The sequence below is a fragment of the Kosakonia sp. MUSA4 genome, assembly GCF_013085925.1.
In the GTDB taxonomy this organism is placed as follows: Bacteria; Pseudomonadota; Gammaproteobacteria; order Enterobacterales; family Enterobacteriaceae; genus Kosakonia; species Kosakonia sacchari_B.
Map to the genome: position 1 here is coordinate 4946637 of NZ_CP025697.1, position 52449 is coordinate 4999085.

Consider the following 52449-nt stretch of genomic DNA (forward strand, 5'->3'; position numbering starts at 1 on the left):
TCTGATGGCAAGAGGCCCGAAGGTCCCCCTCTTTGGTCTTGCGACGTTATGCGGTATTAGCTACCGTTTCCAGTAGTTATCCCCCTCCATCAGGCAGTTTCCCAGACATTACTCACCCGTCCGCCACTCGTCACCCGAGAGCAAGCTCTCTGTGCTACCGTCCGACTTGCATGTGTTAGGCCTGCCGCCAGCGTTCAATCTGAGCCATGATCAAACTCTTCAATTTAAAGTTTGATGCTCATCGAATTAAACTTCGTAATGAATTACGTGTTCACCCGTGAGACTTGGTATTCATTTTTTGTCCGAGGACATCAAGAATCCATGTCACCTGAGTGCCCACACAGATTGTCTGATAAATTGTTAAAGAGCAGTTGCGACGCGGCTTTCAGCGCTTCGTCGCGAGGTGGCGTATATTACGCTTTCCTCTTTCAGAGTCAACCCTGAATTTCAGGATTTTTCTCTTTCGTTGCCCGACCATCTCGTGAAGTGATTCACGTTGTCGTGTCAACGGAGGCGCATTATAGGGATCCCAATTTTAAGCACAAGTCTTTTTGCGATCTTTTTTTCTGACTGCTGTTTTTTCATTCTTTTTGCTGCGATCCCGTACGATCTGCACATTTAATGACGCGTAAAAGGCTTGCAGAAGGCCTTTCTAACGATCAAAGTCTTTCTCTCAGCCCGTTTTTAATGAGGTAGCTATGTCAGTTGTTTTACGTCCTTATAAGGATCTCTTCCCTAAAATCGGCTTGCGGGTCATGGTTGATAGCAGCAGCGTGGTAATTGGTGATGTCAGAATTGCTGATGATGTAGGCATCTGGCCGCTGGTCGTTATTCGCGGTGATGTGAACTATGTAGAGATCGGTGCCCGTAGCAATATTCAGGATGGTAGCGTTCTGCATGTTACGCATAAATCCTCTTCTAACCCAGAAGGAAACCCACTCATCATCGGCGAGGATGTCACCGTTGGGCATAAAGTGATGCTGCACGGCTGCATCATTGGCGATCGCGTGCTGGTTGGGATGGGCTCTATTTTGCTGGATGGCGCGGTTATTGAAGACGACGTCATGATCGGCGCGGGCAGCCTGGTGCCGCAAAATAAGCGGCTGGAGAGCGGATATTTGTATCTGGGAAGCCCGGTAAAACAGATCCGCCCCCTGAAGGAAGCGGAAATAGAAGGATTAAAGTACTCGGCGAACAACTATGTGAAATGGAAAGATGAGTATCTGGATCAGGATAACCAGACAATACCCTGATCATCTTCCTTCTGTTGGCGGATCAACTGTTCCGCCTCTTCCTCCAGATCCCAGCGATAGTCACGAAACGTCGCCAGAAACTGCTCCGGCGTTTCAGCATCGAAGCGTTGCTTGAGATCATCACCTTTAATGGCGCATATCATCTGCATTCCATTAACCAGTGCAGGAAAGCAGACGGCCTGCATTGAAGGATCCCACTCTTCGCGATCCGGAAACTGGATAGCCTGATTCATTTCGCCAGCTCCTGCTTCAGCATCTGAATGACTGGTTCAACATCCGGCAACACGCCGTGCCACAGCAATACCGCATGTGCAGCCTGCCCCACCAGCATACCCAAACCATCTGCGCACTGTTTTGCACCCAAGTTTATACACCAGTCCAGAAACGGTGTGTTCCCTTTTTGGTAGAACATGTCGTAGCAGTAAAGTTTGGCATGAACGAGCGATGACGGTAATGCCGGGATATTCCCACCAATCCCGCTGGAAGTTGCATTAATGATCAGATCGAATTCATGCCCCTGAAGATCATCCATTTGCACGGCAACGACACTACCGGTATGAGCAAAGAGCTTCGCCAGCTCTTCCGCTCGTGAAAATGTTCGGTTAGTCATCGTTATCGCACAATCCAGTGATAACAGAGGAAGTAATACGCCGCGCGCCGCGCCTCCCGCGCCAACCAACAGGATACGAAATCCCGGGCGGATAAAGCCCAGCCGTTGCAAATCGCTGAGCAAACCGATGCCATCGGTGTTATCTCCCACCAAACGCCCATCATCAAGGCGCTTTAATGTATTTACCGCACCAGCCAGCGCTGCGCGTTCTGTCAGCTCATCGGCTCGAGCAAATGCCTCTTCTTTAAAGGGAACCGTAACGTTCGCGCCTTTACCACCAGCAGCAAAGAAGGCATCCAGCGCATTCCCAAAGTCATTCATGGGCGCAAGCACGCGCCCATAGGGATGTTCGATGCCAAGCTGAAGGGCAAACTGTTGATGGATAAAAGGCGACTTACTATGAGCAATAGGGTTACCGAAGACTGCGTAGGATTCCATACTATTATCCCTGGCGAAAAAGTTCGCCGGTGAGGGCATCACGGATTTCAGAAGGGTTCTGCCGGCCGCCCGTTGGCGCATCAATCACCGGAAAGCTGGCACCAAATTGTTCGATAACCTCTTGCGCCGTTCTGCAAGGTGGCAGCCCGGATAAATTGGCACTTGTCGAAACCAGCGGTTTGCCGTAAGCCGTGCAAAGTGCAATCACCATTGGGTGATCGGTGACACGTACAGCCAGCGAGTCAAAACGCCCGGTTAACCAGCGCGGTGTGGTTGGTTTTGCCGGAAACACAAAGGTTACCGGGCCAGGCCAGCATCTGAAGACAGCCTTGCGTTGTTCGTCTGTCAGCATGCTGTCATCAATATAGGGTTTCAGCTGATCAAAGTTGGCTGCAATCAGGATTAGGCCTTTATCAACCGGACGCTGCTTCAGTTCAAGCAGACGATAGACGGCAGTTTCACTGTCTGGGTCGCAGCCGACACCAAAAACAGCTTCAGTTGGATAAGCGATGACTTCTTCTTTATTCAGAACCCCGATCGCCGAAGCAACAGGATCTGTTGGCAGGTTATTCTTCACGAGTTTGTTCCGCCGTTACCGGCTTTCCACATTGTTTACTGGCGCAGAAGCGTTTTACACCTTGCGCGGTTTTCTTTTCGATAAGCAGCGGGTAGTGGCACGCAGGGCATTCACCCGCCACCGGCTTGAAATTGATAACGAACTGGCAATCAGGGTAGCGATCGCAGGAATAGAAGGTTTTGCCGTATCGGGAACGGCGCTGCACCAGATGTCCACTCTGACACTGCGGGCAGGTAATGGCAGTATCGTCGGGCTTATCAATCAGCTCGGTATGTTCACACTCCGGATACTGACTACAACCGATAAACATACCAAAACGCCCTTGCCGTAATACCATCGGCGCGCCGCACTCTGGACACAGGTGCCCATCCAGAACTTTAACAATATGTCCATCCGCCTGGCTCTTCAGGGGACGAACATAGTCACATTCCGGATAATGGGAACATCCGAGAAACGGGCCGTGTTTCCCGGAACGAATAACAAGTTCAGCCCCGCATTGTGGGCAGGGCTCGTTGTTGCGCACCGAAAACAGTGCTGATTTGGCCATAATGACTCTTGAAGCTGCAAAAATGATTAGTGCAGCATACCTTCATTCACTTCAAAGAGTAATTCTTCCATCTGCTGGTATGCATTTTCACATCCAGGAATATTGAAGAGTACCATCAGGATGACCCATTTAAGATCTTCCAGATCGAACTCTGCCGTATCCAGCGCCAGCACACGTTCTATCACCATTTCTCGGGTTTCGAGGTTTAGCACCTGAATCTGCTCAAGGAACAACAAAAATCCCCGGCAACTGGCATCCAGCCTTTCACACTCTTCAGCAGTATAGATACGTACTGAGAGTGGATCAGAAGCAAGCTGCATCGGTTCGGCGAGGCCTTCCTGATAATCAGCCAGCTTTTCCAGCCACAAAAGAGCGTTGTAGATATCTTCACGATCAAATCCGGCGTCGGTAAGATCCCGTTCCAGTTTGTCTTGATCCACACGCATTTCAGCTTCGTTATGGATGTAAGTCTCAAACAAGTACATTAGTACGTCGAACATGGCTTGCCCTCCTCAATCGGACATAGCCGCCGGGTACAGCTGCGATCCATCCTGCTAACTCCAGTTCAAGCAATTGAGCGGCTGTGACTGGCACAGGTTGGCCGGCACGTTCAGCGACGACGTCAACAGGTGTTACCTCATCTCCTACGTTAGCCAGGAGCTCAGGAAATGGCAATGCCACCTCTTCTTGATCTGCAGAATAAAATGAATTTCCACCTGGTTCAGGTAGCCAGCTTAGCCCGTATTGCAAACTTTCGAGGATCTCACCGGCAGATGTCACCAAAGTTGCCCCTTGTTTGATTAACCAGTGCGGCCCCTCACTACCGGGACTACCAATCGGGCCGGGCAGCGCAAAAACCTCGCGGCCTTGATCAAGCGCACTTCGGGCGGTGACGAGCGACCCGCTGCGTAATGCTGCCTCAACAACCAACACACCACGACTAAGGCCGCTGATAATGCGATTTCGTCGAGGAAAATGTTCCCGTTTGGGATGCGCCGCAAGGGGAAATTCGGAAACCAGTGCACCACCGCAATCAATAAGCTGGCTGGCAAGCACCGAGTGCCGCCGGGGATAGAGACTAAAAAGGCCATTTCCCAACACAGCTACGCTTTTGCCTCCAACATTCAACGCGGCCCGGTGGGCAATACTGTCGATCCCCAGAGCCATACCGCTGGTAATGGTAAAACCACTTCGGGCAAGCGCCTCGCAAAACAGACGTCCCCAGCGCTCTCCATACCAGGAATGGGCTCGGCTGCCAACAACTGCCAGTTGTTGAGTTTTTAGCGCTGAGACTTCGCCCTTCACCAAAATGGCACCCGGATAATCAGCAATAGCGCGCAGAGATTCGGGATACGCCGCATCACTGGCACTAATGAGATGATGGTTTGCCTGACTCAGCCAATCCAGGTTCTTCTCCAGCTCCTGCGCCGACAAAGAGAAAAAACGCCTGGCCTGAGCTGTTGTCAGCCCGAAATGCTCAAGCTCTTCAGGCGTTGCTCCTTTGTTTTTCTCCAGCCATTGTGCTGTATGTAGCCATTTATCGCCGCACAGGTCTCCGACCTGTAGTAAGCGTAATCCTATCTCTGTGGATGTCATCCATTTCCCCTGCCACAAGCCGTCCTGGCAATCCTTGCGATTGGTCACCGATGCTGTCAATCAGTGGGGGTTTTGTCTAGAATAGAGGTAATATTCTCACCAACTCCTGAACACGACTCTGGATATTTATGGCAGTTTTGCATGTGTTACATATTCCGGACGAGCGCCTTCGCAAAGTCGCCGAGCCGGTTAAAGAAGTGAATGCGGACATTCAACGTATTGTGGATGATATGTTTGAAACCATGTACGCAGAAGAAGGTATTGGTCTTGCAGCAACGCAGGTTGATATCCATCAGCGCATTATCGTCATCGACGTTTCTGAAAATCGCGATGAACAACTGGTACTGATTAACCCGGAACTGCTGGAAAAAAGCGGGGAAACAGGCATCGAAGAAGGCTGTCTGTCAATTCCGGAACAACGTGCATTGGTACCGCGCGCTGAAAAAGTGAAAATCCGTGCGCTGGATCGTGATGGAAAAACATTCGAACTGGAAGCTGATGGGCTGCTGGCTATCTGTATTCAGCACGAGATGGATCATCTGGTAGGTAAACTGTTCATTGATTACCTGTCGCCGATGAAACGTCAGCGCATTCGCCAGAAAGTTGAAAAACTGGATCGCATGAACGCTCGCGCTTAAACGCAGGCAAAAAGGGATAAACGTGTCAGATTCTCTACGTATTATTTTCGCCGGCACACCTGACTTCGCAGCGCGTCACCTTGACGCGCTGTTGTCTTCTGAGCATCAGGTCGTTGGGGTTTTCACCCAGCCCGATCGCCCCGCTGGCCGCGGTAAAAAATTGATGCCCAGTCCGGTGAAAGTGCTGGCAGAAGAAAAAGGCTTGCCGGTGTTTCAACCAGCATCTCTGCGCCAGCAGGAAAATCAGCAACTAATTGCCGACCTTAAGGCCGATGTCATGGTCGTAGTGGCATATGGTTTGATTCTTCCCAAAGCCGTTCTGGACATGCCGAGCAAGGGCTGTATCAACGTCCATGGTTCTCTGCTGCCGCGCTGGCGCGGCGCGGCGCCGATCCAGCGCTCATTATGGGCTGGCGATGAGGAAACCGGCGTTACCATTATGCAGATGGATGTGGGGCTCGATACTGGCGATATGCTATATAAGCTTTCATGCCCTATTACCGCACAAGACACCAGCGCCACGCTATATGCGAAATTAGCGGAGCTTGGCCCGCAGGGGCTGCTTGTCACACTGCAACAGCTCGCTCAGGGCAACGCGCAACCGCAGGTGCAGGACGAAGCTCTGGTCACTTACGCAGAGAAACTGAGCAAAGAAGAGGCACGTATTGACTGGTCGCTCAGCGCCGCGCAACTGGAACGCTGCATCCGCGCTTTCAACCCGTGGCCAATGAGCTGGTTCATGGTTGATGAGCAGCCAGTGAAAATATGGCAAGCTTCGGTGATTCCTTCTGCCACCCGTGCTGAGCCGGGTACGGTTCTGGATGCTTCAAAAGCGGGTATTCAGGTTGCCACCGTTGATGGAATACTGAATCTTGAGTCGCTACAGCCGGCAGGTAAAAAAGCCATGAGTGCGCAGGATCTCCTGAACTCGCGGCGTGAGTGGTTTATCCCCGGCAATCGCCTGGCGTGATACACATTTCTTAGCCCGGTTTTGCCGGGCATTTTTATGTTTGTGGTTATGAAAAAACAGAACAATTTACGCAGTATGGCTGCGCAGGCCATCGAGCAGGTGATGGAACAAGGGCAATCGCTCAGCAATATCCTGCCGCCGCTTCAACAGAAAGTCTCTGACAAAGATAAGGCACTGCTCCAGGAGTTGTGCTTCGGTGTTTTACGCGTGCTGCCACAGCTCGACTGGCTGATCAATAAGCTGATGTCGCGTCCGATGACCGGAAAACAACGCACGGTACACTACCTGATCATGGTCGGATTTTATCAGCTTCTACATACCCGAATTCCTGCGCATGCAGCGCTGGCAGAAACGGTAGAAGGTGCGGTTGCCATCAAACGACCGCAACTTAAGGGGTTGATTAATGGCGTGTTGCGCCAGTTTCAACGTCAGCAAGAGGAATTACTGGCGGAATTCGCCAGCAGCGATAACCGCTATCTGTTTCCGGCATGGCTGCTAAAACGAGTACAAAAAGCTTATCCGCAGCAATGGCAGCAGGTTATCGAGGCCAGTAACCAACGTCCACCAATGTGGCTGCGCGTGAACCGCCAACACCATACCCGAAACGGCTGGCTGGCATTACTGGAAGAACACGGTTTGCAAGGGTTTACCCATGCGGATTACCCGGATGCCGTTCGTCTGGCAACGGCAGCTCCCGTTGCTGCGCTTCCTGGATTTGCGGAAGGCTGGGTCACGGTGCAGGATGCGTCAGCCCAGGGTTGTATCAACTTCCTCGCCCCGCAAAATGGCGAACGCATTCTCGACCTTTGTGCTGCGCCAGGTGGCAAAACGACGCACATTCTTGAAGCGGCGCCGGAAGCCAGCGTCCTGGCTGTGGATGTTGACGAACAACGCTTATCCCGCGTTTACGACAACCTGAAACGTCTTGGTATGAAAGCGCAGGTCAAACAGGGCGACGGTCGTTTCCCGTCACAGTGGTGTGGCGAAGAAGTCTTTGACCGTATTCTGGTAGATGCGCCTTGTTCTGCGACAGGGGTCATTCGTCGACACCCGGACATCAAGTGGTTGCGTCGCGATCGTGATATTCCTGAACTGGTGCAGTTGCAGTCAGAAATTCTGGATGCTATCTGGCCGCATCTAAAATCTGGCGGCACGCTGGTATACGCAACCTGTTCGATCCTGCCGGAAGAGAACAGCCAGCAGGTTGCAGCTTTCCTGAAGCGTACGCCAGATGCGCAGCTTAGCCTGACCGGTACGCCGGAACAGCCAGGGTTGCAGAAATTGCCGGGAGCGGAAGAAGGCGACGGTTTCTTTTACGCTAAGATAATCAAACAGTGATGAGAACAACGGGTCACAGCAGATGAAAATAATTATTCTGGGCGCAGGGCAGGTTGGCGGCACGCTGGCGGAAAACCTGGTCGGGGAGAATAACGACATTACCGTTGTCGATACCAATGGCGATCGTCTGCGCAGCTTGCAGGACAAGTTTGATCTGCGAGTTGTGCAGGGGCATGGCTCGCATCCACGCGTATTACGTGAAGCTGGCGCAGATGACGCCGATATGCTGGTCGCTGTGACCAGTTCAGATGAAACCAATATGGTTGCCTGTCAGGTTGCTTACTCACTGTTTAATACGCCGAACCGCATTGCACGTATTCGTTCGCCAGATTATGTGCGCGATGCCGATAAACTGTTCCATTCAGAAGCTGTGCCGATCGACCACTTAATCGCACCAGAACAGTTGGTGATTGATAGTATCTATCGGCTGATCGAATATCCCGGAGCGCTGCAAGTAGTAAATTTCGCCGAGGGGAAAGTCAGCCTTGCCGTAGTTAAAGCCTATTACGGTGGGCCGCTCGTTGGTAATGCGTTATCGACCATGCGCGAACATATGCCGCATATTGATACCCGCGTTGCGGCCATATTTCGTCACGACCGCCCTATTCGCCCGCAAGGTTCCACCATAGTAGAGGCCGGGGACGAGGTGTTCTTTATTGCCGCATCGCAGCATATTCGCGCAGTAATGAGCGAGCTCCAGCGCCTGGAAAAACCGTACAAACGCATCATGCTGGTTGGCGGCGGGAATATAGGCGCAGGTCTGGCACGCCAACTGGAGAAAGATTACAGCGTCAAATTGATCGAACGCGATCAGCAGCGTGCTGCAGAACTGGCAGAAAAACTACAAAATACCATCGTTTTCTATGGTGATGCGTCGGATCAAGAATTGCTGGCCGAAGAACACATCGATCAGGTTGACCTGTTTATTGCCGTCACCAACGATGACGAAGCGAATATTATGTCGGCAATGCTGGCCAAACGTATGGGAGCGAAAAAGGTCATGGTGCTGATCCAGCGCCGCGCTTACGTCGATCTGGTACAGGGCAGCGTAATTGATATTGCGATTTCACCGCAGCAGGCAACTATCTCCGCACTGCTTAGCCACGTGCGCAAAGCCGATATTGTCGGGGTTTCTTCGTTGCGTCGTGGCGTCGCCGAGGCGATCGAAGCTGTCGCTCACGGTGACGAAACGACCTCTCGCGTAGTGGGTCGTGTTATTGATGAGATTAAACTCCCGCCCGGCACGATTATTGGCGCAGTGGTACGTGGCAACGATGTGATGATTGCTAATGATAATTTGCGTATTGAGCAGGGCGACCACGTAATTATGTTTTTAACCGACAAAAAATATATTACAGACGTTGAAAGACTCTTCCAGCCAAGCCCCTTCTTCCTTTAATCTCAAAGGACGCGGATATCCGCATCCTTTCTTAATCCCTGAATTAATAAGGGATTAAAAAATCTGGTTAGTTATGCCTGCAAATGGAAATTGAACGGTAATTTGTTAAACTTATCCAGACAGCCTGCACATGGAGAAGGATATGAGTATTTTGAAAGAGTTCCGCGAGTTCGCAATGCGCGGCAATGTAGTGGATTTGGCCGTTGGTGTGATCATCGGTGCAGCGTTCGGTAAAATCGTATCTTCCCTGGTTGCCGATATCATTATGCCGCCACTTGGATTATTAATCGGTGGAATTGATTTCAAACAGTTTGCATTAACGTTACGCGATGCACAGGGCGACGTGCCCGCTGTCGTAATGCATTACGGCGTGTTTATCCAGAATGTATTTGATTTTATCATCGTTGCTTTTGCCATCTTCCTTGCGATCAAGGTAATTAATAAGCTGAAACGCAATCAGGAAGAAGAGCCTAAAGCCCCGCCGGCGCCAAGCAAAGAAGAAGTATTGCTGAGTGAAATCCGCGACCTGCTGAAAGAGCAGAATAACCGTAATTAATTAAGCAGAAACCAGAAGGCCAGTGGTAAATAAGCGATGTGCTTGCTTGCCACTGGCCTCCTTATCTCCCCAGTTTGCATGTTTTTCTTTTCGAAGATAACTCCCTTTCCCTTTCTTATTTTTCTCAATACGCTGCCTGAACAGTGGGTCATGCAACAATGCCTCAATGGCATTATCATTAATCTGCCCTTTAGTATGCTGATAGCGGCTCATAGCTTCTCCAGTTTGTATGTTAAAACGGCCGAAGTGTAGATCTCTGCGCAGAGAAGATCAACAGGTCGACGAATTAGTCTTACCACTCGCGCCCTGTTCCAGCGCTTCCAGAATGGAACAATAGACACTGCTGTGCGCAGTACCACAACAGGCATCGTTCAGTTTCTGTAGGGAACGCCGCATTGCCTGGAGTTCATCAATACGCGCTTCCACTTCAGCCAAACGGGTCTGCACAATACTCTTCGACTCCTGACATGTATGATGTTCAGGATCAATTCGGATCGACAGTAATTCACGTATCGCTTCTAACGTAAATCCTAACTGGCGCGCATGGCGGATAAATTTTAGACGTTGCAAATCTCTGTCCGTATAAAGACGAAAACCGCCTTCCGTCCGTATTTCATGATCCATCATCTGTTGTTTTTCATAGTAGCGGATGGTATCCGGCGTCACTTCAGCTAATTTCGCAATTTCACCAATGCGGTACATAGGCTATTCCTCGTTTAACTTCTGCTGCAGTTTTATGGCGTAATCACCGCGCAAAAAATCAGTGCTTAAACCTGCCTGGCGCAATTTGAGCTCAAGTAAAGATAAGCGGCGTTGTAACTCCCGATGCTGTGGATGATTTTCCTCCACGCCATTTAACAAATCAGCCAGCGCGATCGCTTCTCTACGATATTCAAGCTCTGGCGGTAGACAGCCCGCATTCTTCAATAAACGGTATCCAGTTCGAAGCTCTGGAGGAACATGAGAATCATCATCCAGAGTGAGCGGCTCGCCGAGACCGGGAAGGTTGTCGAATTCACCTTTATTTTGGGCGTCAAGGATATGCCGTTCTGCCCACTGATCAAGCAACCACATAATGGGTCTCCAGGGATGAGCAAGAAAGATACGAACATTGTAGGAAAGTGGTAATGCTCAGGATATAAAAAAACCCGCCGAAGCGGGTCTTTTTACGTTACTACAGATTACTCTGCAGCAGCTTCTGCTTTCGGCTCGGCGCGATCAACCAGCTCGATGTAAGCCATCGGAGCATTGTCACCAGCACGGAAGCCACACTTCAGAATGCGAGTGTAACCACCGGCACGGCTCGCGAAACGCGGGCCCAGCTCGTTAAACAGTTTTGCCACGATCTCGTTATCACGAGTACGGGCGAATGCCAGACGACGATTAGCAACGCTATCAGTCTTGGCAAGAGTAATCAGCGGCTCAACTACGCGACGCAGCTCTTTCGCTTTCGGCAGAGTCGTCTTGATGATCTCATGACGAACCAGAGAACCTGCCATGTTACGGAACATGGCCTGGCGATGGCTGCTGTTGCGGTTCAGTTGACGACCACTCTTACGATGGCGCATGACCTTATCCTTCTCAGTAAAACCTTAACCTGTGATCCGGTTACTCGTCAGCAATGCTTGCCGGCGGCCAGTTTTCCAGGCGCATGCCCAGAGACAGACCACGTGAGGCCAGCACGTCTTTAATCTCAGTAAGAGATTTTTTACCCAGGTTCGGCGTTTTCAGCAACTCAACCTCGGTACGCTGTACCAGATCACCGATATAGTGGATAGCTTCTGCCTTGAGGCAGTTAGCAGAGCGGACAGTCAATTCCAGATCGTCAACAGGGCGCAGCAGGATCGGATCGAATTCTGGTTTCTCTTCTTTAACTTCCGGCTGACGTACATCACGTAAATCAACGAAAGCTTCCAGTTGTTCTGCCAGGATGGTTGCCGCACGACGAATCGCCTCTTCAGGATCGATTGTGCCGTTGGTTTCCATTTCGATGACCAGCTTGTCCAGGTCGGTGCGCTGTTCAACACGTGCTGCTTCAACATTGTAGGCAATTCGCTCTACAGGGCTGTAGCACGCATCAACCAGTAAACGGCCGATCGGGCGCTCATCTTCTTCCGAATGAATTCGGGCAGACGCCGGCACATAACCACGACCGCGCTGAACTTTGATACGCATATTGATAGATGCGTTTTCATCGGTCAGGTGGCAGATCACATGCTGCGGCTTGACGATTTCGACATCACCGTCGTGGGTAATGTCGGCTGCAGTCACAGGGCCAATGCCAGATTTATTCAGAGTAAGAATAACATCATCTTTACCCTGAACTCTCACCGCCAGCCCTTTCAGGTTGAGCAGGATTTCAAGGATATCTTCCTGAACGCCTTCTTTGGTGCTGTACTCATGAAGTACACCATCAATCTCAACCTCAGTCACCGCGCAACCCGGCATCGATGAGAGCAGAATACGGCGCAGTGCGTTACCCAGAGTATGGCCAAAGCCACGCTCTAAAGGCTCAAGGGTCACCTTGGCGTGCGTCGAACTCACTTGCTCGATATCTACCAGGCGCGGTTTTAGAAACTCTGTCACAGAACCCTGCATTGTGTCCTCTCTTTGGTACTAAGCTTTACTTGGAGTAAAGCTCGACGATCAGGTGTTCGTTAATGTCCGCAGACAGATCAGAACGCTCCGGCTTACGCTTGAACGTACCTTCCATCTTGCCAGCATCAACTTCCAGCCAGGTTGGCTTTTCACGCTGCTCAGCCAGCTCCAGAGCGGCTTTCACGCGAGACTGCTTTTTCGCTTTCTCACGAATGCTAACCACGTCATTCGGACTAACCTGATAAGAAGCGATGTTAACAACACGACCGTTTACCATGATTGCTTTGTGGCTAACCAGCTGACGTGCTTCTGCACGAGTGGCGCCAAAGCCCATACGGTATACAACGTTGTCCAGACGACCTTCCAGCAGACCCAGCAGGTTTTCACCTGTGTTGCCTTTCAGACGTGCTGCTTCTTTGTAGTAGTTACGGAACTGACGCTCCAGCACACCGTAGATACGGCGAACTTTTTGCTTTTCACGCAACTGCACACCATAGTCAGACAGACGCGGTTTACGCGCACCGTGCTGGCCAGGAGCTTGTTCAATTTTACACTTGGTATCGATCGCGCGAACGCCAGACTTAAGGAACAGGTCTGTGCCCTCACGACGGCTCAGCTTGAGCTTAGGACCCAAATATCTTGCCATTTTCTTTCTCCAACAATCCTAGAAAACGAGCGCGTTATACGCGACGTTTTTTCGGCGGACGACAACCGTTGTGAGGGATCGGAGTCACATCAGTAATATTAGTGATGCGGAAACCAGCGGCGTTCAGAGCACGAATAGTAGATTCGCGACCCGGACCCGGTCCCTTAACCATAACTTCCAGATTCTTGATGCCGTATTCTTTTACGGCTTCAGCGCAACGCTCTGCTGCAACCTGAGCTGCAAACGGAGTGGATTTGCGAGAACCACGGAAACCGGAACCACCGGCTGTTGCCCAACCCAGCGCGTTACCCTGACGATCAGTAATAGTAACGATGGTGTTGTTGAAAGAAGCATGGATATGAGCCACGCCGTCAGAGACTTGTTTTCTTACACGTTTACGTGCACGAATTGGTGCCTTTGCCATTATTCAATCACCCCGATTATTTCTTGATCGGTTTGCGCGGACCCTTACGGGTACGTGCGTTGGTCTTGGTACGCTGACCGCGAACCGGGAGACCACGACGATGACGCAAACCGCGATAGCAACCAAGATCCATCAGGCGCTTGATGCTCATGCTAATTTCACGGCGCAGATCACCTTCAACGACAAATTTGGCAACTTCGTCACGCAGCGTGTCGATTTGTTCTTCAGACAGCTCACTGATCTTAACATTTTCAGCGATGCCCGCAGCCGCCAGAATGGCTTGGGAGCGGGTTTTACCGACGCCATAGATCGAAGTTAATGCGATCACAGCATGTTTCTGATCAGGAATGTTAATGCCTGCTATACGGGCCACTATGCACTCCTATAATTTTACTAGTACGTACCATGCTGAAAAGCCCGTTTTCAGGATACTCAAATGGAAACGTACAGACATACAAAAGATTGGCTGGCTAATCTAGCCAGCTCAACCCAACTTTGCAAGAAAAATATGCGAAATAATCAGCCTTGGCGCTGTTTATGCTTCGGCTCGGCACTGCAAATCACACGGATGACGCCATCACGTTTAACGATTTTGCAGTTACGGCATAATTTCTTGACGGAAGCACGAACTTTCATTTTTACTCTCCGTAACTTCTCGGGCGACCATTAACGACCGTAGCCTTTCAGGTTCGCCTTCTTCAATGCAGACTCATACTGACTGGACATCATCAGAGTTTGCACTTGAGCCATAAAGTCCATAATCACGACAACAACGATAAGCAGAGAAGTCCCACCGAAGTAGAACGGCACTTTCATTGCATCACGCATGAACTCCGGGATCAGGCAGATAAAAGTAATATACAGCGCACCAACCAGAGTCAGACGAGTCATTACTTTATCGATATACTTCGCCGTTTGCTCTCCCGGACGAATTCCTGGTACGAATGCACCGGACTTCTTCAGGTTATCTGCTGTTTCACGCGGGTTGAAAACCAACGCCGTGTAGAAGAAACAGAAGAAGATGATTGCAGATGCATAGAGTAACACATAAAGCGGTTGCCCAGGCTGCAAATACAGCGAAATTGTTGTCAGCCAGTTCCAACCAGTACCACCCCCGAACCATGACGCGATGGTCGCCGGGAACAGAATAATACTGGAAGCAAAAATAGCCGGGATTACCCCCGCCATATTTACTTTCAGCGGCAAATGTGTGCTCTGAGCAGCATAAACACGACGACCTTGCTGACGTTTCGCGTAGTTTACCACAATGCGGCGTTGACCACGCTCAACGAAAACAACAAAGAACGTCACTGCAAATACTAATACTGCAACCAACAGCAACAGGAGGAAGTGCAGGTCGCCTTGACGCGCTTGCTCGATAGTATGGGCAATGGCTGGCGGAAGGCCCGCCACAATACCAGCGAAAATAATGATCGAGATACCGTTACCGATACCACGTTCAGTAATTTGTTCGCCGAGCCACATCAGGAACATGGTTCCTGTAACCAGACTTACAACAGCGGTGAAGTAAAATGCAAAGCCCGGATTCATTACCAGGCCCTGCATTCCGGGCATATTCGGTAAACCGGTAGCAATACCGATCGACTGGAATATAGCCAACACCAGGGTACCGTAACGAGTGTACTGGCTAATCTTACGACGACCAGACTCCCCTTCTTTCTTTAACTCCGCCAGGGCCGGGTGAACGACCGTTAGCAATTGGATAATAATTGATGCCGAAATATACGGCATAATACCCAGAGCAAAGATAGAAGCACGGCTGAGAGCACCACCAGAGAACATGTTAAACATTTCAATGATGGTGCCACGCTGTTGTTCAAGCAGTTTGGCAAGTACAGCGGCATCAATACCAGGGATCGGAATAAAAGAGCCAATACGGAACACAATCAGCGCACCGATAACAAACAGCAGTCTGCGTTTCAGTTCGCCAATTCCACCTTTGGCACTTTGGAAATCTAACCCCGGTTGTTTAGCCATCTGCTACTTATTCCTCAATTTTACCGCCAGCAGCTTCGATAGCAGCACGAGCGCCTTTAGTAACACGCAGGCCACGAACAGTTACCGGGCGAGCTACTTCACCAGCCAGGATCACTTTCGCGAACTCGATCTGGATGCCGATAATGTTAGCTGCTTTCAGCGTGTTCAGGTCTACTACGTCGCCTTCTACTTTAGCCAGATCGGACAGACGAATCTCTGCCGTGATCATTGCTTTACGAGAAGTGAAACCGAACTTCGGCAGACGACGATACAGTGGCATCTGGCCACCCTCGAAACCGCGACGTACGCCACCGCCAGAACGAGACTTCTGACCTTTGTGACCACGACCACCGGTTTTACCGAGGCCAGAACCGATACCACGACCCAGGCGTTTACCCGCCTTTTTGGAGCCTTCGGCCGGAGACAGAGTATTTAAACGCATCTCTTACTCCTCAACTTTAACCATGAAGGAAACCGCGTTGACCATACCACGAACCGCAGGAGTATCCTCACGTTCTACAGTATGACCAATACGACGCAGACCCAGGCCAAGCAGCGTTGCCTTGTGTTTCGGCAGACGACCGATTGCACTGCGGGTTTGAGTGATTTTAATAGTCTTTGCCATGGTCAATTACCCCAGAATTTCTTCAACGGATTTACCACGCTTGGCAGCGACCATTTCCGGAGATTTCATATTTTCCAGGCCAGCAATAGTTGCACGAACCACGTTGATCGGGTTGGTGGAACCGTATGCTTTAGCCAGAACGTTATGAACCCCAGCGACTTCCAGAACGGCGCGCATTGCACCACCGGCGATAATACCGGTACCTTCGGAAGCCGGCTGCATGAATACACGAGAACCCGTGTGAGTACCCTTAACCGGGTGCTGCAGGGTGCCGTGGTTCAGCGCGACGTTAATCATATTGCGACGGGCTTTTTCCATCGCTTTCTGGATCGCTGCCGGAACTTCGCGGGCTTTACCGTAACCAAAACCAACGCGACCGTTACCATCACCAACAACAGTCAGAGCTGTGAAGGAGAAAATACGACCACCTTTAACGGTTTTAGATACGCGGTTTACCGCGATCAGCTTTTCCTGCAGTTCGCCAGCTTGTTTTTCGATGTGAGCCATCTTACACCTCTACCTTAGAACTGAAGGCCAGCTTCACGGGCAGCATCTGCCAGTGCCTGGACGCGACCATGATATTGGAACCCGGAACGGTCAAAAGACACATCTTTAATGCCTTTTTCCAGAGCGCGTTCAGCTACAGCTTTACCCACTGCTGCGGCCGCGTCTTTGTTGCCGGTGTACTTCAGTTGTTCAGCGATAGCTTTTTCTACAGTAGAAGCAGCTACCAGAACTTCAGAACCGTTCGATGCGATTACCTGGGCGTAAATATGACGCGGGGTACGATGTACCACCAGGCGGGTCGCACCAAGCTCTTTGAGCTTGCGGCGTGCGCGGGTCGCACGACGGATACGAGCAGATTTCTTATCCATAGTGTTACCTTACTTCTTCTTAGCCTCTTTGGTACGCACGACTTCGTCGGCGTAACGAACACCCTTGCCTTTATACGGCTCAGGACGACGGTAGGCGCGCAGATCTGCTGCTACCTGACCGATCACCTGCTTATCAGCGCCTTTCAGCACGATTTCAGTCTGAGTCGGACATTCAGCAGTGATACCGGCCGGCAGCTGATGCTCTACAGGATGAGAGAAACCCAGTGCCAGGTTTACTACGTTCCCTTTGACCGCTGCACGATAACCTACACCAACCAGCTGCAGCTTCTTAGTGAAGCCTTCGGTAACACCGATAACCATTGCGTTCAGCAGGGCACGCGCGGTACCAGCCTGAGCCCAACCATCCACGTAACCAGTACGCGGACCGAAGGTCAGAGCATTGTCTGCATGATTAACTTCAACAGCATCGTTAAGGGTACGAGTCAGCTCGCCGTTTTTACCTTTGATCGTGATAACCTGACCGTTGATTTTTACGTCAACGCCGGCAGGAATAACGACCGGTGCTTTAGCAACACGAGACATTTTTTCCTCCGATTAGGCTACGTAGCAGATAATTTCGCCACCAAGACCAGCCTGGCGCGCTGCACGATCAGTCATAACACCTTTAGAGGTAGAAACAACTGCGATACCCATACCACCCATAACTTTCGGCAGCTCATCTTTTTTCTTATAGATGCGCAGACCTGGGCGGCTGATACGCTGAATGCTTTCTACCACAGCTTTACCCTGGAAGTACTTGAGAGTCAGTTCCAGTTCCGGCTTGGTGTCGCCTTCAATTTTAAAATCTTCAATAAAACCTTCGTCCTTCAGCACGTTGGCGATTGCCACTTTCAGCCTGGAGGAAGGCATGGTGACCGCAGCTTTATTCGCGGCCTGACCGTTACGGATACGGGTCAGCATATCCGCGATCGGATCTTGCATGCTCATCTGTCTTTACTCCCGTGATTCAATTGGTGACAATTACCAGCTAGCCTTTTTCAAGCCTGGCACTTCACCGCGCATGGCGGCTTCACGCAGCTTAATACGGCTCAACCCGAACTTGCCCACATAACCATGTGGACGACCTGTTTGACGGCAGCGGTTACGCTGACGAGACGGGCTGGAATCACGCGGCAGACTCTGCAGCTTGAGAACAGCGTTCCAACGATCTTCGTCGGAAGCGTTCACATCAGAAATGATCGCTTTCAGTTCAGCGCGTTTCGCGAAGTATTTTTCAGCTAAAGCTACGCGTTTAACTTCGCGTGCTTTCATTGATTGCTTAGCCATGAAGTAACCCTACCTTACTTGCGGAACGGGAAGTCAAAGGCAGCCAGCAGAGCACGGCCTTCTTCGTCAGATTTCGCAGTAGTGGTAATGGTAATATCCAAACCACGCACGCGGTCGACTTTATCGTAGTCGATCTCTGGGAAGATGATCTGCTCACGGACACCCATGCTGTAGTTACCACGACCGTCGAAAGACTTAGCGGACAAGCCACGGAAGTCACGGATACGCGGTACAGCAATAGTGATCAGGCGCTCAAAGAACTCCCACATGCGTTCGCCACGCAGAGTCACTTTACAGCCGATCGGATAGCCCTGACGGATTTTGAAGCCCGCAACAGATTTGCGCGCTTTGGTGATCAACGGTTTTTGACCGGAGATAGCTGCCAGATCAGCTGCTGCGTTATCCAGCAGTTTCTTGTCAGCGATCGCTTCACCAACACCCATATTCAGGGTGATCTTCTCGACCCGAGGGACTTGCATGACAGAATTGTAGCTAAACTCAGTCATGAGTTTCTTAACTACTTCGTCTTTGTAGTAATCATGCAGTTTCGCCATCGTACTACTCCAAATTACTTGATAGTTTCGCTGTTAGACTTGAAGAAACGGACTTTCTTACCGTCTTCGAATCTAAAGCCTACACGGTCAGCCTTGCCGGTTGCCGCATTGAAGATTGCAACGTTAGAAACCTGAATTGCAGCTTCTTTTTCAACGATGCCACCTGGTTGGTTCAGGGCCGGAACCGGCTTCTGATGTTTCTTAACCAGATTGATACCTTCAACAATGATCTTGCCGGAAGACAGAACATTTTTTACTTTACCGCGTTTACCTTTATCTTTACCGGTTAACACGATAACTTCGTCATCACGACGGATTTTAGCTGCCATGATTCGCTCCTTAGAGTACTTCTGGTGCCAGAGAGATGATTTTCATAAACTTCTCAGAACGAAGTTCACGAGTAACCGGCCCAAAAATACGCGTACCGATAGGCTGCTCGCTGTTGTTGTTCAGAAGAACACAAGCATTGCCATCGAAGCGAACGACAGAACCGTCAGGGCGACGAACACCCTTCTTGGTGCGCACCACTACCGCCTTCAGCACATCACCTTTTTTGACCTTACCACGCGGAATTGCTTCTTTGATGGTGATCTTGATGATGTCGCCTACGCCTGCGTAGCGACGGTGCGAGCCACCCAGAACCTTGATACACATTACGCGACGTGCACCGGAGTTGTCGGCGACGTTCAGCATAGTCTGTTCTTGGATCATTTCAGTGCTCCGCTAATGTCAACTACTACTGAAGACCCTAAAATCAGGGTCGTTAAAAAGCCCCATATCGAGGGCGCAGCATTATAACACCGGATCTCGGATATGGGTAGAAAAAATAAACGGCTCATCGCTGAGCCGTTTATTCGTTTGAGAACGCGTACTGTATTACAGAACCGCTTTCTCTACAACGCGAACCAGCGTCCAGGACTTGGTCTTGGACAGCGGACGGCATTCGCGGATTTCAACCACGTCGCCAGTGCCGCATTCGTTGTTCTCGTCATGTACGTGCAGTTTAGTCGTACGTTTGATGAATTTACCGTAGATCGGGTGTTTCACGAAACGCTCGATAGCTACAACAATGGATTTCTCCATTTTGTCGCTAACAACACGACCTTGCAGAGTACGGATTTTATCGGTCATTACGCACCCGCCTTCTCAGTCAGTAAAGTCTTAACGCGTGCGACATCACGACGCACTTGCTTCAACAGGTGAGTCTGTTGCAGCTGGCCACTTGCAGCCTGCATACGCAGGTTGAACTGCTCGCGCAGCAGGTTAAGCAGCTCGGTGTTCAGCTCTTCAACGCTCTTTTCACGCAGCTCTTTTGCTTTCATTACATCACCGTCTTAGTTACAAAGGTGGTTTTAATCGGCAGTTTTGCTGCTGCCAGCTCGAAGGCTTCACGGGCCAGCTCTTCCGGAACGCCGTCCATTTCATACAGGACTTTACCCGGCTGAATCAAGGCAACCCAATACTCCACGTTACCTTTACCTTTACCCATACGAACTTCCAGCGGCTTCTCGGTGATCGGTTTGTCCGGGAATACACGGATCCAGATCTTACCCTGACGCTTAACAGCACGAGTCATAGCACGACGTGCTGCTTCGATCTGACGAGCGGTCAGACGACCACGGCCAACAGCTTTCAGACCGTAAACGCCGAAGCTCACATCCGTGCCCTGCGCGAGACCACGGTTACGGCCTTTGTGCACTTTACGGAATTTTGTACGCTTTGGTTGTAACATCAGCGACGCTCCTTATTTACGGCCTTTACGCTGCTGCTTTTTAGGTTGAGCAGCCGGTTTTTCCGGTTGTTCAACTGCAGCCATACCACCAAGGATCTCACCTTTGAAGATCCACACTTTTACGCCGATTACACCATAAGTGGTGTGCGCTTCGGAGGTGTTGTAGTCGATGTCAGCACGCAGAGTGTGCAGCGGAACGCGACCTTCACGGTACCATTCGGTACGTGCGATTTCCGCGCCGCCCAGACGGCCGCTAACTTCAACTTTGATACCTTTAGCGCCCAGACGCATTGCGTTCTGTACAGCACGCTTCATAGCACGACGGAACATAACGCGACGTTCCAGCTGAGAAGTGATGCTATCAGCAACCAATTTTGCGTCCAGTTCAGGTTTACGAACTTCGGCGATATTGATCTGAGCAGGAACGCCAGCGATATCCGCTACGACCTTGCGCAGTTTTTCAACGTCTTCACCTTTTTTACCGATAACGATACCCGGACGAGCAGTGTGAATGGTCACACGGATGCTCTTAGCCGGACGCTCGATAACGATACGAGATACAGACGCTTTAGCCAGTTCCTTAGTCAGGTACTGACGTACTTTAAAATCGCTGTCCAGGTTGTCAGCGAATTCTTTGGTGTTCGCAAACCAGGTAGAGTTCCATGGTTTTACAATACCCAGGCGAATACCATTAGGATGTACTTTCTGACCCATTGCTAGTCTCCAGAGTCTCAGCGATCGGACACAACCACAGTAATGTGGCTGGTGCGCTTCAGGATGCGATCTGCACGACCTTTTGCACGAGGCATAACGCGCTTCATGCTCGGGCCTTCGTCTACGAAAATTTTCGCAACTTTCAGATCGTCAATGTCAGCGCCATCGTTGTGTTCAGCGTTAGCAATGGCAGATTCCAGAACTTTCTTGACCAGTACAGCCGCTTTCTTGTTGGTGTAGGTCAGAATATCCAGGGCCTGCGACACTTTCTTACCGCGAATCAGGTCAGCAACAAGGCGAACCTTCTGAGCAGAAGAACGAGCATGGCGATGTTGAGCTAAAGTTTCCATCTCTTCCTCCTACCTTATTTCTTCTTCGCTTTTTTATCAGCAGCGTGGCCGCGATAAGTACGAGTCGGTGCGAATTCACCCAGTTTGTGACCGACCATTTCGTCGGAAACAAATACCGGAACGTGCTGACGACCATTATGGACAGCGATGGTCAAACCGATCATGTTAGGAAAGATCGTTGAACGACGGGACCAAGTGCGCAGGGGCTTCTTGTCTCCGCTTTCCACCGCTTTCTCTACCTTCTTCAGCAAGTGCAGGTCAATAAAAGGACCTTTCTTGAGAGAACGTGGCATGGCTTATCCTCTAAAATTATTTGCTACGGCGACGTACGATGAATTTATCAGTACGCTTGTTGCTGCGGGTCTTCTTACCTTTGGTCTGAACGCCCCACGGAGTTACCGGGTGCTTACCAAAGTTACGACCTTCACCACCACCATGTGGGTGGTCTACTGGGTTCATCGCAGTACCGCGAACGGTCGGACGAACACCACGCCAGCGTGCAGCACCTGCTTTACCCAGAACGCGCAGCATATGCTCAGCATTGCCAACTTCGCCCAGAGTAGCGCGGCACTCAGCTTCAACTTTACGCATTTCACCAGAACGCAGACGCAGGGTGACATAAGCACCGTCACGTGCAACGATCTGAACGTAAGTACCAGCAGAACGTGCCAGCTGACCGCCTTTACCTGGTTTCATTTCTACGTTATGAACAGTAGAACCAACCGGGATATTGCGCATCGGCAGGGTGTTACCCGCTTTGATTGCAGCATCAACGCCAGACTGAATCTGGTCGCCAGCTTTCAGGCCTTTAGGGGCCAGGATGTAACGGCGTTCGCCATCTTTGTACAGAACCAGCGCGATGTTCGCGGAACGGTTCGGATCGTACTCAAGACGTTCAACAACTGCCGGGATACCATCTTTGTTGCGTTTGAAGTCAACAATACGGTAAGCCTGCTTGTGGCCACCACCGATATGACGAGTGGTGATACGGCCATTGTTGTTACGACCACCGGATTTGCTGTTTTTTTCCAGCAACGGAGCAAAAGGTTTGCCCTTGTGCAGCTCAGGGTTAACCACTTTAACTACGTGGCGACGACCCGGAGATGTCGGTTTACATTTAACAACTGCCATTGTATTACTCCTCCGACTTACTCAGCGCCGCCAACGAAGTCCAGATTCTGGCCTTCTTTCAGGGTGACGTAAGCTTTTTTCCAGTCGCTACGACGACCGATACGCTGTCCGTGACGTTTAACTTTCCCTTTAACTACCAGGGTGTTAACGACTTCGACTTCGACTTCGACTTCAAACAGTTTCTGCACAGCAGCTTTAATTTCTGCTTTGGTCGCGTCTTTAGCAACTTTGAGAACGATGGTGTTAGTTTTTTCCATCGCAGTAGACGCTTTTTCAGAAACGTGCGGTGCACGCAGCACCTTCAGCAGACGTTCTTCACGAATCATGCCAGCATCTCCTCAACTTGCTTAACAGCATCAGCAGTCATTACGACTTTGTCGAAGGCGATCAGGCTAACCGGGTCGATACCAGTCGCGTCGCGAACGTCAACCTTGTGCAGGTTGCGCGCGGCCAGGAACAGGTTCTCGTCCAGCTCACCGGTGATGATCAGCACATCTTCCAGAGCCATGTCTTTCAGTTTCTGAGCCAGCAGCTTGGTTTTCGGTGCTTCAACAGAGAACTGCTCGACAACGATCAGACGATCCTGACGTACCAGTTCGGACAGGATGCTTTTCAGCGCGCCGCGGTACATCTTTTTGTTAACTTTTTGACTGTGGTCCTGCGGACGCGCAGCGAAGGTCACGCCACCAGAACGCCAGATCGGGCTCTTGATAGAACCAGAACGAGCGCGGCCGGTGCCTTTCTGGCGCCACGGTTTTTTACCGGAACCAGTTACTTCAGCACGGGTCTTCTGAGCACGAGTACCCTGACGAGCACCAGCTGCATAAGCTACAACAACCTGGTGTACCAGCGCTTCGTTGAAGTCACGACCGAAGGTAGTTTCGGAAACAGTCAGCGCGCTCTGCGCGTCTTTCAATACTAATTCCATTGCTATCTCCTCACGCCTTCACAGCTGGTTTAACGATCAGGTCGCTACCGGTTGCACCCGGGACAGCACCTTTAACCAGCAGCAGGTTGCGCTCAGCGTCAACACGTACTACGTCCAGGCTCTGAACGGTTACACGCTCATTACCCAGCTGACCTGCCATTTTCTTGCCCTTGAACACTTTGCCCGGAGTCTGGTTCTGACCGATAGAACCCGGAACGCGGTGAGACAGGGAGTTACCGTGGGTAGCGTCCTGGGTACGGAAGTTCCAGCGCTTAACGGTACCTGCGAAACCTTTACCTTTAGAGGTGCCAGTTACGTCAACTTTTTTAACTTCAGCAAACAGCTCAACGCTAATCGCCTGACCTACGGTGAACTCTTCGCCATCAGCAAGACGGAATTCCCACAGGCCGCGGCCAGCTTCTACGCCAGCTTTAGCAAAATGGCCAGCTTCCGGCTTGGTTACACGGTTAGCTTTTTTAGCACCGGTGGTAACCTGGATAGCGCGGTAGCCATCGTTAGCCAGATCTTTAACCTGAGTAACGCGGTTTGCTTCAACTTCGATTACGGTTACTGGGATAGATACGCCATCTTCAGTGAAGATGCGGGTCATGCCCACTTTTTTACCGACTAAACCAATCATTGTTTCAACCTCTCAATCGCTCGATGACCTGATTAACCCAGGCTGATCTGCACGTCTACACCGGCAGCCAGGTCCAGACGCATCAGAGCATCAACGGTTTTCTCGGTTGGCTCAACGATGTCAACCAGACGCTTGTGAGTGCGAATTTCGTACTGATCGCGCGCGTCTTTGTTAACGTGCGGGGAGATCAGAACGGTAAAGCGCTCTTTGCGGGTCGGCAGCGGGATCGGACCACGGACTTGCGCACCAGTGCGCTTGGCAGTCTCGACGATTTCCGCGGTTGATTGATCGATCAGACGATGATCAAACGCTTTCAGGCGGATACGGATTCTTTGGTTCTGCATGAGACCAGAGCTCCAATTATTTATAGACGAAAATAATTACTCCTCACACCCATTACGATTGATGGGGGAGTGTAATCGTTCATAACATAGCCCCCCGATTGGGAGCATTGTTAGCAGCTAAAAGCACTGCCAGGGTTCAGATTGAACCCGCCGTCAATTACGACAAGCCCGCGCATTATACGTAAATCTGGGCTGGAAGCAAGTGCCGTTTAGAAAATAAGCAACATTGCGCGCAAGTTCGCAGAAGGAATGTCATTGCAATCAATCAGGCGATATTTCTGGCGAAACCTCTCGTGATTTTGCAGAAATACATTATGCAATCATCCCCTCCTCCGCCACTCTCCAGGTACGACATCACTCTTTACTTGAGACAAAATGCTCTTTCTCTTTATCTACTTATTCCTGAACTTGCTACTCGTCTGGCATGACATTCGTAACGGTCTGCTCCCTGACCGTTTTACTTGCCCTTTATTGTGGACAGGGCTTTGCTGGCACAGTCTTTCCCACGTGGCTTTTTTGCCATATGCCGTGTGGGGAGCAATCGCCGGCTATTCTGCTTTTGCTGCTGTCTACTGGGGTTTCCGCTTGTGGCGTGGTCGGGAAGGAATGGGATATGGCGATGTAAAATACCTTTCTGCGCTGGGGGCCTGGCATGGTTGGGAAAGTTTGCCCACGCTGATTGTTATTGCATCTTTGTTGGCCTGTTGCGTCGCAGGAATCAGATGCATCTGCACTCATAACTGGCAATCATTAAAAAACCCGCTGCCGTTAGGCCCATTTCTGGCGGCTGCGGGTCTGTTGGCTGGATACCCAACACTGGTATCGTTTTAATCTTCAACTTTGATTTGCGATTGCAGGTAGTTCTGAATACCAATTTTCGCAATCAGATCGAGTTCTGTTTCGAGCCAGTCAATATGGTGCTCTTCTTCGGCAAGAATATTGATCATCATATCGCGGCTGACATAATCATGAACGCTATCAGCATAGGCAATGGCTTCGCGCAGATCTTTTGCGCCTTCCAGTTCCAGCCTGAGGTCAGATTGCAGCATCTCTTCGACATCTTCACCTATTCCGAGCTTGCCCAAATCCTGCAGGTTCGGTAATCCTTCAAGAAACAAAATACGCTCGATGTACCGATCAGCGTGTTTCATTTCATCAATGGATTCGTGGTATTCAACATCGTTGAGGCGCGTCAGTCCCCAGTTTTTGAACATTCTCGCATGGAGAAAGTATTGATTTATTGCGACAAGCTCATTTCCCAATAATTTATTGAGATAATTTATGATTTTAACATCACCTTTCATTATGTAGTCCCTCCGCTTCCACTTATTGAAGCGTAGATGCGCCTACAGGGATGTCAAAAAAAGATAGCGCCTTAAGCGATCTCTTTATATTCCGGCATCTGTGTAAGTTCGTTCTGCATAATCTCTCTTGCCGCACGAACACACTTACCGCATTGATTTCCCACCGGAACAAATTTGCGAAGCTGCTGAAATGATTGGGGGTGAAACTGGCGAACTGCCTGACGAATTTTTTTATCACTCACACCATTACACAAACAAACGTACATGATCACTCCCGTTCAATTTATGCACAAAAGTGTAAATGAGAATGGTTCCGATTACAATAGCACAACTGTAAAGCCTTCGTCAGAAGCGCAGGGAAAATTTCAGGATATATGTCCGTCACTAATTTAACAGGCAGCAAAAAGGGCGCCGAAGCGCCCTTTTTCATTCAAAGCCAGATAATTAGCTGAGAACTTTTGCTACAACGCCCGCGCCAACGGTACGGCCGCCTTCACGGATTGCGAAACGCAGACCATCGTCCATCGCAATCGGGTGAATCAGGGTAACAACCATTTTGATGTTGTCGCCCGGCATTACCATCTCCACGCCTTCCGGCAGTTCGATGGTGCCTGTCACGTCAGTTGTACGGAAGTAGAACTGCGGACGGTAACCTTTGAAGAACGGAGTGTGACGGCCGCCTTCATCTTTGGACAGGATATAAACTTCAGATTCGAATTTGGTGTGCGGCTTGATGGAACCCGGCTTAGCCAGTACCTGACCACGTTCGATTTCTTCACGTTTGATACCACGCAGCAGAACACCTACGTTCTCGCCGGCACGGCCTTCGTCCAGCAGTTTGCGGAACATTTCAACGCCAGTACAGGTGGATTTCGCGGTGTCTTTGATGCCCACGATTTCAACTTCTTCACCCACTTTGATGATACCGCGCTCTACACGACCAGTAACAACAGTACCACGACCGGAGATGGAGAATACGTCTTCGATCGGCAGCAGGAACGGCTTGTCAATCGCACGCTCTGGTTCCGGGATGTAAGAATCCAGGAAGCCTGCCAGTTCGATGATTTTCGCTTCCCACTCTGCTTCGCCTTCCAGCGCTTTCAGGGCAGAACCACGAATGATCGGAGTGTCGTCGCCCGGGAAATCGTACTGAGACAGAAGCTCACGCACTTCCATCTCAACCAGTTCCAGCAGCTCTTCGTCATCAACCATGTCGCATTTGTTCAGGAACACGATGATGTACGGAACGCCTACCTGACGACCCAGCAGGATGTGCTCACGGGTCTGCGGCATCGGGCCGTCAGTCGCAGCAACAACCAGGATCGCGCCGTCCATCTGCGCAGCACCGGTGATCATGTTTTTAACATAGTCGGCGTGGCCCGGGCAGTCTACGTGTGCGTAGTGGCGAGTCGGGGTGTCATATTCAACGTGAGAAGTGTTGATGGTGATACCACGCGCTTTTTCTTCCGGCGCGTTATCGATCTGATCGAATGCGCGAGCAGAACCACCGTAGGTTTTTGCCAGAACGGTAGTGATTGCAGCAGTCAGGGTAGTTTTACCATGGTCAACGTGGCCGATTGTGCCGACGTTGACGTGCGGTTTTGTACGTTCAAATTTTTCTTTAGACACGGCTTTATTCCTTACTATAGTGCTCTCCCCTTCTGGAGAGAGCACGGACTTTGGTTTTAACCCTGAGGCTTATTTACCACGGGCTTCGATTACGGCCTGAGCAACGTTGTTCGGTGCATCATCATACTTCAGGAATTCCATAGTATATGATGCACGACCCTTGGTCAGAGAACGCAGCTGGGTTGCGTATCCGAACATTTCAGACAGCGGCACTTCAGCGTGAATCTTAACGCCAGTGACTTCAGATTCCTGACCGCGCAGCATACCGCGACGACGGCTCAAGTCACCGATAACGTCACCGGTGTTCTCTTCCGGAGTTTCTACTTCAACCTTCATGATCGGCTCAAGCAGAACTGGTTTTGCCTTCTTAAAGCCTTCTTTAAAGGCAATAGACGCAGCCAGTTTAAACGCCAGTTCAGAGGAGTCAACGTCATGGTAAGAACCGAAGTGCAGACGAACACCCATATCTACTACCGGGTAACCAGCCAGCGGGCCAGACTTCAGTTGCTCCTGGATGCCTTTATCAACGGCCGGGATGTATTCACCAGGAATTACACCACCTTTGATGTCGTTGATGAACTCGTAACCTTTCGGGTTAGAGCCCGGCTCCAGCGGGTACATGTCGATAACAACATGACCGTACTGACCGCGACCACCAGACTGTTTGGCGTGTTTACCTTCGATATCGGTAACTTTCGCGCGAATCGCTTCACGGTAAGCAACCTGAGGTTTACCAACGTTCGCTTCAACGTTGAATTCACGTTTCATACGGTCAACGATGATATCGAGGTGCAACTCACCCATACCAGCGATAATGGTCTGGTTAGATTCTTCGTCAGTCCATACGCGGAATGACGGGTCTTCTTTCGCCAGACGGCCCAGAGCCAGACCCATTTTTTCCTGGTCAGCTTTGGTTTTCGGTTCTACTGCGATGGAGATTACCGGTTCCGGGAATTCCATACGTTCCAGAATGATCGGGTGATCCGGGTCACACAGAGTGTCACCAGTGGTCACGTCTTTCAGACCGATAGCAGCAGCGATATCGCCTGCACGAACTTCTTTGATCTCTTCACGTTTGTTAGCGTGCATCTGAACGATACGACCGAAACGCTCACGTGCAGACTTCACGGAGTTCAGGATGGTATCACCAGAGTTAACCACACCAGAGTACACGCGGAAGAAGGTCAGGTTACCAACGAACGGGTCGGTAGCAATTTTGAACGCCAGAGCAGAGAACGGCTCTTCGTCGCTTGCGTGACGCTCAGCCGGAGTATCTTTACCGTCATCCAGGATACCGTTGATCGCAGGTACGTCAGTCGGGGACGGCAGGTAGTCAACTACCGCATCCAGCATCGCCTGAACACCTTTGTTCTTGAACGCAGAACCACAGGTTACCAGGATGATTTCGTTGTTCAGAACGCGCTGACGCAGAGCAGATTTGATTTCCGCTTCAGTCAGTTCTTCACCACCCAGGTATTTCTCCATCAGCTCTTCAGAAGCTTCAGCAGCGGATTCGATCAGATTCTGGTGCCATTCGTCAGCCAGATCCTGCATATCTGCCGGGATATCTTCGTATTCGAAGGTTACGCCCTGGTCTGCATCGTTCCAGTTGATGGCTTTCATTTTCACCAGGTCAACAACACCGGTGAAACCTTCTTCAGCACCAATTGCCAGCTGCAGCGGAACCGGGTTCGCGCCCAGACGGGTTTTGATCTGACCAACAACTTTCAGGAAGTTAGCGCCCATACGGTCCATTTTGTTAACGAACGCGATGCGCGGAACTTTATATTTGTTAGCCTGACGCCATACGGTTTCAGACTGCGGCTGAACACCACCAACTGCGCAGTAAACCATTACCGCACCGTCAAGAACACGCATGGAACGTTCTACTTCGATAGTGAAGTCAACGTGCCCCGGGGTGTCGATGATGTTTACGCGATGCGGTTCATACTGCTTCGCCATACCAGACCAGAATGCAGTAGTTGCTGCGGAGGTAATAGTAATACCACGCTCCTGCTCCTGCTCCATCCAGTCCATGGTTGCGGCGCCGTCATGAACTTCACCGATTTTGTGGTTTACACCGGTGTAGAACAGAATACGTTCGGTAGTCGTGGTTTTACCGGCGTCGATGTGCGCACTGATACCGATGTTACGGTAACGTGCGATGGGTGTTGTACGAGCCATTTGATTCCTCGTTTGTCTCTTAGGCGCTCAGATTTAAGTTGCCAAACGGCGGGCGACTTACTGGAAGCGCCCGCCTGGTGACTAAAACTCCGAAGGGATTACCAACGGTAGTGTGCGAACGCCTTGTTGGCTTCGGCCATACGGTGAACGTCTTCACGTTTCTTAACTGCGGTACCTTTGTTGTCCGCAGCATCAGAAAGTTCGTTCGCCAGGCGCAGAGCCATGGATTTATCACCGCGTTTACGAGCAGCTTCAACGATCCAACGCATTGCCAGGGCATTACGACGAACCGGACGAACTTCAACCGGAACCTGATAAGTAGAACCACCAACGCGGCGAGACTTAACTTCAACAGTCGGGCGCACGTTTTCGAGGGCTACTTCGAAAGCTTCCAGTTCATTTTTACCAGAACGCTGAGCCAGGGTCTCCAGCGCGCTGTATACGATTGATTCTGCAGTAGATTTTTTACCATCTACCATCAGGATATTTACAAATTTAGCCAGCAGTTCTGATCCGAACTTCGGATCCGGCAGAATTTTACGCTGACCAATAACACGACGACGTGGCATGGAAATACTCCGTTGTTAATTCAGGATTGTCCAAAACTCTAAGAGTTTAGTTTGACATTAAAGTTAAAACAGTTTGGCCTTACTTAACGGAGAACCATTAAGCCTTAGGACGCTTCACGCCGTACTTGGAGCGAGCCTGCTTACGGTCTTTAACACCAGAGCAGTCGAGCGCGCCACGAACAGTGTGGTAACGAACACCCGGGAGGTCTTTAACACGACCGCCACGGATCAGGATCACGGAGTGCTCCTGCAGGTTGTGACCTTCACCACCGATGTAGGAAGTCACTTCGAAACCGTTGGTTAAACGAACACGGCATACTTTACGCAGTGCGGAGTTCGGTTTTTTCGGGGTGGTAGTATATACACGAGTACATACGCCACGTTTTTGCGGGCATGCTTCCAGCGCAGGCACGTTGCTTTTTGCAACTTTGCGAGCGCGTGGTTTGCGTACCAGCTGGTTAACTGTTGCCATTAAATAGCTCCTGGTTTTAGCTTTTGCTTCGTAAACACGTAATAAAACGACCTCATATAATATGAGGACGCAGAATTTTATGGCTGTGCTTAAAAGGTGTCAAGAAATATACAGCGTTCCCACATTACCAATGCATCTGAACGGCGTGTTTTACCGTCAGGCTAACGAAATCAGTATAGCTAACCCTGACAACACTGCTCGAAATTTGACCGCCCAATCCGCGTGCTTGCACATCATCATTTAACGCATGAATGGTTATGGGGGCATTTAGCAATAAAGCAATATAGTGACTATCTTCCAGCGCCGCCGTGACGCCATCCGATAACAGTAGTACATCATCGCCAGAGCGCAGCATGCGCAGCAGCGACGCCATATCGCATTGCCAGGGAGAGTGGGACAAAGTATGCAGCATAGGCGCCTCAAAACGTCAGTACGACAGTGTACTCATCAAGCTGTTCACGCAGCGCTTCCGGCTCCAGCTGTTGCGCAGGCAAGACGAAAGCCGTCTCCTCGCCGAGACCGCGTTCGCGTAGCGAGGCCGCACACAGCCAGCACTGTTCGATGTCGTACAAAGGAAGGACTTTAAAGGTAGAGATGTAATCGCGCGTCAGAATCGCATCCGGCTGCTGCCCGGCTAACAGCTGAAACACGCCGTCTCCGATAAAAAACACGCCAATCTCGTCGGTGAATGCCGAGGTAGCGAGTAAGGCATCCAGCCCTTCACGCCCGGAGGATGAGCCGTGCGGCGCGGAAGTAAAGACAAATGCAATACGCTTCATCAAAACTGTACCACCCGATCGCAGGAGAGCGCAGCTTCCGCCAGCGCGCCCAACCCGGTGAGTGAAAAACCTGCCTGTAAATTCGCGGCAGGCAGCGCTAATCGCTCAGCTTCATTGTCATCAACCACACCACGGCGCAGTGCGGCAGCGACACAGATATGCAGTTCAACCTGCTGTTCATCATGCAAACGCTGCCAGGCGCGCACAAGGTCAAACTCATCGCTGGCGGGTGCCGTAAGTGCATTCGCGTTATTCACCCCTTCACGATAGAAGAAGACGCTGCTCAGCGTATGTCCGGTTTCCAGCAACGCCAGCGCAAATTGATAAGCGCTACTGGCCTGCTGAGTACCATACGCCGGGCCGGTGACCATCAGGGCAAAACGCATTACCGCTCCTGTCCGGAAAAATCACCGCTTTTGAACTGGCGGATGTAAAGATAAACGGTATGTTTCGAGATATTCAGGCGATCGGCTACCTGGTTAATCGCGTCTTTAATGTCGAAGATGCCTTTCTCATAAAGGTTCAGCACAATCTGGCGATTCTTGGCATTATTGGAAACGTTGCGATCGGCATTAACCTCTTCGATGGTGAACTCCAGCGTTTGCATCACCAGATCTTCTACCGAGGAGGCAAAGTTGACGGACGAGCCAACATCCGGAGTTTCCGGCGGAATAAAGGTGTTCATGATTTGCGAGAACGGCACATCAAGATTCATGTTGATGCACAGCAGGCCAATCACCCGGTGATCGCGGTTACGGATAGCGATAGTCACTGACTTCATCAGCACGCCGCTTTTCGCGCGCGTGAAGTAGCATTTGGAGACGCTACTGTCGGCACCGGTCATATCGTGCAGCATGCGCAGGGCAAGGTCGGTAATCGGCGAGCCAATTTTACGTCCTGTGTGTTCGCCGTTCGCAATGCGGATAGCGGAACATTTCAGGTCTTGCAGGGAGTGCAGAACGATTTCGCAGTGTGAGCCAATGAGCATCGCTAACCCGTCCACCACCGCCTCGTAGGATTTAAGGATATCGAAGTCGGTCTGATCGAAAGGACGTTGATCCAGTAAATCAAGTTCACTGGTTTCGTTGGTTAATAGCGACCTGGACATGAAAAAAAACACTCCTTTTCAGGAGCCTGTCGTTAACTTTTCAGGGCAGGCTCATTATTTATATGGGGATATAAATTAATACATCGTACGTTAAGATTATATCCTTACTGCAAAAAAAAACGCCGCCCGGAGGCGGCGTTTTTTTCACACTGTTACTTGGTGCCAGTATCGGCAGCCTTCGCATCAGCGGGCTGATCCGCAGCGGCCGGAGCCGCATCTGCCGCGCCAGCATCCGCTTTCGGCGCCGCGGCGTCAGCTTTCGGAGCCGGTTTGATATCCAGCAGCTCTACGTCAAACACCAGCGTGGAGTTAGCCGGAATGCCCGGAACACCAGTTTTACCGTAAGCCAGAGCCGGTGGGATCACCAGCTTGATTTTGCCGCCTTTCTTGATGTTTTTCAGGCCTTCAGTCCAGCCCGGAATCACGCCGTCGAGGCGGAAGGAGAGCGGTTCGCCACGGGTATAGGAGTTATCGAACTCTTTACCGTCAATCAGCGTACCTTTGTAGTTCACAACGACAGTGTCGCTGTCTTTCGGCGCATCGCCAGTCCCTTCTTTTTCGACTTTGTACAGCAGGCCGGTATCAGAGGTTTTCACACCTTTCTCTTTGGCGAAGGTGTCGCGGAAGGTTTTACCTTTCGCTTCGTTGTCAGCGGCGTCTTTCTCCATGCGGTCTTGCGCGGCAGTTTTCACACGCGTTTCGAACGCTTGCAGCGTTTGTTCAATTTCCTGGTCGCTCAGTTTGCTCTTATCAGCAAACGCGTCCTGAACGCCAGCGATCAACTGGGCTTTGTCCAGTTTGATGCCCAGTTTTTCCTGCTCTTTCAGGGAGTTTTCCATATAGCGGCCCAGAGATGCGCCCAGCGCATAAGCAGATTTCTGGTCGTCATTTTTAAATGCCGCTTTGCTGTCAGCTGCTGTAGCAGTCTCTTTCTTCGCCGTCTCCGCAGCGAAAGAGATCGGTGCATGAAGGGCAACGGCCATCGTGGTCGCCAGCAGCGTGACTTTAAACAGTGATTTCATCCATTTCTCCAGGGGTCGGGGCATCTCGCCCCAGGGTTAAACATTAAGTAAGAAGCGTACTATAAAGCGTTGCGGTAGAAATCAACATAAGGACACTACCCGAATTCACCTGTTTTCTGACTATTTTTGTTTAAATTAGTTTCTGATTTTCTGACGTAATGCTGTATCGCATGACAAACTTCAGTAAAATTCGTCCGGTTTATGAAATTTGAGCCGGAAGCAGACCCGAGGTGAAGAATGCAAGAGCTAACAACAGAAGCGCGACTGGCTGAACTGGAGAGCAAACTGGCTTTTCAGGAGATAACGATCGAAGAGCTAAACCAGACGGTTATTGCCCACGAACTGGAGATGGCAAAGCTGCGCGAGCATCTGCGACTGATGGCAGAAAAGCTCAAAGCCAGCCAACCTTCCCATATGGCGTCGCCGTCAGAAGAAACGCCGCCGCCCCATTATTGAGGCGTAAAAAAAGCGGGTTTCCCCGCTCAGTGCATAAATCCCTAAGTATTTCGTGTTACAGGCAGGCGGCAAACTTGAAAATCCCCGGGAGCATAGAAAACTATGTGACCGGGGTTTGAAAGTGAAGCTAACGCACCTGCAGTGCGAAAGACGACGGGGATTTTATTAGTGGCAACCGCAGCCGCCGTTACCACCGCAACCGCCTTTACCATGGTCGTGATCATGATCGTGGCCGTGACCACCGCAGCAACCGTCGTGATCGTGGTCGTGGTCATGATCGTGGCCATGCGCACCGTGAACGTGGCCATGAGCCAGTTCTTCTTCAGTCGCTTCGCGGATCGCGACAACTTCAACGTTGAATTTCAGGTTCTGGCCAGCCAGCATGTGGTTGCCATCAACCACAACGTGGTCGTCTTCGACTTCGGTAATTTCTACCGGTACCGGGCCCTGGTCGGTTTCCGCTAGGAAGCGCATGCCAACCTGCAGTTCGTCAACGCCCATAAAGACGTCTTTCGGTACGCGCTGCACCAGGTTTTCATCGTACTGACCGTAAGCGTCGTTCGCGCCAACCGCCACATCGAATTTATCGCCGACTTCGTGACCGTCCAGCGCGTTTTCCAGACCAGAGATCAGGGAACCGTGACCGTGCAGGTAGTCCAGCGGCGCACTCACCGGAGACTCATCAACCAACACACCGTCTTCTGTACGTACCTGGTAAGCCAGGCTGACCACCAGGTCTTTTGCTACTTTCATGATATCTCCTGAGCGTGGGAAAATTACTGGCGCAGATTGTAGCGGAATTCTGCACCCGTGTACCCTTTAGCTTAAAAAAAGCTGCCCGATATGGCTAGTCCGGATGAAAAATCCCAATAACTTGCTCATCTTTGCGAACATGATCGCGAGCCTCTTTATCGGCTTCACGCATCTGGTGTCCGCACTTAACACATTCAACAATATCGACATTATTTTCACGCCACATCGCCAGCGAATCCTTCGCCTGGCATGACGGACAAACCGCCCCGGCAATAAAACGTTTACGTACAGCCATTCAAATCCCCTTATTCAAACTCGTCCCAGCCATCCAGCTGGCGACGCTCTTGTTGCATTTCACGCTGGAAAATCTCCTCCAGCTCGCGCCGCGCTTCGCGTACGCGGGAAATTTGTAGCGTATCGGTATGCACCGGCATCAGTTCGCGCAGCATACGCATATCCAGCCGTTTAAAATGCAGCTGCGCGCGCTGCGCCTGGTGAGGGTGCATCCCCAGCGAAATAAGCGCCTTGCGCCCCAACTCCAGCGCACTGGAGAAGGTTTCGCGGGAGAACTGCGTCACACCGGCCTGCAACAGCTCGTGCGCTTCCACACGTCCCCGCGCCCGCGCCAAAATGGCCAGATGCGGGAAATGTTGCTGACAGATTTCCACCAGTTTCATCGTATCCAGCGGATCGTTGCAGGTAATGACGATGGATTGTGCTGATTCCGCGCCCGCCGAGCGCAGCAGTTCCACCTGCGTCGCATCGCCGTAATAAACTTTATAACCGTACTTACGCATCAGGTTAACGGCGCTGATATCCCGCTCCAGCACGGTAATGCGCATCTTGTTCGCCATCAGCAGGCGGCCAATCACCTGACCAAAGCGACCAAACCCCACCACAATCACCTGCGGTTTATCATCTTCCACCCACGGCGTTTCGTCTTCATCTTCTGGCGTGTTAAAGCGCCATGAGAGCAGCTTATCGATGCCGCGCATCAGCAACGGCGTGGTCATCATTGACAGGGTGACGGTCACCAGCAACAGCGCCATCTGATCGTGCTGAAACAAGCGCTGGGACGAGGCAGAAGAGAAGAGCACAAACGCAAACTCTCCCCCCTGGCTAAGCACGCCGGCAAACTGCATCCGCTCCGAACTGCGCAGCCCATACACACGCGCCAGCACATACAGCACCAGCGTTTTGATCACCACCAGCACTGCGACGCTCATCACCACCCATAATAAGTGGGTATAAAGCACGCCCAGATTCAGCGCCATACCGACAGAAATAAAGAACAGACCGAGCAGTAAACCTTTAAACGGCTCGATAGCGATTTCCAGTTCGTGGCGATATTCGCTCTCCGCCAGCAGCACCCCGGCAATAAAGGTGCCTAACGCCATCGACAACCCCAGCGCATCCATAAACAGCGCCGAACCGAGCACCAGCAACAGCGTGGCTGCAGTAAAAACCTCGCGGACGCCAGAACCGGCGATAAAGCGAAATACCGGGCGCAGCAGGTAACGCCCGCCAATCAACATGCCGGCAAAGGCCAGCACCTTCATGCCGACCTTCATCCAGTCAAGGTGATCGCCGCCATTTCCCGCCAGCAGCGGCACCAGCGCCAGCGCCGGGATCACCGCCAGATCCTGAAACAGCAACACAGAAAAACCCAGTTGCCCGGATTCGCTGCGATTCATGCCTTTATCGCGCATCAGTTGCAGCGCCATCGCCGTCGATGACATCGCAAGGCCGATACCGCCAATCACGGCAGCTTGCCAGGCGAATTGCGTCAACATCAACAACCCAGCCAGAATCGCCGCGCTCAGCAGCACCTGCGCGGCACCAACGCCGAAAATCGAGCGCCGCAGTTCCCAAAGCTTGGCCGGATTCAGCTCCAGCCCGATGATAAACATCAGGAACACCACGCCCAGCTCGGAGAAGTGGAGAATTTCGTCAACGTCGCTGATAAACCCCAGTCCCCACGGGCCAATGGCTATCCCCGCCAGTAAATAACCAAGCACGGCCCCAATGCCAAGCCGGGCAGCCAGCGGTACGGCGACAACGGCAGCGAAGAGAAACAGCACGCCTGCCAGTAACAGCGTGGAACCCTCCATCAGCGACCTCCTGGCGACAGCGGCGACGCCAGCCAGTCGCCGTAAGCTTTGGCGTGATTCGCCAGTTCCTGCGGCGGCTGCCTGCGTGCCCAATAAACAATGATCGGGCTAAGCCAGTGCATACGGCACATGGCGGCGGTCAGCTCAAACGGGCGCAGAATGTCATTCATTGAGTAGCGATTCAGGCCATCATGGCGATAAGCCGCCTCCGGCTCACCGGTGGTGACCACGCTACGCCAGTACTTTCCCGCCAGTTGATTCCCGCCAATACCGCTGGCAAAACCGCGGCTTAATACGCGATCCAGCCACTCTTTGAGCAATGCCGGACAGCTATAGGTATACAGCGGGTGCTGGAAGACGATCACGTCATGCTCACGCAGCAACGCCTGTTCACGAGGAATATCGATAAAGAAATCGGGATAGCGCGCGTAGAGATCGTGCACCGTGACATTTTGGAGCTGCATTGCCGGTTTAAGCAAAACCCGATTAGCCACCGAGTCCTGAGATTCCGGATGGGCATACAGCAGCAACACTTTGGCTGTCTGCGACATCATTCCCCTCCCGGGTGTCGTACCTGTTATTCTTCCGGCGCGGCTGCTTTTGCCCGCCCAGAATGATTTTGTCTATCGCCTTCATTTTGGGCTACCATTGCGGCCCCGGTACGGCATTAGGCCGTAACCTTACATTATCATAATGACAAATTAACATAGTCTGAACATACGGCGCCTTATGATTGTTTTCTCCTCGTTACAAATTCGTCGCGGTGTGCGTGTCCTGCTGGATAACGCCACGGCCACCATTAACCCGGGCCAGAAAGTCGGTCTGGTGGGTAAAAACGGCTGCGGCAAATCAACGCTGCTGTCGCTGCTGAAAAACGAGATAAGCGCCGATGGCGGCAGCGTCACGTTTCCGGGCACCTGGCAACTGGCGTGGGTGAATCAGGAAACCCCGGCCCTGAACGAGGCGGCGATAGACTATGTAATAGATGGCGATCGTGAATATCGCCAACTGGAAGCCGAGCTGAACAGCGCTAACGAGCGCAACGACGGCCATGCCATCGCCACGGTACACGGCAAACTCGATGCCATCGACGCCTGGACTATCCGTTCCCGCGCTTCCAGCCTGTTGCACGGGCTGGGCTTTACCAACGAGCAACTCGATCGCCCGGTGAGTGATTTCTCCGGCGGTTGGCGTATGCGTCTGAACCTCGCGCAGGCGCTGATCTGCCGTTCAGATTTGCTGCTGCTCGATGAACCGACGAACCACCTGGATCTGGACGCGGTGATCTGGCTGGAGAAGTGGCTGAAGAGCTATCAGGGCACGCTAATTCTGATCTCCCACGACCGCGATTTCCTCGATCCGGTGGTCGACAAAATTCTGCATATCGAACAACAAAACCTGTTCGAATATACCGGCAACTACAGTTCGTTCGAGCGCCAGCGTGCAACGCGTCTCGCCCAGCAGCAAGCCACTTACGAAAGCCAGCAGCTACGCGTGGCGCACCTGCAAAGCTTTATTGATCGCTTCAAAGCGAAAGCCAGCAAAGCCAAACAGGCGCAGAGCCGTATCAAAATGCTTGAACGCATGGAGCTGATTGCGCCAGCGCACGTCGATAATCCGTTCCATTTCAGCTTCCGCGCGCCGGAAAGCCTGCCGAACCCGTTATTGAAAATGGAAAAAGTGAGCGCGGGTTATGGCGATCGCACCATTCTGAATGCCATCAAACTGAACCTGGTACCCGGTTCGCGTATTGGCCTTCTGGGGCGCAACGGCGCAGGTAAATCGACGCTGATCAAAATGTTAGCCGGTGAACTGGCGCCGCAAAGCGGTGAAATCGGCCTGGCGAAAGGCATCAAGCTGGGTTATTTCGCCCAGCATCAACTGGAGTTTTTACGCGCGGATGAGTCGCCGCTGCAACACCTTGCGCGCCTGGCGCCGCAGGAGCTGGAGCAGAAGCTGCGCGATTATCTCGGCGGTTTCGGTTTTCAGGGCGATAAGGTTACCGAGGTGACGGAACGCTTCTCCGGCGGCGAAAAAGCGCGGCTGGTGCTGGCGCTGATCGTCTGGCAGCGCCCGAACCTGCTGCTGCTTGATGAACCAACCAACCACCTGGATCTCGATATGCGCCAGGCGCTGACCGAAGCGTTGATCGAATTCGAAGGCGCGCTGGTCGTCGTTTCGCACGATCGTCACCTGTTGCGCTCCACCACTGACGATCTCTACCTGGTGCACGACGGCAAAGTGGAGCCGTTTGAAGGCGATCTGGAAGATTATCAGCAATGGCTGAGCGACGTGCAGAAGCAGGAAAGTCAGCCCGCGGAAGCCGCAAAAGATAACGGCAACAGCGCTCAGGCACGTAAAGATCAAAAACGCCGCGAAGCGGAACTGCGCACGCAAACTCAGCCGCTGCGTAAAGAGATCGCCCGGCTGGAAAAAGAGATGGAAAAGCTCAATGCACAGTTGGCGCAGGCCGAAGAGAAGCTCGGCGACAGCGGGTTGTACGATCAAAGCCGTAAAGCCGAGCTGACCACCTGCCTGCAACAACAGGCGACGGCGAAAGCCGGTCTGGAAGAGTGTGAAATGGCGTGGCTTGAAGCGCACGAGCAGTTGGAAGCGATGCTGCAAGGGGAATAACGGGCGATAACAGCGGGCGAGAGAGTTATGAATCTGGATATCACTAACGACATTACGTTTCGCAAGCTGGGCATTTTCATGACGTTTATGGAAAAGGGAAATATCGCCCGCGCGGCGGAAACCCTTAACCTGAGCGGCGTCAGCGTCCATCGCGCGTTGCACACGCTGGAAGAAAATGTGCGTTGCCCGCTGTTTGTGCATAAAGGGCGCAATTTGATCCCTCTGCCTGCGGCCTGGACGCTGATGGAGTATTGCCAGGAAGTCATGCAGTTGATGGAGCGCGGGCTGGATGAAGCGCGGAAAACGGCGGGCGTCGGTCAGGGCCGTTTACGTGTTGGCACGCTTTACTCGCTGACGCTGGAAACCGTGCCGAGACTTATTATGGGCATGAAATTGCGCCGTCCGGATCTGGAAATGGATCTGACTATGGGGTCAAACGAGACGCTGCTGCATATGCTGGAAGAGGGGATGCTCGATGCAATCCTTATCTCAATCTCCGGCAGCGAACTCGACCACAACAACTTCGAAATGCTGCCGCTGTTCCATGACGATATCTTTCTTGCTGCGCCAGCCAGCGCCGGGCTGAAAAGCGACGACCTGGCCGATCTGCGCGATTATCGTACGCAAAAATTTGTCTCGCTGGCCGAAGGGTTCGCCACTTACGCCGGGTTTCAGGAAGCGTTTCATATTGCCGGGTTCGAGCCGGAAATCGTCACCCGCGTTAACGACATCTTTTCCATGCTCAGCCTGGTGCAGGCGGGCGTGGGTTTTTCCCTGATGCCGGGAAGAATGAAAAAGGTCTACGAAAGCTCCCTGCAGTTGCAGCGTCTCGCCGAACCGTATCAGATGCAGCAGTTGATCGCCATTGTCTTTGCCCGCAACCGCGAGCACGATCCCAACTTACTGGCGCTGGCCGCCGAAGGGCGAATGTACGCCCGCAGTCTGGGGGATAACGCCTGATTTTTGCCGGATGGCGGTTGCGCCTTATCTGGCGAAGATCCGCGCCATCAGGCAATCAACCATCCCCGCAAGCCGTTCGCTGACCTGCAAACCCGAGAAGCGGAGCGCCATCGGGCAAGCAAACTTATCCCCGCAGTCGTTTAGCCAGATGCAGCGCGACATCCGCACCACTTCTTTCCAGCGAAATACATTCGCCGTTCCACGCCGCCTGGCGCGTCAGACAGGTCAGAATGCCGCCCGGCGGCATCTCAATCGCCAGCCTTGCGTCGCGTTCATTCGCGGCAACCATCGCCTCCTGCCAGCGCACGGTGCGCGCCATATTACGCGCCAGATCGTCAGCAATTTTTTCCGGCTGCCACAGCACACGGCCAGTGCTGCCGCTTAAATAAGCGCATTGCGGCCGGTTCAGCGTGATGTGAGTAAAGGCCTGCGCCAGTTTTTCCGCGGGCGCAGCCAGCAGTTCACAATGCGAAGGTACGCTGACCGCCAGACGTTGCGCTTTGTTCGCACCTTTGGCCAGCGCACGCTGCGCGACCAGCGCCATCGCTTCATCACTACCGGCGATGACAATCTGCGTTTCCGCGTTAAGGTTGGCGATATACGCCCCGCTCCCTTCGAGTAGCGTTTCCACGACAGGCAGCGTCAGCCCCATAATCGCCGTCAGGCCGTACCCATGCGGCCAGGCCTGTTCCATCAAGTCGCCACGCAGCGCGACAAGCTGCAGAGCATCGCGGAAATCAAGCGCGCCGGCCACCACCGCGGCGGGAAATGCGCCAATCGATAATCCACAGGTGATATCCACTGTCATGCCCCGGCGCTGTAATTCCCGCGCCCAGGCCACACCGGAAATCAGCAATGCCAGTTGTACGGCTCGCGTATGTTCTAATGCCTGCGGCGTATCGAGTGAATCCACTTCCGCGCCTAATACTTCACGCGCTTGCGCCAGTTCCGTGCCTGGCAGCCCGTGCAACATACCGGGACGCTGCGTCCCCTGCCCCGGAAAGGTAAACAGAATTTTCATTACGCCTCCCTGTACCACGGATCGCTAACCAGCTGCGGCCCATGATTGGTTTTCAGCATTGCCCGTCCGTCGCGTAACCACTCAGCCAGCGCAAAGCCGCCATTTGGCGTCTCAAGCTGGGTATCCGCCCGGCACAATCCGCCGCTCAGTTGCTGCTGCCAGCGGGAAAGTTCAGCGTGGGAAAGTGGCTGCGGAGCGCGGATCAGCAGGTCAAGATCGCTGGTCGCATGGATAACCGGAATCCCCGTCGCCAGCGCGTAGCCGGTGCTGCCGGTCACGCCCCATACCCACGGCCAGTGCTGCTGCGCCAGCTGCGCAGCCAGTTGCACCGGCGGCTGAGAAATAAAGGGGGAACGAAGCAGCGCCTGCGGAGCAACAAGCTGCTCTGGTGAGACGATGCGGGTAATGCGCTCTGGCTTCACCCACCCCGCAGCACGCTGATCGCGTCGTAAACCGCGCACGCCAACGGGGATTCGACCGTCCTGAACAACATCACGCCGCACCACCACCGGTAAACCGGCGTGCCACACTTCATCGACCCAGGGTTCCGTTACCCCTTCCAGCGCATCGCGTGCGCCAAGCCAGAGAAGATCGTGCGGGCGTAATGTTGTGGTCATGATTACATTCCTGAAGTCAGCGAGATAAACAGCGGCAGCGACAGGATACACAGTACGGAACTTAACAGCAGCACCGCTTCCGCATCCGGCGACTGCACGCCAAAGCGGTTACCAAATACCACGCCGAAGAAGCCAGCCGCCAGCGCAATCATCAGGATCGCGGTGATAGCCACAGAGCCATGCAGGCCCAGCACCAGCACAATCCCCCAGGCGATAGCGGGCTGGATCAGCAGCTTGGTGATCGTGGCGGAGATAACCATCGTGTTGATGGCGAGTTTACGCGCCGAGAGGATCACACCGGTCAGGAACAGCGCCGCAGCGGTCGCAGACAGGCCAAGCGGTTTGATGGAAGCCAGCAGCAATTCCGGCATTTTGAGACCAAACGCTGAAAGCACAACCCCCAGCAGCGGGCCCCAGACAATCGGTTTTTTCACCGAACGCCACATCAGCACTGGCAGCATTGCCAGCGTAGAACCTGTGTTGCTGCCTTCTGCACGCGCTTTTTCACGTTCGAGGATCAGCAGGCAGAACGGCGTCATCAGTACCGAACCGCAGGCAATGGAAACGGCGACGGAAAGCGACGTTGCAGACCCTTCACCCAGTACGCTACCGAGGATCGGCAGCCCCAGCGCCGCGTAGTTCGGCAGCGCCACTGTCAGGGTTAATACGGCAGCATCCTGCGGCGATTTTTTGAAGACAGAGACCGCCAGGAAGTAGATAGCCGCGTAGGTGATCCACATAGCGAAAACCAGCACCACAATCAGCGGCGACTGGGCGATGATACCGGCCCACGGCGTTTGTACGGTCGCGCTAAACAGCGCGGCGGGCAGGGCAAAGTCCATTACGAAGATATTCAGCAGGGAAACATTCTTGTTGTCGACCATTTTGGCCTTCCCTGCCCAGAAACCCAACAGCATGATGACAAAAATGGGTGCGAGGGCATGAACAATTACATAAGTCATAGATCACCTATAAGCCTTTAAGAAAAAAGAGAAATAGCGCGATGGTTATTATTTTCAGATGCAGAATGCCGCGTGGGCGCGGCGTACGCGCCCACGGGTTTGCTATCTGGCAGGTTTCTTTTTTACTTACCAGCTTGCTTTCATGCGTTCGCGCACAAGAGCGGAGCTGCGGCGGTTGTCAGCACCCAGACGGTTTTTCAACGTGGTGTCCTGACGAGCGTCTTTGATTGCCTGTTGCAGAGTGGACTTCACCTGCGTCAGATCGCTTTCTGAAGGGGCATCCGGATTGCTGATATTCAGCAGATCCGACAGCAGCCCCAGCGTGGCATAGTTGCTAATGTCGTACGCCATCGGCGGAATGGTCGCCGCCAGTTTTTCCAGCGCTTCCACGGTGCGCAGCGTAATGCGCGCCGCCGAGTCTTTGCCCATCGCGTGGATCAACACACCGGAATCGTTAAAGGCGATCAGGCGGTTGGCCTGGTAGCCGTGGGCCAGAAACGCCCCGGACATCGCTTTACCGACGATCAGACCAATCACCGGGTGGCCCGCCAGACGCGCATTGGCATACGCCGCAGCCGCGCCAGCCAGCGCCTGGTGAATACCAAATGCCTCTTCGCGACGGCCGTAAGCCTGGCTTGGCACGTCAATCACCGCAATAATTGGGCGTTTCACGCTGCTGTTAGCATCGGCAGCGACCGTTTCGCTGACCACTTTCGCCAGCGTCCAGCCCTCCAGCAAACCGACTTCGCCTTTCGCGGCGCGAGGATAGTGGTTGTTGGCATCCGGCACCACGGCGATAAAACGTACCGCTTCACCGTTCACCTGGCCATCAGCGGCCTGTACGGACGGGCACAGCCCGCTCAGACGTTGCGCATTCGGTGCCAGTTTTTCCAGCCATAAGGCACCACGGCTGACTGTCGTACTCATGCTTTACCCTCCCCGGCAAATAACGCGTTGATCTGTTCGGCATCCGCTTGTTTACGGGTGTCGAACCGGGTCAGACGTTGCAGATAATCGTCGTAGTTATCGGTGCGGTGTTTCGCCGGAACGCCTTTGGCAATGGCGTCATTCATCGCGTTTTTCACCGCATTCACGCCGTCGCCGACCAGCGCATCCACCAGCCCGCTGCGATAACGCACCTCACCGCCGGTCATGCTCCAGATAAACGGACGGTCGCGGGAGTCGTACTCTTCAATCCCCGCTTCCTGCTCAATCACCTGCGGGCCGTTCAGACCGAGACGCGCTTCGCGGGTCACGATCAGATAGCTGCACAGCGCGGCGGCGATAGACATCCCACCGAAGCAGCCCACCGTACCGGCAACAATGCCCACCACCGGGGTATAACGACGCAGGTCAACGATCGCCGCATGAATATCGGCAATCGCCGCCAGGCCGAGGTTGGCTTCCTGCAAGCGAACACCGCCGGTTTCAAGGCACAGAACAGCCTGTGTCGGGATCCCTTTGCGGTTATCTTCTGCCGCCAGTTCCAGCGCCGCCGCCATTTTCGCGCCGGAAACTTCACCCATGCTGCCGCCCTGGAACGCGCCTTCAATCGCCACGACAACAGCCGGTTGACCATTGATGGTGCCTTTGGCGACAACCATGCCGTCATCCGCCTGCGGAACAATGCCCTGCGGCCCTAACCACGGGGAGATAATGCCCTCAAACGGATCCAACAATTCGCGGTAGCTGCCTTCATCCAGCAGCGCCTGCGCGCGCTGACGCGCTTTGAGTTCGATAAAACTGCGATCGTCACGCATAGCTCACCTCTTCGAATACCTGTTCGATACGGATGCGCGCCACACCGGGCGTCGCGCCGAAATCGTGAATCACAAGCTGACCGGCAGGTAGCGTGCTGACCAGTCCCAGACGGGTGAACAGTGCTTCCCAACGTCCACGGCTGTTGTCCACGGAGGTGGTGATATCGATTGTCAGTGTCTGCCCCTGGTCGGCGGTGAATAACACCTCCATATCCCCGGAGCCCACAACGCCTGCCAGTGCTTTACCGCGCAATACGCGGCCGGCAGGCACAGTGATCGTGATATGTTCCATAACTTCCTCTTAATTCGCTAAATAAGGCGTGGTCAGGCGATCGAGAAACAGTGTGGCGGCCAGTAAATCCGCCGCGCCGCCGGGTGAAGCATTCAGTGCCAGCATTTGCCTGTCGAGGTTGGCCAGCGCTTGCCAGCCGTGCGGATGGGCAACACCGCCTGCCTGCAACACACTCCGTGCGCCTGCGCGCATCGTCTCCAGCCCTTCCAGACCGGCGCGCGATAAAACACAGGTGTCGCTGAGCGAGGTCATGATCGCCATCAACGCGTCCAGCCGTGCGGCAGTTTCGCTGCCGCCGCGCTGGCGGCTTTGCTGCAACTGCGGCAGTGCCAGCTTCACGATGTGCGGAAACGCCTGCTGCGCTTCTTCGCGCGCGCCGGGCACCCGATAACGGTGGGTGGCGCGCAGCCCTTTACTGAACACTTTCGGCGCTGCCTCGTCCGGCAGTTGCGCCAACTTTGCGGCGGTGTCGGTAATCGCCTTAGACGAACCGCTGCCACCGAGCATGGCGACAGCGCTGACCAGCAGCCCCAGCGCCCAAATCGCGCCACGGTGCGTATTCACACCGCCGGTTGCCGCCATCATCTGCTGCTCGCCTTCGCGGCCCAATCGCCCGATGGTTTGTCTGAGCGCCACATCCACCGGCCGTAACCAGCTCTGTTGCGCCAGCGCCTGAAACGTAGGGGTCAGGCTGTGCGCGGAACGCTCCATCAGTTCAAGCGTTAAATCGTGGTGCGCGCCGTTCCCCCGACTGTCCACCAGACCGGGCTTGGGGCTTAATCGTGCTTCGTCAATCAGACTCTGTGTGGCGGCTCGCGCCAGCCAATCGGCACCGCCTTCAGCTTCAATCCGTGGCAGAAGTTTCATTACCAGCTCCGGAATTTCGCAGGTGGGTTGTAAAGGCCGCCGGACCATTCCACCAGGTCCGCCACGCTGCTGGCGGCCAGCAACGAACGGGTGGCGTCAGTACGACGAATTCCCATATCTTCCGGGTAAACCACTTTGCCGCTCTGACGAAGTTGCGCCACGCGTTTGGCGTCAACCCCCAGACCGATATCGGTGATACCGGCCACCGCCGCTACCATCGCGCGGCGCTCTTCGATGCTTTCCGCACGATAGAGGTAAGCAATCCCCTCTTCAGTCAGCACGTGAGTCACGTCATCGCCATAGATCATGACGGGCGCCAGCGGCATGCCGGAGGTTTTCGCCACTTCAACAGCGTCGAGTTTTTCCACAAAGGTCGGTTTCGCCCCGGCCTGGAAGGTTTCGACCATCTGCACGACCAGTTTTTTACCGCGTTGCATCGGATCCGGTTCAGTGATCATGTTCAGCCAGGCAGGCGTTGCATGGCGACGACCGTGCGGGTCATGCCCCATATTGGGCGCGCCGCCGAAGCCGGAAAGACGACCGCGGGTGACCGTGGAGGAGTTCGCCAGGCCATCAACCTGCAACGTGGAGCCGATAAACATATCCACCGCGTACTGGCCAGCTAACTGGCAGAACGCACGGTTGGAACGCATTGAGCCGTCAGAACCGGTGAAGAACACGTCCGGACGCGCGCGGATATACTCTTCCATCCCCAGCTCGCCGCCGAAGCAGTGCACACTTTCCACCCAGCCGCTCTCAATCGCCGGGATCAGCGTCGGATGCGGGTTCAGCGTCCAGTGTTTACAGATTTTGCCTTTCAGGCCGAGCTGTTCGCCGTAGGTCGGCAGCAGCAGTTCAATCGCCGCCGTATTGAAACCGATACCGTGGTTCAGCGACTGCACCTGATGTTCTGCATAGATGCCTTTTATCGCCATCATCGCCATCAGGATGTGTTCTTGCTTGATCAGACGCGGATCGCGGGTAAACAGCGGTTCGATAAAGAACGGTTTGTCCGCCACCACCACGTAATCAATCCACGAGCCAGGGATATCGACGCGCGGCAGATCGCACTCGTCATCCACCAGTTCGTTGACCTGGGCAATAACAATGCCATCGCGGAATGCGGCAGCTTCCACCAGCGCTGGCGTATCTTCGGTACTTGGGCCGGTGTAGAGGTTACCTTTACGGTCGGCTTTGTAACCGGCGATCAGCGCCACGTTCGGACACAGGTCGACGTACAGACGGGAGTAAAGTTCGATGTAAGTGTGGATGGCGCCGATTTCCAGCAGGCCATCTTCCAGTAGCTGCGAAATACGCAGGCTCTGCGTACCGGAGAAGGAGAAATCGAGCTTGCGAGCGATGCCTTTTTCGAAGATATCAAGATGTTCGCTACGGCCGACGCTCGGCATAATCATATGCAGATCGTGCACTTTCTGCGGATTAACTTCAGCCAGCGAGCGGGAGAGAAAATCCGCCTGCTTTTGGTTGTTCCCTTCGAGAACGACACGGTCGCCGGGGGCGATCAGTTTTTCCAGCATGGCGACAAGGTCGCCGGTCGGCAGTACCTTGCCCTGCACGGGAATGGATGCCAGGCGACGCTGTTTCTCGCTGCGCCGCGTGTTCCATACCTGTGCTGGCGTTTGCCCAGATAACATTATTAACCTCCTGATTCAGCTCATCATTTTGACTTGCTTAACACTGAACTCAGTGTGCGCGTTGCTGAGAAAGGCATCAATTAAGGAGGCGATAAAATCATTAGCCTGAAAGTAATAATCAACGAAACAATTTGTGATGTGGATCAGTTTCGCCGGATAAGAAAAGTATTATGGCGGGAGGGATGAGAGTGGGTAACGGCAGAAGAAAAAGGCCTGTACCCACGTTATTGCGGGTACAGGTACGTTTTTATTTCACATAGCCGTCTGTTTTAAGAAGTTTATCCAGCGTTCTGAGCTCTGAGTCAAAATCGTCCGTGTCATTTTCCAGTAGCGCCTGATGCTGCTGATGAAAAGCACTTCTTAAGCGGATCAACATATCCAGTTGATCTTCTGTCGTCTTTTGGCGCAACTCATCGTCTATCAACTGCTTTGAAAGGGACTGCCCCTGCGTCACGATCATTTCAACGCCCGGCAAGTAGCGATCCAAAAACCGCCGTCCGGGCACTTCATCCCGCTCGTCCGTCTTCATGCACACCACAATCTGCTGCGCCGAATGAATGATTTGAGCAAGCTCGATCAGTAGCGGTCCTGGCAGATTGCTGATTTGTTCCAGACGAGATATCCGCTGCGTCAGCGCTTTATCCGAATCAGCCAGTTTTTCTTTCTCTCTTTCCGCTTCGGCAAACATTGCCAACCGGTCCTGTTGCCGGCGGGCGTTAACTTTCAGCGCCAGCTCGTACAGGAGGTATCCGGCAAATAACAAGGCAAACAGCGTCAGGTAAACAGGATGTGCGGTGTATTCATAGATCGAGCCATACTTCAACGCGGCCGAGAACCATAAAAACAGATACCAGATGTGGATTTTACCCAGTTTGCTCCACCCGCTTCTGTAGATGTGCACCAACAGCGCCATTGTTCCTGCCCAAAATGGCAGCGCTACCGCATCGCCCACAAAAAGCCAGCAAAAGCCCGCCAGCATCCCGACACTCAGCGCGATACGATCGAAGAACAACGTGCGGCAGAGCAAAATAAAACAAAACCAGTCCACCGCAGCGAAGCTCGTTTCTATCCCGCCCGCTTCACTACCCAGCCCTGTATTAGCCTGCGTGGCGTACGGAGCAAAATAAGTGGCATACATCGCTCCAATAAAAAACATAAGTAGCTGGAGAGCGACCCGATTCAAACGCTTGCTATAAATAGTATCCAGCCGCATTCCTGCTTTATCGAACATCGTCTTTCTCCCGCCTTACTGCTGACGCACCGCGCCGTTGGCAATAGACGCCAGGCGGCTACGCAGATCGTTTTCCATCGTGACCAACTCTTTTTCCACCTCGGCTCTGCGCTGGCGCGCATCGGTAGCGATCTTCACGGAGTCTTCAATGGTGCTGAGCAACCGCGTCTGCACCTCACGCAGGGTTTCGATATCCACTACCGAACGCTCCACTTCACGCGCTGTTTCCAGCGTTCCGGTTTGCAGCATTTCCGCATTGCGGCGCAGTAAGTCGTTGGTCGTATCGGCCACGTCTTTTTGCAGCTTTGCCGCCTGACGCTGAGTCTGTAGTGACATCGACAGCGCAATCTGGCTCTTCCAGACAGGAATAGTGGAAAGAATGCTGCTCTGGATCTTTTCCGCCAGGGACTGGCTGTTACTTTGCATCAGGCGGATTTGCGGCGCGGACTGCATCGCAATGGTGCGCGACAGCATCAAATCATGCAGACGACGCTCAAAGCGCTGAATACCCTCCAGTAGATCCCGAAGGCGCTGTGCGTTCATCGGATCGGTTGTCGCCTGCGCCTGCAAAACGGGTAGTTCGTTCTGTTTGATCTGCTCCAGCTTTTGCTTGCCGGCAATGATATGCAGCGTAATTTGCTGAAAAACGTCGCGGTTACGATCAAAGAGGATCTCCAGAACCGAGATATTACGCAGCAGATCGACCATCGCTTCATTCAGCTTTTCGGTGATGGTATCGACCTGCTTCGCCAGCGTCTGGTACTCCAGCATGGTGCGCTCGATCCGGTTAAACAGCGATCCCAACAGCGGTAGTGAAGCGAGGAAACCTGGTTTTTGCTCGAAGGCGCTGATATCCACCTGCTTGATTTTCATCAGTAGATCGGTCAGCTGCGCGCCAATCACGCCAGCGTCTTTTGCCCGGACTTCCTGCATCAGCGATTCAGAAAACTGCGAGATGCTGTTCATGGTTTTGGCGCCAAAGGCCAGCGAGAACACCGGATCGTTAATATTAATTTCTGCAACGATATTCTGGATTTGCGTTTGCTCGGCTGGGGTTAAATTTTCACTGCCGGGTAAGTCGTTAATTGCCTGATTGAGTTGCTGTGGCGCCGCAAGGTCAAGCGAGGTATTTTCCGTCATCCAATGAGTCCTCAATGAGTGAAAAGCGGACAGCAGTAATGGAATAAAATTGCTGATTTATTAAATCGTTATAAGGCTGTCCGTAGAGCGTAATACGGTACAACAGCAGCAAAGTATTAAACAGCTTAAATATTCGCAAGTATAATAAGCGTCAGTTTCTTGAGATGATTTAACACGATGGCAGATATTACACCTGCAAATCTTCTTGAAAATCAGGAAGATTCGCACAACTTTCATCCGATGCCGGGTGCGCGGAATCCGCATCTACAAACGATGCTGCCTCGCATTCTACGCCGCCGCTTACAGTTTGATCCCTGGTGGCAGCGCCTGGAGCTGCCGGACGGCGACTTCGTCGATCTCGCCTGGAGCGAAGAGCCCGGGCAGGCAAAACACAAACCGCGTCTGGTCGTGTTTCACGGCCTGGAAGGTAGCCTGCACAGCCCGTATGCGCATGGTCTGATCCATGCAGCAAAAGAGCGCGGCTGGCTGGGCGTGGTGATGCATTTTCGCGGCTGTAGCGGCATTCCCAACCGCCTGAACCGCATCTACCACTCCGGCGAAACCGAAGATGGCACCTGGTTTTTACGCTGGCTGCCAGAAACCTTCGGCCCGGCGCCGACCGCGGCGGTAGGCTATTCGCTGGGCGGCAATATGCTCGGCTGCCTGTTAGCCAGAGCCGATGATTCTCTTCCCGTTGATGCAGCCGTGATCGTCTCTGCGCCATTGATGCTGGAAGCGTGCAGCTATCATATGGAAAAAGGGTTTTCCCGCTTTTATCAGCGTTACCTGCTGAATTTGCTGAAAGCGAACGCCGCACGCAAATTAAGAGCCTACCCCGGCTCGCTGCCAACGACGCTGCCTGCGCTGCGGAAAGTGCGGCGTATCCGCGAGTTTGACGATCTGATCACCGCCAAGATCCACGGCTTTGCTGATGCGCTGGATTACTATCGCCGCTGTAGCGCCATGCCGCAGTTGCCGTTGATCCGTAAACCGACGCTGATCATTCACGCCAAAGACGATCCGTTTATGGATCATAACGTTATTCCGGATGCCGGCCATTTACCGCCGAATATTGAGTACCAACTGACAGAACACGGCGGTCATGTCGGTTTTGTCGGCGGTACGCTGCGCCGACCAGAAATGTGGCTGGAAAAGCGCATTCCGGACTGGCTTTCCCCCTGGCTGAGAACATCATGATTATTCCCTGGCAAGAGATTGACGCCGACACGCTGAACAATCTGATTGAGAGCTTTGTCTTGCGCGAAGGCACCGATTATGGTGAACATGAACGTTCGCTAGAACAAAAGGTCGCTGACGTTAAACGTCAACTGCAACGCGGTGAAGCTGTACTGGTGTGGTCGGAACTGCACGAGACGGTAAACATTATGCCGCGGGGGCAGTTTCACGATTAACCGGGTAGATGGCGGCTGACTATACTGCAAACACAGTTTTATTCAGGGAGTTGCTATGTCTGCCAAACATCCGGTCATCGCCGTTACTGGCTCCAGCGGCGCGGGAACCACCACCACCAGCGTCGCCTTCCGTAAAATCTTCGCCCAGCTCAATATGCACGCCGCAGAAGTGGAAGGAGACAGCTTCCATCGCTTTACCCGTCCGGAAATGGATATGGCGATCCGCAAAGCCCGCGATCTTGGGCGGCATATCAGTTACTTTGGCCCGGATGCCAATGACTTCAGCCTGCTTGAACAAACCTTTAGCGAATATGGCCAGAGCGGAACCGGGCAAACGCGTAAATATCTGCATACCTACGATGAAGCGGTGCCGTGGAATCAGGTGCCGGGCACGTTTACGCCCTGGCAACCGCTGCCGGAACCCACCGACGTGCTGTTTTATGAAGGGCTGCACGGCGGCGTAGTGACCCCGCAAAATGACGTGGCGCGCCATGTTGATTTACTGGTTGGCGTGGTGCCGATCGTCAACCTGGAGTGGATCCAGAAACTGATTCGCGATACCAGCGAACGCGGACACTCCCGTGAAGCGGTGATGGATTCGGTGGTTCGTTCGATGGAAGATTACATCAACTTTATCACCCCGCAGTTTTCCCGTACGCACATCAACTTTCAGCGCGTGCCGACGGTCGATACGTCTAACCCTTTCGCCGCAAAAGGCATTCCGTCGCTGGATGAAAGCTTTG

General features: G+C 52.8%; 75 protein-coding genes (1 of these 75 cut by a window edge). 13 read left to right on the plus strand and 62 right to left on the minus strand.

Going from position 1 to position 52449, the window contains the following annotated elements:
- The first annotated feature begins 698 nt into the window (after positions 1 to 698).
- Positions 699 to 1253 carry a gamma carbonic anhydrase family protein gene (locus C0557_RS23510; protein ID WP_074780861.1) on the plus strand — a complete coding sequence of 185 codons (555 nt, stop codon included), beginning with the start codon at positions 699 to 701 and terminating at the stop codon, positions 1251 to 1253.
- Here C0557_RS23510 and C0557_RS23515 read toward each other — a convergent pair.
- From C0557_RS23515 to dprA, 6 genes are read right to left on the minus strand one after another with little or no spacing between them, the layout of a single operon-like run.
- On the minus strand, positions 1229 to 1486 hold the full coding sequence (locus C0557_RS23515) for a DUF1488 domain-containing protein (RefSeq protein WP_074780859.1): 258 nt from the start codon (positions 1484 to 1486) through the stop codon (positions 1229 to 1231). The two genes, C0557_RS23510 and C0557_RS23515, sit on opposite strands and share 25 nt — an antisense overlap.
- A complete protein-coding gene (aroE, locus tag C0557_RS23520; protein ID WP_208661563.1) occupies positions 1483 to 2301 on the minus strand; it encodes a shikimate dehydrogenase in 819 nt (272 codons plus the stop codon). Before aroE ends, C0557_RS23515 begins: the two co-directional genes overlap by 4 nt.
- Positions 2302 to 2305: 4 nt before the next feature.
- Positions 2306 to 2878: an L-threonylcarbamoyladenylate synthase type 1 TsaC gene (tsaC, locus tag C0557_RS23525; RefSeq protein WP_074780853.1), complete on the minus strand. Its 573-nt coding sequence runs from the start codon at positions 2876 to 2878 to the stop codon at positions 2306 to 2308.
- Complete coding sequence (locus tag C0557_RS23530; protein WP_208661565.1) at positions 2868 to 3425, minus strand: type I DNA topoisomerase; 558 nt, start codon at positions 3423 to 3425, stop codon at positions 2868 to 2870. Before C0557_RS23530 ends, tsaC begins: the two co-directional genes overlap by 11 nt.
- Before the next feature lie 26 nt (positions 3426 to 3451).
- Complete coding sequence (smg, locus tag C0557_RS23535; protein ID WP_007369835.1) at positions 3452 to 3925, minus strand: DUF494 family protein Smg; 474 nt, start codon at positions 3923 to 3925, stop codon at positions 3452 to 3454.
- The gene (gene dprA, locus C0557_RS23540; RefSeq protein WP_208661567.1) at positions 3897 to 5021 is read right to left on the minus strand and encodes a DNA-protecting protein DprA; all 1125 of its coding nucleotides are present in this window, start codon (positions 5019 to 5021) and stop codon (positions 3897 to 3899) included. Before dprA ends, smg begins: the two co-directional genes overlap by 29 nt.
- A gap of 128 nt (positions 5022 to 5149) precedes the next feature.
- Here dprA and def point away from each other — a divergent pair, with 128 nt between their 5' ends.
- From def to mscL, 5 genes are all read left to right on the plus strand, one after another.
- On the plus strand, positions 5150 to 5659 hold the full coding sequence (def, locus tag C0557_RS23545) for a peptide deformylase (protein WP_007369833.1): 510 nt from the start codon (positions 5150 to 5152) through the stop codon (positions 5657 to 5659).
- A 22-nt stretch (positions 5660 to 5681) separates the two neighbouring features.
- On the plus strand, positions 5682 to 6629 hold the full coding sequence (fmt, locus tag C0557_RS23550; protein ID WP_208661569.1) for a methionyl-tRNA formyltransferase: 948 nt from the start codon (positions 5682 to 5684) through the stop codon (positions 6627 to 6629).
- Between the two features lie 48 nt (positions 6630 to 6677).
- Positions 6678 to 7967, plus strand: coding sequence for a 16S rRNA (cytosine(967)-C(5))-methyltransferase RsmB (rsmB, locus tag C0557_RS23555; RefSeq protein WP_208663102.1), 1290 nt, complete (start codon positions 6678 to 6680; stop codon positions 7965 to 7967).
- A gap of 22 nt (positions 7968 to 7989) precedes the next feature.
- Positions 7990 to 9366, plus strand: a complete 1377-nt coding sequence (trkA, locus tag C0557_RS23560) for a Trk system potassium transporter TrkA (protein ID WP_007369830.1) — start codon at positions 7990 to 7992, stop codon at positions 9364 to 9366.
- Between the two features lie 142 nt (positions 9367 to 9508).
- The gene (gene mscL / locus C0557_RS23565) at positions 9509 to 9922 is read left to right on the plus strand and encodes a large-conductance mechanosensitive channel protein MscL (protein WP_035890470.1); all 414 of its coding nucleotides are present in this window, start codon (positions 9509 to 9511) and stop codon (positions 9920 to 9922) included.
- Here the strand turns inward: mscL and C0557_RS23570 are convergent, their stop codons facing one another.
- The 31 genes from C0557_RS23570 to rpsJ all read right to left on the minus strand — a co-directional run bounded on the left by C0557_RS23570 (position 9923) and on the right by rpsJ (position 24768).
- On the minus strand, positions 9923 to 10135 hold the full coding sequence (locus C0557_RS23570) for an alternative ribosome-rescue factor A (RefSeq protein WP_208661571.1): 213 nt from the start codon (positions 10133 to 10135) through the stop codon (positions 9923 to 9925). It abuts the gene before it with no gap.
- Positions 10136 to 10192: 57 nt separating this feature from the next.
- Positions 10193 to 10624 carry a Zn(2+)-responsive transcriptional regulator gene (gene zntR / locus C0557_RS23575; RefSeq protein WP_074780843.1) on the minus strand — a complete coding sequence of 144 codons (432 nt, stop codon included), beginning with the start codon at positions 10622 to 10624 and terminating at the stop codon, positions 10193 to 10195.
- Positions 10625 to 10627: 3 nt separating this feature from the next.
- A complete protein-coding gene (locus C0557_RS23580; protein WP_208661573.1) occupies positions 10628 to 10996 on the minus strand; it encodes a DUF1992 domain-containing protein in 369 nt (122 codons plus the stop codon).
- 107 nt (positions 10997 to 11103) lie between these two features.
- Positions 11104 to 11490, minus strand: a complete 387-nt coding sequence (gene rplQ, locus C0557_RS23585; protein WP_002919206.1) for a 50S ribosomal protein L17 — start codon at positions 11488 to 11490, stop codon at positions 11104 to 11106.
- 40 nt (positions 11491 to 11530) lie between these two features.
- Complete coding sequence (gene rpoA / locus C0557_RS23590; protein WP_007369825.1) at positions 11531 to 12520, minus strand: DNA-directed RNA polymerase subunit alpha; 990 nt, start codon at positions 12518 to 12520, stop codon at positions 11531 to 11533.
- A gap of 25 nt (positions 12521 to 12545) precedes the next feature.
- Positions 12546 to 13166 (minus strand): 30S ribosomal protein S4, encoded by a 621-nt coding sequence (rpsD, locus tag C0557_RS23595; RefSeq protein WP_003031138.1) that lies wholly within the window; start codon positions 13164 to 13166, stop codon positions 12546 to 12548.
- A gap of 34 nt (positions 13167 to 13200) precedes the next feature.
- Positions 13201 to 13590: a 30S ribosomal protein S11 gene (gene rpsK / locus C0557_RS23600; protein ID WP_002919257.1), complete on the minus strand. Its 390-nt coding sequence runs from the start codon at positions 13588 to 13590 to the stop codon at positions 13201 to 13203.
- Between the two features lie 16 nt (positions 13591 to 13606).
- Complete coding sequence (gene rpsM, locus C0557_RS23605; RefSeq protein WP_007369824.1) at positions 13607 to 13963, minus strand: 30S ribosomal protein S13; 357 nt, start codon at positions 13961 to 13963, stop codon at positions 13607 to 13609.
- Positions 13964 to 14109: 146 nt separating this feature from the next.
- The gene (rpmJ, locus tag C0557_RS23610) at positions 14110 to 14226 is read right to left on the minus strand and encodes a 50S ribosomal protein L36 (RefSeq protein ID WP_000868187.1); all 117 of its coding nucleotides are present in this window, start codon (positions 14224 to 14226) and stop codon (positions 14110 to 14112) included.
- Between the two features lie 30 nt (positions 14227 to 14256).
- A complete protein-coding gene (gene secY / locus C0557_RS23615) occupies positions 14257 to 15588 on the minus strand; it encodes a preprotein translocase subunit SecY (RefSeq protein ID WP_007369823.1) in 1332 nt (443 codons plus the stop codon).
- A 7-nt stretch (positions 15589 to 15595) separates the two neighbouring features.
- On the minus strand, positions 15596 to 16030 hold the full coding sequence (gene rplO, locus C0557_RS23620; protein WP_007369822.1) for a 50S ribosomal protein L15: 435 nt from the start codon (positions 16028 to 16030) through the stop codon (positions 15596 to 15598).
- A 3-nt stretch (positions 16031 to 16033) separates the two neighbouring features.
- Complete coding sequence (gene rpmD / locus C0557_RS23625) at positions 16034 to 16213, minus strand: 50S ribosomal protein L30 (protein WP_001140434.1); 180 nt, start codon at positions 16211 to 16213, stop codon at positions 16034 to 16036.
- A 6-nt stretch (positions 16214 to 16219) separates the two neighbouring features.
- The gene (rpsE, locus tag C0557_RS23630; protein WP_074780838.1) at positions 16220 to 16720 is read right to left on the minus strand and encodes a 30S ribosomal protein S5; all 501 of its coding nucleotides are present in this window, start codon (positions 16718 to 16720) and stop codon (positions 16220 to 16222) included.
- A 14-nt stretch (positions 16721 to 16734) separates the two neighbouring features.
- Positions 16735 to 17088, minus strand: a complete 354-nt coding sequence (gene rplR, locus C0557_RS23635) for a 50S ribosomal protein L18 (RefSeq protein WP_007369820.1) — start codon at positions 17086 to 17088, stop codon at positions 16735 to 16737.
- A 9-nt stretch (positions 17089 to 17097) separates the two neighbouring features.
- Entirely contained in the window at positions 17098 to 17631 is a 534-nt protein-coding gene (gene rplF, locus C0557_RS23640; protein ID WP_043956333.1) for a 50S ribosomal protein L6, read from the minus strand.
- Between the two features lie 12 nt (positions 17632 to 17643).
- A complete protein-coding gene (gene rpsH, locus C0557_RS23645; protein WP_074780835.1) occupies positions 17644 to 18036 on the minus strand; it encodes a 30S ribosomal protein S8 in 393 nt (130 codons plus the stop codon).
- Positions 18037 to 18069: 33 nt separating this feature from the next.
- Positions 18070 to 18375 carry a 30S ribosomal protein S14 gene (gene rpsN, locus C0557_RS23650; RefSeq protein WP_074780832.1) on the minus strand — a complete coding sequence of 102 codons (306 nt, stop codon included), beginning with the start codon at positions 18373 to 18375 and terminating at the stop codon, positions 18070 to 18072.
- A gap of 14 nt (positions 18376 to 18389) precedes the next feature.
- On the minus strand, positions 18390 to 18929 hold the full coding sequence (gene rplE, locus C0557_RS23655) for a 50S ribosomal protein L5 (RefSeq protein WP_074780829.1): 540 nt from the start codon (positions 18927 to 18929) through the stop codon (positions 18390 to 18392).
- Positions 18930 to 18943: 14 nt separating this feature from the next.
- Positions 18944 to 19258, minus strand: a complete 315-nt coding sequence (gene rplX, locus C0557_RS23660; protein WP_007369816.1) for a 50S ribosomal protein L24 — start codon at positions 19256 to 19258, stop codon at positions 18944 to 18946.
- 10 nt (positions 19259 to 19268) lie between these two features.
- Complete coding sequence (rplN, locus tag C0557_RS23665) at positions 19269 to 19640, minus strand: 50S ribosomal protein L14 (RefSeq protein WP_004388611.1); 372 nt, start codon at positions 19638 to 19640, stop codon at positions 19269 to 19271.
- A gap of 165 nt (positions 19641 to 19805) precedes the next feature.
- A complete protein-coding gene (gene rpsQ, locus C0557_RS23670; RefSeq protein WP_003031120.1) occupies positions 19806 to 20060 on the minus strand; it encodes a 30S ribosomal protein S17 in 255 nt (84 codons plus the stop codon).
- The gene (gene rpmC / locus C0557_RS23675; protein WP_004388609.1) at positions 20060 to 20251 is read right to left on the minus strand and encodes a 50S ribosomal protein L29; all 192 of its coding nucleotides are present in this window, start codon (positions 20249 to 20251) and stop codon (positions 20060 to 20062) included. The genes rpsQ and rpmC overlap by 1 nt, the downstream gene beginning before the upstream one ends.
- The gene (rplP, locus tag C0557_RS23680) at positions 20251 to 20661 is read right to left on the minus strand and encodes a 50S ribosomal protein L16 (protein ID WP_074780826.1); all 411 of its coding nucleotides are present in this window, start codon (positions 20659 to 20661) and stop codon (positions 20251 to 20253) included. Before rplP ends, rpmC begins: the two co-directional genes overlap by 1 nt.
- A 12-nt stretch (positions 20662 to 20673) precedes the next feature.
- Positions 20674 to 21375, minus strand: coding sequence for a 30S ribosomal protein S3 (rpsC, locus tag C0557_RS23685; RefSeq protein WP_000529945.1), 702 nt, complete (start codon positions 21373 to 21375; stop codon positions 20674 to 20676).
- 17 nt (positions 21376 to 21392) lie between these two features.
- Positions 21393 to 21725: a 50S ribosomal protein L22 gene (gene rplV, locus C0557_RS23690; protein WP_007369813.1), complete on the minus strand. Its 333-nt coding sequence runs from the start codon at positions 21723 to 21725 to the stop codon at positions 21393 to 21395.
- A 14-nt stretch (positions 21726 to 21739) separates the two neighbouring features.
- Positions 21740 to 22018, minus strand: coding sequence for a 30S ribosomal protein S19 (gene rpsS / locus C0557_RS23695; protein ID WP_001138115.1), 279 nt, complete (start codon positions 22016 to 22018; stop codon positions 21740 to 21742).
- A gap of 16 nt (positions 22019 to 22034) precedes the next feature.
- Entirely contained in the window at positions 22035 to 22856 is an 822-nt protein-coding gene (gene rplB / locus C0557_RS23700; protein WP_007369812.1) for a 50S ribosomal protein L2, read from the minus strand.
- Positions 22857 to 22873: 17 nt separating this feature from the next.
- Positions 22874 to 23182, minus strand: a complete 309-nt coding sequence (gene rplW, locus C0557_RS23705) for a 50S ribosomal protein L23 (RefSeq protein ID WP_053463642.1) — start codon at positions 23180 to 23182, stop codon at positions 22874 to 22876.
- On the minus strand, positions 23179 to 23784 hold the full coding sequence (rplD, locus tag C0557_RS23710) for a 50S ribosomal protein L4 (protein WP_007369811.1): 606 nt from the start codon (positions 23782 to 23784) through the stop codon (positions 23179 to 23181). The genes rplW and rplD overlap by 4 nt, the downstream gene beginning before the upstream one ends.
- Before the next feature lie 10 nt (positions 23785 to 23794).
- The gene (rplC, locus tag C0557_RS23715) at positions 23795 to 24424 is read right to left on the minus strand and encodes a 50S ribosomal protein L3 (protein WP_007369810.1); all 630 of its coding nucleotides are present in this window, start codon (positions 24422 to 24424) and stop codon (positions 23795 to 23797) included.
- Positions 24425 to 24456: 32 nt separating this feature from the next.
- Positions 24457 to 24768, minus strand: a complete 312-nt coding sequence (gene rpsJ, locus C0557_RS23720; RefSeq protein WP_001181005.1) for a 30S ribosomal protein S10 — start codon at positions 24766 to 24768, stop codon at positions 24457 to 24459.
- Between the two features lie 375 nt (positions 24769 to 25143).
- On the opposite strand from rpsJ, the gene C0557_RS23725 reads away from it, so the two are divergent.
- A complete protein-coding gene (locus C0557_RS23725) occupies positions 25144 to 25599 on the plus strand; it encodes an A24 family peptidase (RefSeq protein ID WP_074780816.1) in 456 nt (151 codons plus the stop codon).
- Here the strand turns inward: C0557_RS23725 and bfr are convergent.
- The 11 genes from bfr to fkpA form a co-directional block, all read right to left on the minus strand.
- The gene (gene bfr, locus C0557_RS23730) at positions 25596 to 26072 is read right to left on the minus strand and encodes a bacterioferritin (protein ID WP_074780813.1); all 477 of its coding nucleotides are present in this window, start codon (positions 26070 to 26072) and stop codon (positions 25596 to 25598) included. The two genes, C0557_RS23725 and bfr, sit on opposite strands and share 4 nt — an antisense overlap.
- Before the next feature lie 71 nt (positions 26073 to 26143).
- Positions 26144 to 26338: a bacterioferritin-associated ferredoxin gene (gene bfd / locus C0557_RS23735; protein WP_007369806.1), complete on the minus strand. Its 195-nt coding sequence runs from the start codon at positions 26336 to 26338 to the stop codon at positions 26144 to 26146.
- Positions 26339 to 26516: 178 nt separating this feature from the next.
- The gene (gene tuf / locus C0557_RS23740) at positions 26517 to 27701 is read right to left on the minus strand and encodes an elongation factor Tu (protein ID WP_208661576.1); all 1185 of its coding nucleotides are present in this window, start codon (positions 27699 to 27701) and stop codon (positions 26517 to 26519) included.
- A gap of 69 nt (positions 27702 to 27770) precedes the next feature.
- A complete protein-coding gene (gene fusA, locus C0557_RS23745) occupies positions 27771 to 29885 on the minus strand; it encodes an elongation factor G (protein ID WP_007369803.1) in 2115 nt (704 codons plus the stop codon).
- Between the two features lie 98 nt (positions 29886 to 29983).
- Positions 29984 to 30454 carry a 30S ribosomal protein S7 gene (gene rpsG / locus C0557_RS23750; protein ID WP_035894363.1) on the minus strand — a complete coding sequence of 157 codons (471 nt, stop codon included), beginning with the start codon at positions 30452 to 30454 and terminating at the stop codon, positions 29984 to 29986.
- A 97-nt stretch (positions 30455 to 30551) separates the two neighbouring features.
- On the minus strand, positions 30552 to 30926 hold the full coding sequence (gene rpsL, locus C0557_RS23755) for a 30S ribosomal protein S12 (protein ID WP_000246815.1): 375 nt from the start codon (positions 30924 to 30926) through the stop codon (positions 30552 to 30554).
- 124 nt (positions 30927 to 31050) lie between these two features.
- Positions 31051 to 31338 carry a sulfurtransferase complex subunit TusB gene (gene tusB / locus C0557_RS23760; RefSeq protein ID WP_208661578.1) on the minus strand — a complete coding sequence of 96 codons (288 nt, stop codon included), beginning with the start codon at positions 31336 to 31338 and terminating at the stop codon, positions 31051 to 31053.
- 7 nt (positions 31339 to 31345) lie between these two features.
- Complete coding sequence (tusC, locus tag C0557_RS23765; RefSeq protein WP_208661580.1) at positions 31346 to 31705, minus strand: sulfurtransferase complex subunit TusC; 360 nt, start codon at positions 31703 to 31705, stop codon at positions 31346 to 31348.
- Complete coding sequence (gene tusD / locus C0557_RS23770) at positions 31705 to 32091, minus strand: sulfurtransferase complex subunit TusD (RefSeq protein WP_208661582.1); 387 nt, start codon at positions 32089 to 32091, stop codon at positions 31705 to 31707. Before tusD ends, tusC begins: the two co-directional genes overlap by 1 nt.
- On the minus strand, positions 32091 to 32813 hold the full coding sequence (locus tag C0557_RS23775; RefSeq protein ID WP_208661585.1) for a transcriptional regulator: 723 nt from the start codon (positions 32811 to 32813) through the stop codon (positions 32091 to 32093). Before C0557_RS23775 ends, tusD begins: the two co-directional genes overlap by 1 nt.
- A 152-nt stretch (positions 32814 to 32965) precedes the next feature.
- Entirely contained in the window at positions 32966 to 33835 is an 870-nt protein-coding gene (gene fkpA, locus C0557_RS23780; RefSeq protein ID WP_074775838.1) for an FKBP-type peptidyl-prolyl cis-trans isomerase, read from the minus strand.
- 237 nt (positions 33836 to 34072) lie between these two features.
- On the opposite strand from fkpA, the gene C0557_RS23785 reads away from it, so the two are divergent.
- A complete protein-coding gene (locus C0557_RS23785) occupies positions 34073 to 34291 on the plus strand; it encodes a protein SlyX (RefSeq protein WP_043956324.1) in 219 nt (72 codons plus the stop codon).
- A 165-nt stretch (positions 34292 to 34456) separates the two neighbouring features.
- On the opposite strand, the gene slyD is transcribed toward C0557_RS23785, so the two are convergent.
- From slyD to kefG, 4 genes are all read right to left on the minus strand, one after another.
- Positions 34457 to 35044, minus strand: coding sequence for a peptidylprolyl isomerase (slyD, locus tag C0557_RS23790; protein WP_074775840.1), 588 nt, complete (start codon positions 35042 to 35044; stop codon positions 34457 to 34459).
- Positions 35045 to 35138: 94 nt separating this feature from the next.
- Positions 35139 to 35339 (minus strand): YheV family putative zinc ribbon protein, encoded by a 201-nt coding sequence (locus tag C0557_RS23795; RefSeq protein ID WP_007369794.1) that lies wholly within the window; start codon positions 35337 to 35339, stop codon positions 35139 to 35141.
- A 10-nt stretch (positions 35340 to 35349) separates the two neighbouring features.
- Positions 35350 to 37155, minus strand: coding sequence for a glutathione-regulated potassium-efflux system protein KefB (gene kefB / locus C0557_RS23800; protein ID WP_208661590.1), 1806 nt, complete (start codon positions 37153 to 37155; stop codon positions 35350 to 35352).
- Complete coding sequence (gene kefG / locus C0557_RS23805; RefSeq protein WP_074775844.1) at positions 37155 to 37706, minus strand: glutathione-regulated potassium-efflux system ancillary protein KefG; 552 nt, start codon at positions 37704 to 37706, stop codon at positions 37155 to 37157. Before kefG ends, kefB begins: the two co-directional genes overlap by 1 nt.
- Before the next feature lie 178 nt (positions 37707 to 37884).
- On the opposite strand from kefG, the gene C0557_RS23810 reads away from it, so the two are divergent.
- Both C0557_RS23810 and C0557_RS23815 read left to right on the plus strand, forming a co-directional pair.
- Complete coding sequence (locus C0557_RS23810) at positions 37885 to 39789, plus strand: ABC transporter ATP-binding protein (RefSeq protein ID WP_208661592.1); 1905 nt, start codon at positions 37885 to 37887, stop codon at positions 39787 to 39789.
- Positions 39790 to 39816: 27 nt separating this feature from the next.
- On the plus strand, positions 39817 to 40749 hold the full coding sequence (locus tag C0557_RS23815) for a LysR family transcriptional regulator (RefSeq protein WP_208661594.1): 933 nt from the start codon (positions 39817 to 39819) through the stop codon (positions 40747 to 40749).
- Between the two features lie 124 nt (positions 40750 to 40873).
- Here C0557_RS23815 and mdcH read toward each other — a convergent pair whose 3' ends face one another.
- From mdcH to C0557_RS23865, 10 genes are all read right to left on the minus strand, one after another.
- Entirely contained in the window at positions 40874 to 41770 is an 897-nt protein-coding gene (gene mdcH, locus C0557_RS23820) for a malonate decarboxylase subunit epsilon (RefSeq protein WP_208661603.1), read from the minus strand.
- A complete protein-coding gene (locus tag C0557_RS23825; protein WP_208661605.1) occupies positions 41770 to 42387 on the minus strand; it encodes a malonate decarboxylase holo-ACP synthase in 618 nt (205 codons plus the stop codon). The genes mdcH and C0557_RS23825 overlap by 1 nt, the downstream gene beginning before the upstream one ends.
- A gap of 2 nt (positions 42388 to 42389) precedes the next feature.
- Positions 42390 to 43349, minus strand: a complete 960-nt coding sequence (locus C0557_RS23830; RefSeq protein WP_208661607.1) for an AEC family transporter — start codon at positions 43347 to 43349, stop codon at positions 42390 to 42392.
- A gap of 126 nt (positions 43350 to 43475) precedes the next feature.
- On the minus strand, positions 43476 to 44276 hold the full coding sequence (gene mdcE / locus C0557_RS23835; protein ID WP_208661609.1) for a biotin-independent malonate decarboxylase subunit gamma: 801 nt from the start codon (positions 44274 to 44276) through the stop codon (positions 43476 to 43478).
- Complete coding sequence (locus tag C0557_RS23840; RefSeq protein WP_035888974.1) at positions 44273 to 45109, minus strand: biotin-independent malonate decarboxylase subunit beta; 837 nt, start codon at positions 45107 to 45109, stop codon at positions 44273 to 44275. The genes mdcE and C0557_RS23840 overlap by 4 nt, the downstream gene beginning before the upstream one ends.
- Positions 45102 to 45401, minus strand: coding sequence for a malonate decarboxylase acyl carrier protein (gene mdcC / locus C0557_RS23845; protein WP_035888973.1), 300 nt, complete (start codon positions 45399 to 45401; stop codon positions 45102 to 45104). The genes C0557_RS23840 and mdcC overlap by 8 nt, the downstream gene beginning before the upstream one ends.
- A 9-nt stretch (positions 45402 to 45410) precedes the next feature.
- Positions 45411 to 46268, minus strand: coding sequence for a triphosphoribosyl-dephospho-CoA synthase (locus tag C0557_RS23850; protein ID WP_208661617.1), 858 nt, complete (start codon positions 46266 to 46268; stop codon positions 45411 to 45413).
- Positions 46268 to 47923 (minus strand): malonate decarboxylase subunit alpha, encoded by a 1656-nt coding sequence (gene mdcA / locus C0557_RS23855; RefSeq protein WP_043956313.1) that lies wholly within the window; start codon positions 47921 to 47923, stop codon positions 46268 to 46270. The genes C0557_RS23850 and mdcA overlap by 1 nt, the downstream gene beginning before the upstream one ends.
- Positions 47924 to 48170: 247 nt before the next feature.
- On the minus strand, positions 48171 to 49154 hold the full coding sequence (locus tag C0557_RS23860) for a 5-bromo-4-chloroindolyl phosphate hydrolysis family protein (protein ID WP_208661619.1): 984 nt from the start codon (positions 49152 to 49154) through the stop codon (positions 48171 to 48173).
- 15 nt (positions 49155 to 49169) lie between these two features.
- Positions 49170 to 50294 (minus strand): toxic anion resistance protein, encoded by a 1125-nt coding sequence (locus tag C0557_RS23865; RefSeq protein WP_208661621.1) that lies wholly within the window; start codon positions 50292 to 50294, stop codon positions 49170 to 49172.
- Between the two features lie 177 nt (positions 50295 to 50471).
- On the opposite strand from C0557_RS23865, the gene C0557_RS23870 reads away from it, so the two are divergent.
- The 3 genes in view from C0557_RS23870 to C0557_RS23880 are tightly spaced (at most 55 nt apart) and all read left to right on the plus strand, a layout consistent with a single transcriptional unit that may run on beyond the window.
- Positions 50472 to 51491 carry a hydrolase gene (locus tag C0557_RS23870; protein WP_208661623.1) on the plus strand — a complete coding sequence of 340 codons (1020 nt, stop codon included), beginning with the start codon at positions 50472 to 50474 and terminating at the stop codon, positions 51489 to 51491.
- Positions 51488 to 51706, plus strand: coding sequence for a YheU family protein (locus C0557_RS23875; protein WP_043956310.1), 219 nt, complete (start codon positions 51488 to 51490; stop codon positions 51704 to 51706). Before C0557_RS23870 ends, C0557_RS23875 begins: the two co-directional genes overlap by 4 nt.
- Before the next feature lie 55 nt (positions 51707 to 51761).
- Positions 51762 to 52449 carry the 5' portion of a phosphoribulokinase gene (locus C0557_RS23880; protein WP_074775870.1) on the plus strand. Its footprint extends 182 nt past the window's final position, so only the first 688 of its 870 coding nucleotides appear in the window; its start codon is at positions 51762 to 51764; its stop codon lies off the right edge, out of view.

Bases quoted from the DNA above. Each gene is read 5' to 3' on its own strand.
- C0557_RS23810 (WP_208661592.1), top strand. From the start codon at position 37,885: ATGATTGTTTTCTCCTCGTTACAAATTCGTCGCGGTGTGCGTGTCCTG.
- rpoA (WP_007369825.1), bottom strand. From the start codon at position 12,520: ATGCAGGGTTCTGTGACAGAGTTTCTAAAACCGCGCCTGGTAGATATC.
- mdcE (WP_208661609.1), bottom strand. From the start codon at position 44,276: ATGAGTACGACAGTCAGCCGTGGTGCCTTATGGCTGGAAAAACTGGCA.
- trkA (WP_007369830.1), top strand. From the start codon at position 7,990: ATGAAAATAATTATTCTGGGCGCAGGGCAGGTTGGCGGCACGCTGGCG.
- C0557_RS23510 (WP_074780861.1), top strand. From the start codon at position 699: ATGTCAGTTGTTTTACGTCCTTATAAGGATCTCTTCCCTAAAATCGGC.
- rplV (WP_007369813.1), bottom strand. From the start codon at position 21,725: ATGGAAACTTTAGCTCAACATCGCCATGCTCGTTCTTCTGCTCAGAAG.
- C0557_RS23830 (WP_208661607.1), bottom strand. From the start codon at position 43,349: ATGACTTATGTAATTGTTCATGCCCTCGCACCCATTTTTGTCATCATG.
- rpsJ (WP_001181005.1), bottom strand. From the start codon at position 24,768: ATGCAGAACCAAAGAATCCGTATCCGCCTGAAAGCGTTTGATCATCGT.
- rsmB (WP_208663102.1), top strand. From the start codon at position 6,678: ATGAAAAAACAGAACAATTTACGCAGTATGGCTGCGCAGGCCATCGAG.
- C0557_RS23795 (WP_007369794.1), bottom strand. From the start codon at position 35,339: ATGGCTGTACGTAAACGTTTTATTGCCGGGGCGGTTTGTCCGTCATGC.
- mscL (WP_035890470.1), top strand. From the start codon at position 9,509: ATGAGTATTTTGAAAGAGTTCCGCGAGTTCGCAATGCGCGGCAATGTA.
- rplN (WP_004388611.1), bottom strand. From the start codon at position 19,640: ATGATCCAAGAACAGACTATGCTGAACGTCGCCGACAACTCCGGTGCA.
- fusA (WP_007369803.1), bottom strand. From the start codon at position 29,885: ATGGCTCGTACAACACCCATCGCACGTTACCGTAACATCGGTATCAGT.
- slyD (WP_074775840.1), bottom strand. From the start codon at position 35,044: ATGAAAGTAGCAAAAGACCTGGTGGTCAGCCTGGCTTACCAGGTACGT.
- secY (WP_007369823.1), bottom strand. From the start codon at position 15,588: ATGGCTAAACAACCGGGGTTAGATTTCCAAAGTGCCAAAGGTGGAATT.
- rpsN (WP_074780832.1), bottom strand. From the start codon at position 18,375: ATGGCTAAGCAATCAATGAAAGCACGCGAAGTTAAACGCGTAGCTTTA.
- rpsS (WP_001138115.1), bottom strand. From the start codon at position 22,018: ATGCCACGTTCTCTCAAGAAAGGTCCTTTTATTGACCTGCACTTGCTG.
- rpsE (WP_074780838.1), bottom strand. From the start codon at position 16,720: ATGGCTCACATCGAAAAACAAGCTGGCGAACTGCAGGAAAAGCTGATC.
- rplO (WP_007369822.1), bottom strand. From the start codon at position 16,030: ATGCGTTTAAATACTCTGTCTCCGGCCGAAGGCTCCAAAAAGGCGGGT.
- mdcH (WP_208661603.1), bottom strand. From the start codon at position 41,770: ATGAAAATTCTGTTTACCTTTCCGGGGCAGGGGACGCAGCGTCCCGGT.
- rpsQ (WP_003031120.1), bottom strand. From the start codon at position 20,060: ATGACCGATAAAATCCGTACTCTGCAAGGTCGTGTTGTTAGCGACAAA.
- rpsG (WP_035894363.1), bottom strand. From the start codon at position 30,454: ATGCCACGTCGTCGTGTTATTGGTCAGCGTAAAATTCTGCCGGATCCG.
- dprA (WP_208661567.1), bottom strand. From the start codon at position 5,021: ATGACATCCACAGAGATAGGATTACGCTTACTACAGGTCGGAGACCTG.
- bfd (WP_007369806.1), bottom strand. From the start codon at position 26,338: ATGTACGTTTGTTTGTGTAATGGTGTGAGTGATAAAAAAATTCGTCAG.
- rplC (WP_007369810.1), bottom strand. From the start codon at position 24,424: ATGATTGGTTTAGTCGGTAAAAAAGTGGGCATGACCCGCATCTTCACT.
- fkpA (WP_074775838.1), bottom strand. From the start codon at position 33,835: ATGAAATCACTGTTTAAAGTCACGCTGCTGGCGACCACGATGGCCGTT.
- rpsH (WP_074780835.1), bottom strand. From the start codon at position 18,036: ATGAGCATGCAAGATCCGATCGCGGATATGCTGACCCGTATCCGTAAC.
- rpmJ (WP_000868187.1), bottom strand. From the start codon at position 14,226: ATGAAAGTTCGTGCTTCCGTCAAGAAATTATGCCGTAACTGCAAAATC.
- C0557_RS23865 (WP_208661621.1), bottom strand. From the start codon at position 50,294: ATGACGGAAAATACCTCGCTTGACCTTGCGGCGCCACAGCAACTCAAT.
- bfr (WP_074780813.1), bottom strand. From the start codon at position 26,072: ATGAAAGGTGATGTTAAAATCATAAATTATCTCAATAAATTATTGGGA.
- C0557_RS23860 (WP_208661619.1), bottom strand. From the start codon at position 49,154: ATGTTCGATAAAGCAGGAATGCGGCTGGATACTATTTATAGCAAGCGT.
- C0557_RS23875 (WP_043956310.1), top strand. From the start codon at position 51,488: ATGATTATTCCCTGGCAAGAGATTGACGCCGACACGCTGAACAATCTG.
- rplW (WP_053463642.1), bottom strand. From the start codon at position 23,182: ATGATTCGTGAAGAACGTCTGCTGAAGGTGCTGCGTGCACCGCACGTT.
- C0557_RS23725 (WP_074780816.1), top strand. From the start codon at position 25,144: ATGCTCTTTCTCTTTATCTACTTATTCCTGAACTTGCTACTCGTCTGG.
- kefB (WP_208661590.1), bottom strand. From the start codon at position 37,155: ATGGAGGGTTCCACGCTGTTACTGGCAGGCGTGCTGTTTCTCTTCGCT.
- kefG (WP_074775844.1), bottom strand. From the start codon at position 37,706: ATGTCGCAGACAGCCAAAGTGTTGCTGCTGTATGCCCATCCGGAATCT.
- rplQ (WP_002919206.1), bottom strand. From the start codon at position 11,490: ATGCGCCATCGTAAGAGTGGTCGTCAACTGAACCGCAACAGCAGCCAT.
- C0557_RS23850 (WP_208661617.1), bottom strand. From the start codon at position 46,268: ATGAAACTTCTGCCACGGATTGAAGCTGAAGGCGGTGCCGATTGGCTG.
- tusC (WP_208661580.1), bottom strand. From the start codon at position 31,705: ATGAAGCGTATTGCATTTGTCTTTACTTCCGCGCCGCACGGCTCATCC.
- rplR (WP_007369820.1), bottom strand. From the start codon at position 17,088: ATGGATAAGAAATCTGCTCGTATCCGTCGTGCGACCCGCGCACGCCGC.
- C0557_RS23825 (WP_208661605.1), bottom strand. From the start codon at position 42,387: ATGACCACAACATTACGCCCGCACGATCTTCTCTGGCTTGGCGCACGC.
- mdcC (WP_035888973.1), bottom strand. From the start codon at position 45,401: ATGGAACATATCACGATCACTGTGCCTGCCGGCCGCGTATTGCGCGGT.
- rplD (WP_007369811.1), bottom strand. From the start codon at position 23,784: ATGGAATTAGTATTGAAAGACGCGCAGAGCGCGCTGACTGTTTCCGAA.
- rpmD (WP_001140434.1), bottom strand. From the start codon at position 16,213: ATGGCAAAGACTATTAAAATCACTCAAACCCGCAGTGCAATCGGTCGT.
- C0557_RS23775 (WP_208661585.1), bottom strand. From the start codon at position 32,813: ATGTCCAGGTCGCTATTAACCAACGAAACCAGTGAACTTGATTTACTG.
- C0557_RS23580 (WP_208661573.1), bottom strand. From the start codon at position 10,996: ATGTGGTTGCTTGATCAGTGGGCAGAACGGCATATCCTTGACGCCCAA.
- rplF (WP_043956333.1), bottom strand. From the start codon at position 17,631: ATGTCTCGTGTTGCTAAAGCACCGGTCGTTATTCCTGCCGGCGTTGAC.
- C0557_RS23570 (WP_208661571.1), bottom strand. From the start codon at position 10,135: ATGAGCCGCTATCAGCATACTAAAGGGCAGATTAATGATAATGCCATT.
- aroE (WP_208661563.1), bottom strand. From the start codon at position 2,301: ATGGAATCCTACGCAGTCTTCGGTAACCCTATTGCTCATAGTAAGTCG.
- rplE (WP_074780829.1), bottom strand. From the start codon at position 18,929: ATGGCGAAACTGCATGATTACTACAAAGACGAAGTAGTTAAGAAACTC.
- rplX (WP_007369816.1), bottom strand. From the start codon at position 19,258: ATGGCAGCTAAAATCCGTCGTGATGACGAAGTTATCGTGTTAACCGGT.
- rplP (WP_074780826.1), bottom strand. From the start codon at position 20,661: ATGTTACAACCAAAGCGTACAAAATTCCGTAAAGTGCACAAAGGCCGT.
- tusD (WP_208661582.1), bottom strand. From the start codon at position 32,091: ATGCGTTTTGCCCTGATGGTCACCGGCCCGGCGTATGGTACTCAGCAG.
- rpsK (WP_002919257.1), bottom strand. From the start codon at position 13,590: ATGGCAAAGGCACCAATTCGTGCACGTAAACGTGTAAGAAAACAAGTC.
- rpsD (WP_003031138.1), bottom strand. From the start codon at position 13,166: ATGGCAAGATATTTGGGTCCTAAGCTCAAGCTGAGCCGTCGTGAGGGC.
- zntR (WP_074780843.1), bottom strand. From the start codon at position 10,624: ATGTACCGCATTGGTGAAATTGCGAAATTAGCTGAAGTGACGCCGGAT.
- C0557_RS23870 (WP_208661623.1), top strand. From the start codon at position 50,472: ATGGCAGATATTACACCTGCAAATCTTCTTGAAAATCAGGAAGATTCG.
- C0557_RS23530 (WP_208661565.1), bottom strand. From the start codon at position 3,425: ATGGCCAAATCAGCACTGTTTTCGGTGCGCAACAACGAGCCCTGCCCA.
- def (WP_007369833.1), top strand. From the start codon at position 5,150: ATGGCAGTTTTGCATGTGTTACATATTCCGGACGAGCGCCTTCGCAAA.
- smg (WP_007369835.1), bottom strand. From the start codon at position 3,925: ATGTTCGACGTACTAATGTACTTGTTTGAGACTTACATCCATAACGAA.
- C0557_RS23515 (WP_074780859.1), bottom strand. From the start codon at position 1,486: ATGAATCAGGCTATCCAGTTTCCGGATCGCGAAGAGTGGGATCCTTCA.
- rplB (WP_007369812.1), bottom strand. From the start codon at position 22,856: ATGGCAGTTGTTAAATGTAAACCGACATCTCCGGGTCGTCGCCACGTA.
- C0557_RS23840 (WP_035888974.1), bottom strand. From the start codon at position 45,109: ATGCGTGACGATCGCAGTTTTATCGAACTCAAAGCGCGTCAGCGCGCG.
- rpsC (WP_000529945.1), bottom strand. From the start codon at position 21,375: ATGGGTCAGAAAGTACATCCTAATGGTATTCGCCTGGGTATTGTAAAA.
- rpmC (WP_004388609.1), bottom strand. From the start codon at position 20,251: ATGAAAGCAAAAGAGCTGCGTGAAAAGAGCGTTGAAGAGCTGAACACC.
- mdcA (WP_043956313.1), bottom strand. From the start codon at position 47,923: ATGTTATCTGGGCAAACGCCAGCACAGGTATGGAACACGCGGCGCAGC.
- C0557_RS23785 (WP_043956324.1), top strand. From the start codon at position 34,073: ATGCAAGAGCTAACAACAGAAGCGCGACTGGCTGAACTGGAGAGCAAA.
- rpsL (WP_000246815.1), bottom strand. From the start codon at position 30,926: ATGGCAACAGTTAACCAGCTGGTACGCAAACCACGCGCTCGCAAAGTT.
- C0557_RS23815 (WP_208661594.1), top strand. From the start codon at position 39,817: ATGAATCTGGATATCACTAACGACATTACGTTTCGCAAGCTGGGCATT.
- tusB (WP_208661578.1), bottom strand. From the start codon at position 31,338: ATGCTGCATACTTTGTCCCACTCTCCCTGGCAATGCGATATGGCGTCG.